The organism is Methylobacterium sp. ap11, assembly GCF_900110515.1.
Taxonomy (GTDB): Bacteria; Pseudomonadota; Alphaproteobacteria; order Rhizobiales; family Beijerinckiaceae; genus Methylobacterium; species Methylobacterium ajmalii.
Genome location: NZ_FOEB01000001.1, coordinates 509624 through 563726 on the forward strand (window position 1 = coordinate 509624; position 54103 = coordinate 563726).

At 71.3% G+C, this 54103-nt stretch carries 59 protein-coding genes and 2 pseudogenes (2 of these 61 cut by a window edge); 34 read left to right on the forward strand and 27 right to left on the reverse strand.

Going from position 1 to position 54103, the window contains the following annotated elements:
• Window positions 1–183, forward strand: partial view of a hypothetical protein gene (locus BMX97_RS02245; RefSeq protein WP_091744951.1) — the 3' portion only. Its footprint begins 24 nt before the window's first position; the window shows 183 of its 207 coding nt (coding positions 25–207); the start codon falls outside the window, past its left edge; its stop codon occupies window positions 181–183.
• Window positions 184–187: 4 nt separating this feature from the next.
• On the opposite strand, the gene BMX97_RS02250 is transcribed toward BMX97_RS02245, so the two are convergent.
• On the reverse strand, window positions 188–559 hold the full coding sequence (locus BMX97_RS02250; RefSeq protein WP_091744953.1) for a winged helix-turn-helix transcriptional regulator: 372 nt from the start codon (window positions 557–559) through the stop codon (window positions 188–190).
• A gap of 98 nt (window positions 560–657) precedes the next feature.
• Here BMX97_RS02250 and BMX97_RS02255 point away from each other — a divergent pair, with 98 nt between their 5' ends.
• Window positions 658–1674, forward strand: coding sequence for a zinc-binding alcohol dehydrogenase family protein (locus BMX97_RS02255; RefSeq protein ID WP_091744955.1), 1017 nt, complete (start codon window positions 658–660; stop codon window positions 1672–1674).
• Window positions 1675–1777: 103 nt separating this feature from the next.
• Here BMX97_RS02255 and BMX97_RS33480 read toward each other — a convergent pair whose 3' ends face one another.
• The 5 genes from BMX97_RS33480 to BMX97_RS02280 form a co-directional block, all read right to left on the reverse strand.
• Window positions 1778–2224, reverse strand: coding sequence for a hypothetical protein (locus BMX97_RS33480; protein WP_244538233.1), 447 nt, complete (start codon window positions 2222–2224; stop codon window positions 1778–1780).
• A gap of 29 nt (window positions 2225–2253) precedes the next feature.
• A complete protein-coding gene (locus BMX97_RS02265) occupies window positions 2254–2610 on the reverse strand; it encodes a hypothetical protein (RefSeq protein ID WP_244538234.1) in 357 nt (118 codons plus the stop codon).
• A gap of 115 nt (window positions 2611–2725) precedes the next feature.
• Window positions 2726–2941: a hypothetical protein gene (locus BMX97_RS02270; protein WP_060846100.1), complete on the reverse strand. Its 216-nt coding sequence runs from the start codon at window positions 2939–2941 to the stop codon at window positions 2726–2728.
• Between the two features lie 140 nt (window positions 2942–3081).
• Window positions 3082–4302, reverse strand: a complete 1221-nt coding sequence (locus tag BMX97_RS02275; RefSeq protein WP_091744960.1) for an LL-diaminopimelate aminotransferase — start codon at window positions 4300–4302, stop codon at window positions 3082–3084.
• A 154-nt stretch (window positions 4303–4456) separates the two neighbouring features.
• A complete protein-coding gene (locus tag BMX97_RS02280) occupies window positions 4457–4834 on the reverse strand; it encodes a hypothetical protein (protein WP_091744962.1) in 378 nt (125 codons plus the stop codon).
• Window positions 4835–5045: 211 nt separating this feature from the next.
• Between BMX97_RS02280 and phaC the strand changes: the two genes are divergently transcribed.
• Window positions 5046–6803 carry a class I poly(R)-hydroxyalkanoic acid synthase gene (gene phaC / locus BMX97_RS02285; RefSeq protein ID WP_091744964.1) on the forward strand — a complete coding sequence of 586 codons (1758 nt, stop codon included), beginning with the start codon at window positions 5046–5048 and terminating at the stop codon, window positions 6801–6803.
• Window positions 6804–6862: 59 nt separating this feature from the next.
• Here phaC and BMX97_RS02290 read toward each other — a convergent pair whose 3' ends face one another.
• Window positions 6863–8158, reverse strand: coding sequence for an OmpP1/FadL family transporter (locus BMX97_RS02290; protein WP_091744966.1), 1296 nt, complete (start codon window positions 8156–8158; stop codon window positions 6863–6865).
• A 400-nt stretch (window positions 8159–8558) separates the two neighbouring features.
• On the opposite strand from BMX97_RS02290, the gene BMX97_RS02295 reads away from it, so the two are divergent.
• From BMX97_RS02295 to BMX97_RS02310, 4 genes are all read left to right on the forward strand, one after another.
• Window positions 8559–9443 (forward strand): fumarylacetoacetate hydrolase family protein, encoded by an 885-nt coding sequence (locus BMX97_RS02295; protein ID WP_091744968.1) that lies wholly within the window; start codon window positions 8559–8561, stop codon window positions 9441–9443.
• A gap of 56 nt (window positions 9444–9499) precedes the next feature.
• Window positions 9500–10123, forward strand: coding sequence for a response regulator (locus BMX97_RS02300; RefSeq protein ID WP_091744970.1), 624 nt, complete (start codon window positions 9500–9502; stop codon window positions 10121–10123).
• Between the two features lie 258 nt (window positions 10124–10381).
• On the forward strand, window positions 10382–10747 hold the full coding sequence (locus BMX97_RS02305; protein ID WP_060846107.1) for a septal ring lytic transglycosylase RlpA family protein: 366 nt from the start codon (window positions 10382–10384) through the stop codon (window positions 10745–10747).
• A 263-nt stretch (window positions 10748–11010) separates the two neighbouring features.
• On the forward strand, window positions 11011–11250 hold the full coding sequence (locus BMX97_RS02310; protein WP_060846109.1) for a hypothetical protein: 240 nt from the start codon (window positions 11011–11013) through the stop codon (window positions 11248–11250).
• Between the two features lie 230 nt (window positions 11251–11480).
• Here BMX97_RS02310 and BMX97_RS02315 read toward each other — a convergent pair whose 3' ends face one another.
• Window positions 11481–11714 carry a PilZ domain-containing protein gene (locus tag BMX97_RS02315; RefSeq protein ID WP_244538235.1) on the reverse strand — a complete coding sequence of 78 codons (234 nt, stop codon included), beginning with the start codon at window positions 11712–11714 and terminating at the stop codon, window positions 11481–11483.
• Between the two features lie 376 nt (window positions 11715–12090).
• On the opposite strand from BMX97_RS02315, the gene BMX97_RS02320 reads away from it, so the two are divergent.
• From BMX97_RS02320 to BMX97_RS02400, 19 genes and pseudogenes are all read left to right on the forward strand, one after another.
• Window positions 12091–12591 carry a hypothetical protein gene (locus BMX97_RS02320; protein WP_244538236.1) on the forward strand — a complete coding sequence of 167 codons (501 nt, stop codon included), beginning with the start codon at window positions 12091–12093 and terminating at the stop codon, window positions 12589–12591.
• Window positions 12592–12749: 158 nt separating this feature from the next.
• Window positions 12750–13244: pseudogene (locus BMX97_RS34315) on the forward strand (DUF1217 domain-containing protein); the annotation flags it as partial.
• Between the two features lie 102 nt (window positions 13245–13346).
• The gene (locus BMX97_RS34320; RefSeq protein WP_348273108.1) at window positions 13347–13955 is read left to right on the forward strand and encodes a DUF1217 domain-containing protein; all 609 of its coding nucleotides are present in this window, start codon (window positions 13347–13349) and stop codon (window positions 13953–13955) included.
• Between the two features lie 7 nt (window positions 13956–13962).
• Window positions 13963–14691: a flagellar basal-body rod protein FlgF gene (flgF, locus tag BMX97_RS02330; RefSeq protein WP_091744976.1), complete on the forward strand. Its 729-nt coding sequence runs from the start codon at window positions 13963–13965 to the stop codon at window positions 14689–14691.
• Between the two features lies 1 nt (window position 14692).
• On the forward strand, window positions 14693–16021 hold the full coding sequence (fliI, locus tag BMX97_RS02335; RefSeq protein ID WP_091744979.1) for a flagellar protein export ATPase FliI: 1329 nt from the start codon (window positions 14693–14695) through the stop codon (window positions 16019–16021).
• Window positions 16022–16027: 6 nt separating this feature from the next.
• The gene (locus BMX97_RS32665) at window positions 16028–16204 is read left to right on the forward strand and encodes a hypothetical protein (RefSeq protein ID WP_177202091.1); all 177 of its coding nucleotides are present in this window, start codon (window positions 16028–16030) and stop codon (window positions 16202–16204) included.
• Entirely contained in the window at window positions 16201–17457 is a 1257-nt protein-coding gene (locus BMX97_RS02340) for a flagellar hook protein FlgE (protein ID WP_091744981.1), read from the forward strand. The genes BMX97_RS32665 and BMX97_RS02340 overlap by 4 nt, the downstream gene beginning before the upstream one ends.
• A gap of 26 nt (window positions 17458–17483) precedes the next feature.
• A complete protein-coding gene (flgK, locus tag BMX97_RS02345) occupies window positions 17484–18941 on the forward strand; it encodes a flagellar hook-associated protein FlgK (RefSeq protein ID WP_091744983.1) in 1458 nt (485 codons plus the stop codon).
• Between the two features lie 40 nt (window positions 18942–18981).
• Complete coding sequence (locus BMX97_RS02350) at window positions 18982–20022, forward strand: flagellar hook-associated family protein (RefSeq protein WP_177202092.1); 1041 nt, start codon at window positions 18982–18984, stop codon at window positions 20020–20022.
• A gap of 58 nt (window positions 20023–20080) precedes the next feature.
• On the forward strand, window positions 20081–20428 hold the full coding sequence (gene flaF / locus BMX97_RS02355) for a flagellar biosynthesis regulator FlaF (RefSeq protein ID WP_091744985.1): 348 nt from the start codon (window positions 20081–20083) through the stop codon (window positions 20426–20428).
• Between the two features lie 8 nt (window positions 20429–20436).
• Window positions 20437–20814 (forward strand): annotated as a pseudogene (gene flbT / locus BMX97_RS33485) (flagellar biosynthesis repressor FlbT); the annotation flags it as partial.
• A gap of 220 nt (window positions 20815–21034) precedes the next feature.
• The gene (gene flgD, locus BMX97_RS02365) at window positions 21035–21451 is read left to right on the forward strand and encodes a flagellar hook assembly protein FlgD (RefSeq protein WP_060846117.1); all 417 of its coding nucleotides are present in this window, start codon (window positions 21035–21037) and stop codon (window positions 21449–21451) included.
• Between the two features lie 61 nt (window positions 21452–21512).
• The gene (locus BMX97_RS02370; protein WP_091744987.1) at window positions 21513–21779 is read left to right on the forward strand and encodes a flagellar biosynthetic protein FliQ; all 267 of its coding nucleotides are present in this window, start codon (window positions 21513–21515) and stop codon (window positions 21777–21779) included.
• A 99-nt stretch (window positions 21780–21878) separates the two neighbouring features.
• Complete coding sequence (gene flhA, locus BMX97_RS02375) at window positions 21879–23966, forward strand: flagellar biosynthesis protein FlhA (protein ID WP_091744989.1); 2088 nt, start codon at window positions 21879–21881, stop codon at window positions 23964–23966.
• On the forward strand, window positions 23963–24718 hold the full coding sequence (gene fliR, locus BMX97_RS02380; RefSeq protein ID WP_244538237.1) for a flagellar biosynthesis protein FliR: 756 nt from the start codon (window positions 23963–23965) through the stop codon (window positions 24716–24718). The genes flhA and fliR overlap by 4 nt, the downstream gene beginning before the upstream one ends.
• Window positions 24718–25137 carry a hypothetical protein gene (locus BMX97_RS02385; protein ID WP_091744991.1) on the forward strand — a complete coding sequence of 140 codons (420 nt, stop codon included), beginning with the start codon at window positions 24718–24720 and terminating at the stop codon, window positions 25135–25137. Before fliR ends, BMX97_RS02385 begins: the two co-directional genes overlap by 1 nt.
• Before the next feature lie 51 nt (window positions 25138–25188).
• Window positions 25189–25662 carry a rod-binding protein gene (locus BMX97_RS02390; protein ID WP_060846122.1) on the forward strand — a complete coding sequence of 158 codons (474 nt, stop codon included), beginning with the start codon at window positions 25189–25191 and terminating at the stop codon, window positions 25660–25662.
• 5 nt (window positions 25663–25667) lie between these two features.
• Window positions 25668–26003, forward strand: coding sequence for a hypothetical protein (locus BMX97_RS02395; protein WP_060846123.1), 336 nt, complete (start codon window positions 25668–25670; stop codon window positions 26001–26003).
• A complete protein-coding gene (locus BMX97_RS02400) occupies window positions 26000–26449 on the forward strand; it encodes a hypothetical protein (protein ID WP_091744993.1) in 450 nt (149 codons plus the stop codon). The genes BMX97_RS02395 and BMX97_RS02400 overlap by 4 nt, the downstream gene beginning before the upstream one ends.
• Before the next feature lie 219 nt (window positions 26450–26668).
• Here BMX97_RS02400 and BMX97_RS02405 read toward each other — a convergent pair whose 3' ends face one another.
• Window positions 26669–28138 (reverse strand): DegQ family serine endoprotease, encoded by a 1470-nt coding sequence (locus BMX97_RS02405; protein ID WP_091745140.1) that lies wholly within the window; start codon window positions 28136–28138, stop codon window positions 26669–26671.
• A gap of 35 nt (window positions 28139–28173) precedes the next feature.
• On the reverse strand, window positions 28174–29430 hold the full coding sequence (locus tag BMX97_RS02410) for a glycosyltransferase family 4 protein (RefSeq protein WP_091744995.1): 1257 nt from the start codon (window positions 29428–29430) through the stop codon (window positions 28174–28176).
• A 142-nt stretch (window positions 29431–29572) separates the two neighbouring features.
• Here BMX97_RS02410 and BMX97_RS02415 point away from each other — a divergent pair, with 142 nt between their 5' ends.
• On the forward strand, window positions 29573–29752 hold the full coding sequence (locus BMX97_RS02415) for a hypothetical protein (protein ID WP_048427723.1): 180 nt from the start codon (window positions 29573–29575) through the stop codon (window positions 29750–29752).
• Between the two features lie 86 nt (window positions 29753–29838).
• Here the strand turns inward: BMX97_RS02415 and BMX97_RS02420 are convergent, their stop codons facing one another.
• The 10 genes from BMX97_RS02420 to pal all read right to left on the reverse strand — a co-directional run bounded on the left by BMX97_RS02420 (window position 29839) and on the right by pal (window position 42179).
• Window positions 29839–31515 (reverse strand): acyl-CoA dehydrogenase family protein, encoded by a 1677-nt coding sequence (locus BMX97_RS02420; protein ID WP_091744997.1) that lies wholly within the window; start codon window positions 31513–31515, stop codon window positions 29839–29841.
• 107 nt (window positions 31516–31622) lie between these two features.
• Window positions 31623–32393 carry a glucose 1-dehydrogenase gene (locus BMX97_RS02425; RefSeq protein ID WP_091744999.1) on the reverse strand — a complete coding sequence of 257 codons (771 nt, stop codon included), beginning with the start codon at window positions 32391–32393 and terminating at the stop codon, window positions 31623–31625.
• A gap of 98 nt (window positions 32394–32491) precedes the next feature.
• Complete coding sequence (locus BMX97_RS02430; RefSeq protein WP_091745001.1) at window positions 32492–33433, reverse strand: outer membrane protein; 942 nt, start codon at window positions 33431–33433, stop codon at window positions 32492–32494.
• A 220-nt stretch (window positions 33434–33653) separates the two neighbouring features.
• A complete protein-coding gene (locus BMX97_RS02435) occupies window positions 33654–34493 on the reverse strand; it encodes an outer membrane protein (RefSeq protein ID WP_091745003.1) in 840 nt (279 codons plus the stop codon).
• Window positions 34494–34671: 178 nt separating this feature from the next.
• On the reverse strand, window positions 34672–35544 hold the full coding sequence (locus BMX97_RS02440; RefSeq protein ID WP_091745005.1) for an outer membrane protein: 873 nt from the start codon (window positions 35542–35544) through the stop codon (window positions 34672–34674).
• Between the two features lie 267 nt (window positions 35545–35811).
• Window positions 35812–37155, reverse strand: a complete 1344-nt coding sequence (gene glmM / locus BMX97_RS02445) for a phosphoglucosamine mutase (protein ID WP_091745006.1) — start codon at window positions 37153–37155, stop codon at window positions 35812–35814.
• Window positions 37156–37385: 230 nt separating this feature from the next.
• Window positions 37386–39308 (reverse strand): ATP-dependent zinc metalloprotease FtsH, encoded by a 1923-nt coding sequence (ftsH, locus tag BMX97_RS02450; protein ID WP_091745008.1) that lies wholly within the window; start codon window positions 39306–39308, stop codon window positions 37386–37388.
• A 146-nt stretch (window positions 39309–39454) separates the two neighbouring features.
• Entirely contained in the window at window positions 39455–40471 is a 1017-nt protein-coding gene (tilS, locus tag BMX97_RS02455; RefSeq protein ID WP_348273109.1) for a tRNA lysidine(34) synthetase TilS, read from the reverse strand.
• Window positions 40472–40543: 72 nt separating this feature from the next.
• Complete coding sequence (gene ybgF / locus BMX97_RS02460; RefSeq protein ID WP_091745144.1) at window positions 40544–41506, reverse strand: tol-pal system protein YbgF; 963 nt, start codon at window positions 41504–41506, stop codon at window positions 40544–40546.
• A gap of 133 nt (window positions 41507–41639) precedes the next feature.
• Window positions 41640–42179 (reverse strand): peptidoglycan-associated lipoprotein Pal, encoded by a 540-nt coding sequence (pal, locus tag BMX97_RS02465; RefSeq protein WP_091745010.1) that lies wholly within the window; start codon window positions 42177–42179, stop codon window positions 41640–41642.
• A 456-nt stretch (window positions 42180–42635) separates the two neighbouring features.
• On the opposite strand from pal, the gene BMX97_RS02470 reads away from it, so the two are divergent.
• Window positions 42636–43091 (forward strand): response regulator, encoded by a 456-nt coding sequence (locus BMX97_RS02470; protein WP_091745012.1) that lies wholly within the window; start codon window positions 42636–42638, stop codon window positions 43089–43091.
• Here the strand turns inward: BMX97_RS02470 and BMX97_RS02475 are convergent.
• Entirely contained in the window at window positions 43081–43545 is a 465-nt protein-coding gene (locus BMX97_RS02475; protein WP_091745014.1) for a low affinity iron permease family protein, read from the reverse strand. The genes BMX97_RS02470 and BMX97_RS02475 overlap by 11 nt on opposite strands.
• Before the next feature lie 317 nt (window positions 43546–43862).
• Here BMX97_RS02475 and mgtE point away from each other — a divergent pair, with 317 nt between their 5' ends.
• Window positions 43863–45230 (forward strand): magnesium transporter, encoded by a 1368-nt coding sequence (mgtE, locus tag BMX97_RS02480; protein WP_091745016.1) that lies wholly within the window; start codon window positions 43863–43865, stop codon window positions 45228–45230.
• 136 nt (window positions 45231–45366) lie between these two features.
• Here mgtE and BMX97_RS02485 read toward each other — a convergent pair whose 3' ends face one another.
• Together BMX97_RS02485 and BMX97_RS02490 are read right to left on the reverse strand one after the other, a co-directional pair.
• Window positions 45367–45891, reverse strand: a complete 525-nt coding sequence (locus BMX97_RS02485) for a CoA-binding protein (protein ID WP_060847473.1) — start codon at window positions 45889–45891, stop codon at window positions 45367–45369.
• Entirely contained in the window at window positions 45888–46670 is a 783-nt protein-coding gene (locus BMX97_RS02490; RefSeq protein WP_091745018.1) for an enoyl-CoA hydratase, read from the reverse strand. The genes BMX97_RS02485 and BMX97_RS02490 overlap by 4 nt, the downstream gene beginning before the upstream one ends.
• Window positions 46671–46827: 157 nt before the next feature.
• On the opposite strand from BMX97_RS02490, the gene BMX97_RS02495 reads away from it, so the two are divergent.
• The 3 genes from BMX97_RS02495 to rpsI all read left to right on the forward strand — a co-directional run bounded on the left by BMX97_RS02495 (window position 46828) and on the right by rpsI (window position 48381).
• Window positions 46828–47244, forward strand: a complete 417-nt coding sequence (locus BMX97_RS02495; protein WP_091745020.1) for a PaaI family thioesterase — start codon at window positions 46828–46830, stop codon at window positions 47242–47244.
• A gap of 185 nt (window positions 47245–47429) precedes the next feature.
• Window positions 47430–47891, forward strand: coding sequence for a 50S ribosomal protein L13 (gene rplM / locus BMX97_RS02500; RefSeq protein ID WP_091745022.1), 462 nt, complete (start codon window positions 47430–47432; stop codon window positions 47889–47891).
• A gap of 1 nt (window position 47892) precedes the next feature.
• Window positions 47893–48381, forward strand: a complete 489-nt coding sequence (gene rpsI, locus BMX97_RS02505; protein WP_060847470.1) for a 30S ribosomal protein S9 — start codon at window positions 47893–47895, stop codon at window positions 48379–48381.
• Window positions 48382–48462: 81 nt separating this feature from the next.
• Here rpsI and BMX97_RS02510 read toward each other — a convergent pair whose 3' ends face one another.
• Window positions 48463–48987, reverse strand: a complete 525-nt coding sequence (locus BMX97_RS02510) for a DUF5872 domain-containing protein (protein ID WP_091745024.1) — start codon at window positions 48985–48987, stop codon at window positions 48463–48465.
• Window positions 48988–49251: 264 nt separating this feature from the next.
• On the opposite strand from BMX97_RS02510, the gene argC reads away from it, so the two are divergent.
• The gene (gene argC / locus BMX97_RS02515) at window positions 49252–50193 is read left to right on the forward strand and encodes an N-acetyl-gamma-glutamyl-phosphate reductase (protein ID WP_091745026.1); all 942 of its coding nucleotides are present in this window, start codon (window positions 49252–49254) and stop codon (window positions 50191–50193) included.
• Between the two features lie 230 nt (window positions 50194–50423).
• Here the strand turns inward: argC and BMX97_RS02520 are convergent, their stop codons facing one another.
• The 3 genes from BMX97_RS02520 to BMX97_RS02530 are packed head-to-tail and all read right to left on the reverse strand — an operon-like array spanning window position 50424 to window position 53180.
• A complete protein-coding gene (locus BMX97_RS02520) occupies window positions 50424–51128 on the reverse strand; it encodes a glutathione S-transferase N-terminal domain-containing protein (protein ID WP_091745027.1) in 705 nt (234 codons plus the stop codon).
• Window positions 51129–51182: 54 nt separating this feature from the next.
• Complete coding sequence (locus BMX97_RS02525) at window positions 51183–52067, reverse strand: NAD(P)-dependent oxidoreductase (protein WP_091745029.1); 885 nt, start codon at window positions 52065–52067, stop codon at window positions 51183–51185.
• Window positions 52068–52094: 27 nt separating this feature from the next.
• On the reverse strand, window positions 52095–53180 hold the full coding sequence (locus tag BMX97_RS02530) for an isocitrate/isopropylmalate dehydrogenase family protein (protein ID WP_091745030.1): 1086 nt from the start codon (window positions 53178–53180) through the stop codon (window positions 52095–52097).
• Between the two features lie 153 nt (window positions 53181–53333).
• Between BMX97_RS02530 and BMX97_RS02535 the strand changes: the two genes are divergently transcribed.
• Window positions 53334–54103, forward strand: partial view of an epoxide hydrolase family protein gene (locus BMX97_RS02535; protein ID WP_091745032.1) — the 5' portion only. 379 nt of this gene lie beyond the right edge of the window; the window shows 770 of its 1149 coding nt (coding positions 1–770); it begins with the start codon at window positions 53334–53336; its stop codon lies off the right edge, out of view.

Consider the following 54103-nt stretch of genomic DNA (forward strand, 5'->3'; position numbering starts at 1 on the left):
ATTCTCCTCGCGGCTGCCGTGACGATCCTAGTCGCCGCCCTGCGCCCGCCGGCCCTCCGGGCGCAGGAAGAATCGTATTGCCGCCCTCCCCTCAAGTTCGCCGCCGGCGCCTGCGTCGCCCAATGCCCGGCGGGCTACGAGGATCGTGGCCGCACCTGCGTCTTCCGCAGCCTTTCGCGCTGACGGCTCAGGCCGCCGCCGTCCCGGGGGCGACCGCGGCGTGGACGTCGCCCCAGGCCTTGAGCGCCCGGATCACCGGTTCGAGGCTGCGGCCGCGCTCGGTCAGGCGGTACTCCACCCGGGGCGGCACCTCGGCGTAGACCGTGCGATGGACGAACCCGTCCGCCTCCAGCTCCCTGAGCTGGTTCGTCAGCATGCGCTGGGTCACGTTCGGCATCCGGCGGCGCAGGCCGTTGAAGCGCAGGGACCCGTCGTCCGGCGCCTCCGCCAGCAGGTGGTAGAGGATCACGCCCTTCCACTTGCCGTCGATCAGCTGCAGCGTCGCTTCCACGGCGCAGCCCGGGCTGCAATCCAGGCTGCGGTGCCGGGTGCGGGCCATGACGGTATCCTTTTCGACACTATGGGCGCTTCATGTGCGTTCTTGCGCGGCCGGAGGGTAGCGGTCATCTCGGCTCCAGTCATCCAAGGAGCCCGCTGATGCGCGCCGTCGGTTACCAGACCTCCCTGCCGATCGAGGACGAGGCCGCCCTCCAGGACATCGCCCTGCCCCGCCCCGAGCCGACCGGCCGCGACCTCCTGGTCGAGGTCCGAGCGGTGTCGGTGAACCCCGTCGACACCAAGGTGCGCCGCCGCGCCGCCCCGGAGGCGGGGGCCTGGAAGGTCCTGGGCTGGGACGCCGCCGGCGTCGTCGTGGCGGCCGGCCCCGAGGCGACGCGGTTCCGCCCCGGCGACGCGGTGTTCTATGCCGGGGCCCTGGAGCGCCCCGGCACCAACGCGGAGTTCCACCTCGTCGACGAGCGCATCGTCGGCGGGAAGCCCGCCTCGCTCTCCTTCGCCGAGGCCGCCGCCCTGCCGCTCACGGCGATCACCGCCTGGGAGACGCTGTTCGACCGGCTCGACGTGCGAAAGCCCGTGCCGGGCGCCGCGAACGCGATCCTGATCGTCGGCGGGGCCGGCGGCGTCGGCTCGATCGCGACGCAGCTGGCGCGCCGCCTCACCGACCTCACGGTGATCGCCACCGCGTCGCGACCGGAGACGAAGGACTGGAGCCGGGCGCTCGGCGCCCACCACGTCGTCGACCATGGCGCCGCGCTGGCGCGACAGGTCGCCGATCTCGGGCTCGGCGCCCCGGGCCTGGTCTTCTCGACCACCCACACCGACACGCATCTTCCGGCCATCGCCGAGCTGATGGCGCCGCAGGGTCGCCTCGCGCTGATCGACGACCCCGCGACGCTCGACGTGTCGCTTCTCAAGCGCAAGAGCCTGTCGCTGCACTGGGAGTTCATGTTCACCCGGCCGATGTTCGGCACGGTCGACGTCGCGGCGCAGGGAGCGCTGCTCGACGAGGTCGCCCGGCTCGTCGATCGGGGCGACCTGCGCACCACGCTCGCCGAGCATTTCGGGCCGATCACCGCCGCGAACCTGCGCCGGGCGCACGCGCTCCTGGAAAGCGGCCGGGCGAAGGGGAAGATCGTGCTGGAAGGGTTCGCCTGAGGGGCGCTTCCATCACCCGGAATTCCCTCCCCTCCGCGCTCACCCCGGGGCCGCGAGAGCGGATCCCGGGAAGACCCTGTGGAGCGGGCGACGGGCCCGCGCCTCAGCGCATCACCTGCCGATACGCCCGGTGCGCCTTCGCCCGGGTGTAGTACCGGTGCTTGGCACCGTACCGCGCCCGCACGGCCCGCACCCGGGGCGCGTAGGCCGGCTCGCCGTAATAGCCCGCCGGCGCGTAGCCGTAGCCCGGGTTCTGGTACTGGTAGGCGCGCACCGGCCGCATCGGCGCCTGGATCCCGTCATAGGGACCGTGCCCGGTCCGGGCCCGGTAGGCGGCGCCGGCAAAGTCGCCCGGCGTCGGCGGCGTCCCGGGCTGCGAGAAGGTGGTCTCGGGCCGGTAGGCCGGGCCCCAGCCGATCTCGTCGTCGCCGGCCGGGTCCTTGCCCGGGAAGCCGGTGACGTAGCCAACGCTCTGGGCCGCCGCCGGCAGGGCGGTCGCCAGGGTGGCGAGGCCGGCGAGCAGGCCCGCCGCGAGGATGCGTGCACGCATGGACGTGTCCTTCCTTTCAGGGATCGGGATCAGTAGGGGCGATTGCCGAGGACGTAGTCGGCCGTGCGGTGCGGGCGGTTCAGCGGGCCTTCGCTCACGCCGTCGCCGTAATAGCCGAACCCGGTCGGCCCGAAGCCGCCGCCATTGGTGACGGCGGCGACCGGCACGGCGCGGATCCCCACGAGCCCGCTCGCGCCCACGGGCAGCGGCCCGATGACCGCATCGGGAGACATCTGCAGCACGACGGGGCCGGCCGCTGCGGCGCGGTTGTAGATATCGGGTTCGGCGACAGGCGGGCGCACCCGCACCCCGAGCGGAGTTTGCGCGAAGGCGGGGCCCGACAGGCAGGCCAGGGCGGCGAGCGGCAGGATGAAGCGATGGACCACGCGGAGCATCCTCGTTGGCGGATGCAGGTTAACGCGCGGAAAGCCGCGCCCGGTTCCAGGGCGCGGCGAGCTGTCCAGGCCGTTCTGCCGCGTGAGGGCGGCGCGCCCCCTCGTGTCAGCCCTTGGTGCGGATCACGACCTCGCGCTCGCGCCGGATCCGCTCGCACTCGGCCCAGTAGCCGTTGAGGAGCGCCGGGGTCGAGGAGCAGCGATAGGCGATGTCGGGGCTCGGGGCCGGAACGGGGTCGCGAGCGATGATCGGGTTCGGCGCGCAGGCGGCCGGGAGGGCGGCCGCGGCGGCGAGAACGACGAGCTTCAGCGAGCGACGCATCGGATACCCTGGGGTGGAGCAGAACCTTGGCCGCACCCTGACGCCCCGCCCCGCCCGGATCAACCCGGGGCGCGGCCGAGGCGACGACACGGGGATGCGATTGCGCCTCCCCTGTCGCCCCCCGGCCACAAGCCGCCGGATCAGCCGACCTTCTGCATCGGCACGACGTTGTGCAGGGTGCGGTCGGCGTTGTCGAAGAAGCGGCGGATGTTGCGGGCCGCCTGGCGGATGCGCTGCTCGTTCTCGACCAGCGCGATGCGGACGTACTCGTCGCCGTGCTCGCCGAAACCGATGCCCGGCGCCACCGCCACGTCGGCCTTCTCGACCAGCAGCTTGGAGAATTCGAGGCTGCCGAGACTCCGGAAACGCTCCGGGATCGGCACCCAGGCGAACATCGAAGCGGACGGGACCGGAATGTCCCAGCCGGTCTTCTGGAACGCGTCGACCATCGCGTCGCGGCGGCGGCGATAGGTGGCGCGCATCTCGTGGATGCAGTCCTCCGGGCCGTTCAGCGCCGCGGTGGCGGCGACCTGGATCGGCGTGAAGGCGCCGTAATCGAGGTAGGACTTCACCCGCGTCAGCGCCGCGAGCAGCCGCTCGTTGCCGACCGCGAAGCCCATCCGCCAGCCGGCCATCGAGAAGGTCTTCGACAGCGAGGTGAACTCCACCGCCACGTCGATCGCGCCCGGCACCTGCAGCACGGAGGGCGGCGGGTTGTCGTCGTCGAAATAGACCTCGGCGTAGGCGAGGTCGGAGAGCAGGATCAGCTCGTGCTTCTTCGCGAAGGCGACGAGGTCGCGGTAGAAGTCGAGGGAGGCGACGTAGGCCGTCGGGTTCGACGGATAGCAGACCACCATCGCCACGGGCTTGGGGATCGAGTGCTGCATCGCCCGCTCGGCCGCCGGGAAGAAGGCCGGGGTCGGCTCGGCCGGGACCGAGCGGACCACGCCGCCGGCCATCAGGAAGCCGAAGGCGTGGATCGGGTAGCTCGGGTTGGGCACCAGCACCACGTCGCCCGGCGCCGTGATGGCCTGCGCCATGTTGGCGAAGCCTTCCTTGGAGCCGAGGGTGGCCACAACTTGCGTGTCGGGGTTGAGCGAGACGCCGAAGCGGCGCTGGTAATAATTCGCCTGGGCGCGGCGCAGGCCGGCGATGCCCTTGGAGGCCGAGTAGCGGTCGGTGCGCGGCTTGCCGGCGGTCTCGACCAGCTTCTCGATCACGTGGCGGGGCGCCTCGAGGTCGGGGTTGCCCATGCCGAGGTCGATGATGTCGGCGCCGTTGGCGCGGGCGGCGGCCTTGATCCGGTTGACCTGCTCGAAGACGTAGGGTGGCAGTCGCTTGATGCGGTGAAAATCGGTCATGGCCGGGTCCTGGATCGGCGCCGCCGCTGCGACGCGCGTGTCACATACGCTGTCTAGAGGGGTTTTGGGGCAAGAGGAAGATTCGCCGGGGGGCCGCCGCCCTGGGACTTAAGCCTCACCCGGCGGTGTCGCTCCCCCTTCGTCACCCGGAGCGTCACTCGGCGGGCGGCACCTTGGGCGGGGCCGGCGGCTTGACCGCGCCGCCGACCTTGGCGGCGTCGCGGCCCCGCGCCTCGTTGCGCTGGCGGCTGGCGTCGAGCTCGGCCTCGAGCGCCTTCACGCCGGCGGCCGACTTGGCGCGAGTTTCGCGAGGCGGGGCCGAGACGCCGACGGGCAGGAACTCGCCGCCGCCGCCGCGGCGGGACTTCTCGACGAAGTCGGGCGCGGCGACCTCCTTGGGGCCGAGGCCCGCCGACTTGGCGGCATCGCGGATGCCGGCTCCGTCGAGGACGCAGCCCCCGGCGGACAAGCAGGTGACGACAAGCGCGGCGGCAGCCGCGAGACGGGGCGAAACAGCGGGGAAGACGGGCATGGACGTGCGAGAACCTTGCGCGAGGGCAGCGTGGCGGTGAGGAAACCGGGTCCGGTCATCTGGCGCAACCCGCGGTTTGGGACGATATCTTGTCGGAAAGGCGGCTCGCCGAAGCCGGCCACAATACGGGAGGAGAGTGCGCGTGACGTCTTCTGAACGAGGTGCGGCGCCGACTGCGAAGGTCCCGGTCGCTGAGGTCCCCGTTGCGGACATGGAGGCCCTGTCGCGCAACGCGGGCCTGATGACCGAGCAGTTCAGCCGGGCGCTCGCCGCCTACGCCAAGCCCCTCGAGGAGGGCAAGCCGAACGCGGCGCTCGCCGAGTCGGTGACCGAGGTCGTGCGCACGCTCGGCACCGTGGCGGAGAAGTGGTTCACCGACCCCCAGAAGGCGATGGAGGCCCAGAGCCTGATCGGCGGCCAGTTCCTGGCCCTGTGGGGCTCGACCCTGCAGCGGATGCAGGGCGAGACGGTCACCCCCGTGGCCCTGCCCGATCCCAAGGACAAGCGCTTCGCCGCCCCCGAATGGACGACGAACCCGGTCTTCGACTTCCTGAAGCAGGGCTACCTCATCACCACGCGGTGGGCCGAGATCATGGTCGACGAGGCCGAGGGGCTCGACGACCACACCCGCGCCAAGGCGCAGTTCTACGTCCGCCAGATCTCCGGCGCGATGTCGCCGTCGAACTTCCTCGCGACGAATCCCGAGCTCCTGCGCGAGACCTTCCGGGAGAACGGCGCCAACCTGGTGCGCGGCATGAAGATGCTGGCCGAGGACGTCGAGGCCGGCGGCGGCGAACTGCGCGTGCGCCAGACCGATCCGGGCCAGTTCAAGGTCGGCGTCAACATGGCGAGCACCCCCGGCGAGGTGGTGTTTCGCAACGACCTGATCGAACTGATCCAGTACGCGCCGCAGACCGAGACGGTGCTCAAGCGCCCGCTCCTGATCGTGCCGCCCTGGATCAACAAGTTCTACATTCTCGACCTGAACAAGGACAAGAGCTACATCGGCTGGGCGGTGAGCCAGGGCCTGACGGTGTTCGTCATCTCCTGGGTCAACCCGGATGCGCGCCACGCCTCGAAGGACTTCGAGAGCTACATGCGCGAGGGCGTCTTCGCGGCGCTCGAAGCGATCGAGCAGGCGACGGGCGAACGCCAGGTCTCGGCGGTGGGCTACTGCGTCGGCGGCACGCTGCTCGCCGTGAGCCTGGCCTACATGGCGGCGGTCGGCGACGACCGCATCGCCAGCGCCACCTTCCTGACCACCCAGGTCGACTTCACCCATGCCGGCGACCTCAAGGTCTTCGTCGACGAGGCCCAGATCCGCTCGATCGAGGCCGGCATGAAGGACCGCGGCTACCTCGAAGGCGCCAAGATGGCCAACGCCTTCAACATGCTGCGACCCAACGACCTGATCTGGCCCTACGTCGTCAACAACTACCTGAAGGGCAAGGCGCCGCTGCCCTTCGATCTCCTGTACTGGAACTCCGACGCGACCCGGATGCCGGCCGCCAACCACTCGTTCTACCTGCGCAACTGCTACCTCGACAACAAGCTGTCGCGCGGCGAGATGGTGCTCGGCAACGTGCGCCTCGACCTCGGCAAGGTGACCGCGCCCGTCTTCAACCTCGCGACCCGCGAGGACCACATCGCCCCGGCCCTCTCGGTGTTCGAGGGCTGCCGCGCCTTCGGCGGGACCGTCGACTACGTGCTGGCGGGCTCGGGCCACATCGCCGGCGTGGTCAACCCGCCGGCCAAGCCCAAGTACCAGTACTGGACCGGCGGCCCGGCCTACGGCTCGCTCCAGGACTGGATCGCGGCGGCGACCGAGCATCCGGGCTCGTGGTGGCCCTACTGGCTCTCCTGGCTCGAGCACCAGAACAACGAGCGGGTGCCGGCGCGCCAGCCCGGCGGCGGGGTGCTGCCCTCGCTCGGGGCGGCGCCGGGGACCTACGTGCTCGAAAAGGCGTGAAACGAGAAAGGCCCCCGGGAGATCCTCCCGGGGGCCTTTCTCGTGCCGGTGGTTGGGCTTCAGTACTTGCGCACCAGCGGCACCGGGATCGGCGCCGGGGCCGGCGGGTTGTCCCAGCGGTACTTCAGGCCGACCGAGACGATGTCGGCGCTGGCGTCGGTGGTGGCCAGGAAGGCCAGCGGTGCGGTGTAGAGCGGCTCGCCCGGCACCAGCGCGATCCGGTTGCGGCCGGCGGCGAACAGGTGCTGGTAGGAGACGTCGAACTGGATCTTCTCGCTGTAGCGGTAGCTGGCGCCGACCGAGGCGAAGTAGCGGTCGCCGTCGGGCAGGCGGGTCGAGCGGTTCGAGTTGTCGATCGGCGACTGCTCGTAGGCGACGCCGACGCGGCCGGTCCATTGCGGGGTGAAGTCGTACTCGGCGCCGAGCGAGTAGTAGAAGCCGTTCTTGTAGTTGAGCGGCAGGGCCGTCACCGGCCGGCCGAGCGCCACCGAGACGATCGCCGGCGAGCCGATGCGGGTCCAGTTGTCCCACTCGAAGCCGAAGTTCAGGCGGAAGTCCCGGGTGATCGCCTGGGTCAGGCCGACCGAGACCTTCTCGGGGGTGTTGAGGCTGGCGCGGACCTGGCCGATGCCGAAGGCCGAGCCCTCGATCCGGTGGTTGATCGACGAGCGGTAGCCGACGCCGACCGTGGTCCCCTCCGAGAGCCGCGCCACCACGCCGGCGGTGAAGCCCCAGGCCCAGTCGTCGCCCTTGAGGAAGGCGGAGTTCGCCAGCGGCGTGATGCCGGTGGCCTGGCGCAGGGTGAGCTTGAAGTATTCCAGCACCGGGCCGGCCGCGACCGACAGCCAGTCGTTGACCTTGTAGCCGATCACCGGGTTGAAGTTCAGGGTGAAGATCTTGGACGAGCGGCTGTAGGTCTGTCCGGCCCAGACCTGGTTCGGCTTGGTGATGAGGCCGAACGGCGCGGCGCCGGACAGGCCGAGATAGAGCCGGTCGTTGATCTGGTAGTTCGAGTACGTCGCCGGCAGTACCGCCGCCTGGCCGATATCGCCCGACTCGCCGAGCCCGATCAGCGGCGGGAAGGTGCCGGTGGTCGGCGTGATCCGGGCCGAGGGGGCGACCAGGGTGGCGTTGAAGTCCGAGTTCCAGCCCGGCTTCATCGTGACGACGGCCGGGTTCCAGAACATCGACGACAGGCCGCCGGAGCCGGCGGCGGCACCCGCGAAGGCGAGGCCCATCGCCTGGGCGCTCTGCTCGCGCAGGCCGAACGCCCCCGCCTGCGCGGCCCCGCTGGCCCCCGCCAGCAGCGCCACCGAGGCACCGGCCAGCAGCGCCGTCCTCCCCAAACCCGTCATGACGTTACCTCGACCCCGAATTCCGACGTGCCGCGCGGCTTCATGACGCCCGCGGCTTGGGCGAAATGATGCGGCAGCAGGCAGGGGCCGCGCAATCCCGATGAGGCCGGGGTCGGCGCGAGTTCCTGCAAGGAAAGGTCTCGGGATCGGCGAAACAAATCGCGACGACGAATGATATTTCTGGGAATTTATTCGAAAATCGATACGTCTTCGTGTATAGATCGCGTCGATCGGACCGGCCCGTTCCGAGGCCTCTGACACGATTTCGACGCAGATGTGACGAAACTGCAACGGGGCCGTGCCGCGGACGCGGGCGTATCGGCTTGCGGCGGCGGCGCACCGGCGCCAATGTCCCGGCCCGACGGGCCTTCAGGCTTGGATGGACAGGGGGAGACGGCCGATGAAGCTTGTGCGCTGGGGCGAGAGCGGGGCGGAGAAGCCGGGCCTGATCGACGCCGCGGGGGCGATCCGCGACCTGTCGGGCGTGGTCCGCGACATCGCCGGCCCCTTCCTCGCCGCCGACACCCTGGCGAACCTGGGCCGGATCGATCCGGCGACCCTGCCGGAGGTGCCGGCCGGCACGCGCCTCGGCGCCTGCGTCGGCCAGGTGCGCAACTTCATCGCCATCGGCCTCAACTATGCCGACCACGCCGCCGAGACCGGCGCGGCGATTCCCGCCGAGCCGATCCTGTTCAACAAGGCGCCGTCCTGCATCGTCGGCCCGAACGACACCGTGATCCTGCCCAAGGGCTCGGCCAAGACCGACTGGGAGGTCGAGCTCGCCATCGTCATCGGCAAGCGGGCCTCCTACGTCCACGCCAACGAGGCGCTCGACTACGTCGCGGGCTACTGCGTCTGCCACGACGTCTCCGAGCGCGAGTTCCAGCTCGAGCGCGGCGGCACCTGGACCAAGGGCAAGGGCTGCCCGACCTTCGGGCCCCTCGGGCCCTGGCTCGTCACCCCCGACGAGGTCGGGGACGTGCAGAACCTCGACATGTGGCTCGACGTGAACGGCGAGCGGATGCAGACCGGCTCGACCCGCACGATGATCTTCGACGTGCGCCAGATCGTCTCCTACCTGTCGCACTTCATGCTGCTCGAGCCCGGCGACGTCATCACCACCGGCACGCCGCCCGGCGTCGGCATGGGCATGAAGCCGCCGCGCTACCTCAAGTCCGGCGACGTCGTGACCCTCGGCATCGCCGGCCTCGGCGAGCAGCGCCAGGCCGTCGTCGCCTTCGACGACTGGACCGCCAAGGTCGCGGCCGGCGAGCCGACCAACTGACCGTGACCGGGCCCGCGGCGCCGCCGCGGGTCCCTGCCCCCCGAAGGACCGCACCCGTGAACGTCCTCGTCGTCGACGACCATCCGATCGTGCTGCAGGGCTGCCGCCGCGTGCTGGAGGATGCCGGCGTCGAGACCGTGCACGAGGCCACCGGCATCGCCGCCGGCTATCGCCGCTTCCGCCGCCACCGCCCGGACCTCGTGGTCGCCGACCTGACCTTCCAGGGCGCCGCGCTCAGCGGCCTCGCGCTGATCCGGCGGATCCGCTCGGTGGCGCCCGAGACCCGCATCCTGGTCTTCAGCATGCACGACGATCCGGAGATCGCCGTCCGGGCGATCGAGAGCGGGGCGACCGGCTACGTCCTCAAGGATACGGCGTCGATGGAGCTGCACATCGCCTTCGAGCGGGTGCGCGACGGCGGCACCTACGTGGCGCCCTCCCTCGCCGCCGAGGTCGACCGGCTGCGCCGCGAGGCGCCGGCCGCCCCGCCCCTCACCCCGCGCGAACGGCAAATCCTCGAGCGGCTCGGCGCCGGGCGCTCGCACGGGGCGATCGCCGAGGAACTGGGCCTGAGCTACAAGACCGTCGCCAATGCCTGCACGCAGCTGCGCCGCAAGCTCGGCGCTCGCACCCTCGCCGATCTGATCCGCATCGGCCTGCGTGCCGCGCGCGCACCCTGAGACGGAGGTTCCCGCCCGCGGGAGATGCGGCAAGCGGGGGCCCGGGGGCGAGAACCTTGGCCGCAAGGTGGCGTCGGCCATGGCCACGCTCGATCCTCGGTCGATGAGTGAAAACTGTTAACGTTCGTAAACCCGCCCGGTTCCCGTAATCGCTCGGTACGAATATACGCAAAGTATTCTCGATTTTGACTGTTCCATAATGTCGCCTCGTTCGGTTCTATGTTGCGCCGCGTCAAGCAACAAGAACGGGAATGCGAAATGGTTTCGAAGGCAAAGCTGGCGATCGTCGGTCTCGCTCTCGCGGGTGCCGCCGGGGTGACGTTACAAGCCAGCACGCCCGCCGAAGCCCAGTCCGGTCGTGCCTCCTGGTACGGTCCCGGATTTCAGGGCCGGCGCACTGCCAACGGCGAGCGCTTCAACACGCACGCCCTCACGGCGGCTCACCGCCGCCTCCCCTTCGGCACCCGGGTCCGGGTGACCAACACGTCGAACGGCCGCTCCGTCGTGGTCCGCATCAACGACCGCGGCCCGTATGTCGGCGGCCGGGTGATCGACCTGTCCCAGGCCTCGGCCCGCGCGATCGGGATCTCGGGCGTCGCCCGGGTGCAGCTCAGCCGCCTGTGAGCGGTCCTCCCGTCCGTCACCGGGCGGTTCCGGCGGGTTCCGCCGTGCCGTCGTCTTGACGCGGGGCGATTCAGCGACAGACGAGGGCCGCGCCGGTCTCGGCCGCGCGGTCCTCGTCTGTCGCGACATCTCGCGAGCGACCTAGCGTCAGGTTGCCTGCGCCCGCAGGAATGCTATGGGACGCCACCGGTAGGGGCACGCGCCCATGGCCGGGACCGTCCGCCCGTGACCGCCCTCCCCCTCGCTCCCCCCGGAGATCATCCGTGCTCCTGCGCTCCACCCTCCTCCTCGTCCTCACGACGGGCGCGGCCCTCGCCGAACCCGTCGTGGTCGACCGCGCGGTGCTCAAGCAGTACTGCACCGGCGACTACCTGACCTATTGCGGGAACTTCGCGCCGGACGGTCCCGAGGTGCAGGCCTGCTTCCGCCAGAACAAGGCGAAGCTGTCGCAGAACTGCCAGGCCGCGATCACCAGCTACATGAAGGCGCAGCGCAAGGGCTGAGCCGCACGAGCCGGCCCGCACTCGTCCGGCCGGCACCGCCCACGGCCGGGGCGAAGACCGTCGACGCGCTTTGGCGTGATGCCCCCGCCATCCCGGACCCCGTGAAGGACGCCTCCCCTCCGGTCTCCTCCCGGAGAGCGGACCCTCCCGCGGACGGCCGAATCCTCCGAGCCGTCCCGGCGCCGCGCCAGCGGGCCCGGAAGGACGTCCGGAGAGCGCTCCATCGGCGTTCAGCCGATATAGGCCCCCGCCCCCTCGAACGTCACCCCGGCGAAATCCCCCCGGCGCCAGCGCAGGCGGACCTCGACCGTGCGCAGTTCGTGGGCGGCGATCACGAGCGGAAACGTCTCCGGCAGGGCGAAACGGGCGGGCACGCGCAGCCGCGCGCCGGCGGCCGAGAGGTCGGCGATCTCGCACGTCACGAGCCGGTCGGGGCCGAGGACGATCCGTCCCTGCTGGATCACGCGGTGGCGCCGGCCCGCGCGGGGGATCGGCTCGGATCCGCGACCGTCATCGAGTTTCGGCAGGTGAGGTCCGGGGCGATCGGTCTCCGGTCGGTCGGCCATGGTCTCCCCGCTTCCGGGCCGCGACGCCCCTCCGCCACGCTTACGGCGTTCCGGCCGCGGCGCAAAGCCGGGACGCGCCCGGCCGCGCGCGTTAACCGGTCATAAAGCCTGTTCCTTCATGTCTCGTTAGCCATCCACCATCCGATCGATCCCGGCCATGCCCGCAGCCCCGGCCACATCCCAGCGTCCCGCCCCCGACGGGGGTGCTCCCAAGGGGGGCGCCCCCAGGCGTCCGGCGCTCGAGCGTCCCGCGCCGCCGAGCCCGATCGCGGGCTTGATCGCCCGCCGCCGGGCCCGGGAAGCCGCGGCCGAGCGGGGCGTGTTCGGCGCCGCCATCCTGCTGGCGCTCACCGCGACGGGCTTTGCCGGCTACACCCTGTCCCAGCCGGCGCGGCCCTACGACGTGCGCGAGGTGCTGCCGGCGAGCGCCGGGCCGTTCACCTGGCGGCGGATCGCGACGCCCGCCGCCCAGCCCGAGATCGACCTCGACCCGGTGATCACCGGCTCGCTGCCGGACGCCCCACCGATCCCGTCCTCCCCCGCCGCCCCGGCCCAGGGCCCGGGCCTCGTCGTGCCGGCGGCTCCGCCGCCATCCGGCTTCGTCCTGCGCCGGGCCGGCGCCGGCCAGGCCGTGGTGGAGGGGCGCGACGGCCTGCACCAGATCGCCGTCGGCTCGGTGCTGCCGGGGGGCGGCCGGGTGCTGTCGATCCGCAGCACCGGCGCCGGCTGGATCGTCATCACCACCGAGACCATCATCGGGCCGACCCCGCTGTGAGCGCGGCGCGGCGAGCCTTCGGCCGGGTGGCAAGCCCCGAGCAAGCGTGTCCGCCTAGAGCGGAGGCCTCATCGGGGCTTCGTGCCGCTGCGGCCGGCCACCCCGCCCACCGGGCCGACGGGCCGGAGAGCTGATCCGTGACGACTCTCACGAGCTACATGCTGCTGTCGCGAAATCTCGCGACCTCGCTGCAGCGCAAGGGCGCGGAGCCGATCGTGGCCCGCGACACCGCCTATTACCAGGCCAACATCGGCAAGGTGAAGTCGATCGACGACTTCATGGCCGATACCCGCCTCTACAACTACGCCGTCAAGGCCTTCGGCCTCGAGGAGATGGGCTACGCCAAGGCGTTCATGCGCAAGGTCCTGACCGAGGGCACGGATTCCTCCGCCGCCTTCGCCAACCGTCTGGCCGACGACCGCTACGTCGCCTTCGCCAAGGCCTTCGACTTCGCGCCCGGCCCCTCGGCGGCCGGCATCGACGGGGTGTTGAAGGAAGGCCAGGCGCCGGTCCCGGCGGTCGCCGCCCGGCTCTCCCTGCCGGGCGCGCTCGCCACGACCTACGACTTCTCCGGCACCAACGAGGCGCGCTTCACGCTCTCGTCCCAGGTCGACGCGGGAACGACGAAGTCCGCCACCATCGTGCTCAACCGGGCCGCCCTCGCCGGCAAGGTCGCCGACCTCGCCAACGTCACCCCGACCGAGCTCGGCCAGGCGATCAGCGCCCAGATCGGCGCCTCGGGCGCCGACGGGCTGATGGGCAAGGTGCAGGTCGGCATCGGCGTCAACGGCAATCTGTTCTTCGAGACCACCGACTACACCGATTACGGCTTCGACGGGGCGCCGGGCGGCGACGGCGTCAACGCCGACACGATCTACGCCGCGGGCGGCACCGTCCGCACCCTGAGCGTCACCAACGCGCCTCTGTCCGGCACCGGCCAGGATGCGGTCGACATCGGCAACGGCACCGACCTGCCGCCGGGCGCCAACGTCCAGGCGGTGGTCGATGCCTACCTGCAGCAGAGCCTCGAAGGGGATGCCGGCGCCCAGGATACCGGCGTGCGCCTCGCCCTCTACTTCGCCCGCAAGGCGCCGGGCCTCAACAGCGGCTACGACATCCTGAGCGACCCCGCCCTGACCCAGGTCGTCAACACGGTGATCGGCCTGCCGGCGACGAGCAGCGCCACCACCACCGACGCCCTGACGGTGCGGGCGAACCTCATCTCCTCGAAGGTCGACTTCGCGAGCTTCCAGGATCCGGCCAAGGTCGAGGCCTTCGCCCGCCGCTTCGCGGCGATCTGGGACGCGCAGAACAACACCGCCACGGACCCGATCCTGACCCTGTTCAGCAACGGCCAGGGGTAGGGCGGCGATGCAGAACAGCCTCTACGTCAACCTGTCGGCCCAGGTCGCCCTCGACAAGCGCCTGACCACCACCGCCAACAACGTCGCCAACATGTCGACGGCGGGCTACCGGGCCGAGGAGACCAAGTTCTCGGCGCTCCTCGCCCAGGCGACCAAGGGCGCGGTGGCCTTCGTCAATTCCGGCGACACCTACCTGTCGCGAGCCTCCGGCCCGATCACGAAGACCGATTCGCCCCTCGACGTCGCGCTCCAGGGCGATGCCTGGCTCGCCATCGGCGGCCAGTCCGGCCCCGCCTATACCCGCGACGGGCGCCTGACGATGGACGCCACCGGCCAGCTGCGCAGCCTCACCGGTCAGCCGGTGCTCGATCCGGGCGGCTCGCCGCTGCTCCTCGATCCGCAGCAGGGCCCCCCGACGATCGGTCGCGACGGCAGCATCTTCCAGGGCACCAACCAGGTCGGGGCGCTCGGCGTCTTCATCCTCGACAAGAAGGCGACGCTCACCCGGGCGCCCGGCAACGCCGTGACCTCCAGCCTGCCGGCGCGCCCGGTCCAGGACTTCACCGGCATCGGGGTGGTCCAGGGCTACGTCGAGGGCTCGAACGTCAACCCGATCATGGAGATGACGAAGCTCATCACCATCCAGCGCGCCTTCGAGAGCGCCGCCACCGCGACCGCGGAGGCCGAATCCTCCCTCCAGAGCGCCGTGAAGTCGCTCTCGCCGCAGGGCAGCTAGGATGACGGCCGATCCGCTCGCGCGCCTCGCCGAGACGATGGCGGCCGCCCGCCGGGACGGCGCGCTGGTGCGGATCGGCGGCCCGATCCGCGAGGTCACCGCCAGCGCCTGCCGGATCGGCGGCGTCTCGCCCTTCGTGCGCCTGGGCGACCGCATGGCCTTCGAGGCCGGCGGCCGCGAGCAGGTCGGCGAGATCGTCCGGGTCGATGCCGAGGGCGCGACGCTGAAGGCCTACGAGAGCCGGATCGAGGCCGGGATCGGCACGCTCGCCCGCCGCCTCGGCCCGGCGGAGCTGCGGCCCGACCCGAGCTGGAAGGGCCGGGTCATCGACGCGCTCGGGCGCCCGGTCGACGGGGCCGGCCCCCTCGTCCACGGCGAGCGCGCCAGCCCCCTCGACGCCGACCCGCCGGCGGCCCTCGGCCGCGCCCGGGTGCGCGCGCCCTTGCGCACCGGCGTCCGGGCGCTCGACCTCTTCACCCCGCTCTGCGCCGGCCAGCGCATCGGCATCTTCGCGGGCTCCGGCGTCGGCAAGTCGACCCTGCTCGCCATGCTGGCCGGCGCCACCGGCTTCGACAGCGTCGTGGTCGCCCTGGTGGGCGAGCGCGGGCGCGAGGTGCGCGAGTTCCTGGAGGGCGCGCTGGCGCCGAGCCGTGCCCGCGCCGTCGTCGTGGTCTCGACCGGCGACGAGAGTCCGATGATGCGCCGCCAGGCGCCGAAGGTGGCGCTGGCGGTGGCCGAATCCTTCCGCGACCGCGGCGAGTCGGTGCTGCTCATCGTCGATTCGGTGACCCGCTACGCCCACGCCGCCCGGGACGTGGCGCTGGCGGCCGGCGAGCCGGCGGTGGCCCGCGGCTATCCGCCGAGCGTCTTCTCCGACCTGCCGCGCCTGCTCGAGCGGGCGGGCCCGGGGCTGGAGGGCCGCGGCACCATCACGGGGGTGTTCTCGGTGCTGGTCGACGGCGACGACCACAACGATCCGGTCGCCGACAGCATCCGCGGCACGCTCGACGGCCACGTCGTCCTCGACCGGGCCATCGCCGAGCAGGGCCGCTACCCGGCGGTCGACCTCCTCGGCTCGATCTCGCGGCTCGCCACCGAGGTCTGGACGCCCGAGCAGCGCGACCTGATCCGCAAGCTCCGGGCGATGATGGCCCGGTTCGAGGAGACCCGCGACCTGCGCCTGATGGGCGGCTATCGCGCCGGGACCGACGCGGAGCTCGACCAGGCGATCGGCCTCGTGCCGCGGATCTACGACGCCCTGCGCCAGGATCCGTCCCAGCCCGCGAGCCAGGACGCGTTCCTCGAACTCGCCCAGTCGCTGCGGGGCTGACGCACGATGGCGATCCGGCTCCCGCGCCTCGTGGCGCTCCCCTCCAAGCCCCGCGCAAGCCTGCGCGGGTCTATTCCGGCCGAAACCCTGCCGCAGGCGGCCCGTCCGCCCGCGCCCGACCAGCAGAACCCCGCCGCCCGGCAAGTCCGGCCCCGCATCCTGACGAACGAGGTCCCGCAATGAGTCTCATCGGCGTGCTCCGCTCCGGCGTCTCCGGCATGAACGCCCAGTCGAACCGCATCTCGACGGTGGCGGAGAACATCCAGAACTCCGGCACGACGGGCTACAAGCGCAGCTCGGCGGAGTTCTCGTCGCTGCTGATCGCCGACAGCGCCGGCGGCAACTACAACTCGGGCTCGGTCGAGACCAAGGTGCGCCGGTCGGTGACCGAGGGCGGCACCCTCAACGCCACGACCTCGAAGTCCGACCTCGCGATCGACGGCAACGGCTTCTTCGTCGTCAAGGACCCGTCCGGCGCGCCCTACCTGACCCGGGCCGGCAACTTCAAGGTCGACGGCGTCACCGGCAACTTCTCCAACGCCGCCGGCATGACCCTGATGGGCTACAGCCTGCTCGACGGCGAGCCCAACCCGACGCTCAACAGCGTCACCGACATGGTGCCGATCAACCTCGCGTCGGTCAGCACCCGGGCGACCCCGACCACCGAGGCCAGCCTGTCGGGCAAGCTGCCGCTCGACGGCGCCGTGACGCCCGGCGGCCAGTACGCCAAGAAGTACTCGCTCGTGACCTACGACAAGCTCGGCAAGAGCCAGACCCTCGACGTCTACCTGTCGAAGAACACCGGCGGCACCTGGACCGCCTCGATCTACAACGCCGCCGCCAACCCGACCCCGGCCGGCTCCACCCCGGCCCTGCCGGCCGCCGGCCAGCTCGGCACCGCGACGCTCAGCTTCGACGCGCAGGGCCGGCTCGCGAATGCCGGCACCGGCACCGCCAAGTCGATCACCCTCAACACCGCCCCGGGCGGCGCGGGCGAAAACATCACCCTCGACTTCTCGGGCCTGAACCAGCTCGCCGGCGACTACAGCGTCGACGGCAAGGCCGACGGCAAGGCGCCGGCGGCGGTGACCGGCACCGAGTTCGGCGCCGACGGCACCGTCTACGCCTCCTTCGAGGACGGCACGCGGCTCGCTGCCTTCAAGGTGCCGCTCGCCACCGTGAAGAGCCCGGACAACCTCCAGCCGCGCTCCGGCAACGTCTACCAGGTCAGCGTCGATTCCGGCGACATCCAGGTCGGCTTCGCCAACCAGAACGGCCGCGGCGGCATCAAGTCCGGCGCCCTCGAGCAATCGAACGTCGACGTCAGCACCGAGCTGACCGCGATGATCGAGTCGCAGTCGGTCTACACCGCCAATTCCAAGGTGTTCACGACCGGCAACGAGATGCTCGACACCCTGATGAACCTGAAGCGGTAGCCGGTACGGCCACCGGGAGCTGACAGATGGGCCTCTCGCTCGCACTCGACTCGGCACGATCGGCGCTCCTCGCGACGTCGAGCCAGATCGCCGCCTCCGCGCGCAACACCGCGGGGGCGAACGATCCCGGCTACTCGCGCAAGGTCGTCAGCCTGGTGAGCGGGGTCGGGGGGACGACCGTCGTCGTCACCCGGGCGAGCGACGCGGCCCTGTTCATGCGCAAGCTCGCGGCGTCCTCGGGCGCCGCCGAGCGCCAGGCCCTCCTCGACGGCATCACCGCCCTGTCGAAGACGGTGGGCGACACCAGCGATGCCGGCTCGCCGGCCGCCCGGCTCGGCGCCCTCAACGCGGCGCTGCAGGCCGCCGCCAACCGCCCGGACGACGCCAACCTCGCCCGGGCCGCGGTCGAGAGCGCCCGCGACCTCGCGGCGAGCCTCAACGCCGCGGCCTCGGCCGTGGAGCAGGTCCGGTCCCAGGCCGACCAGGGCATGGCGGACTCGGTCTCGCGGATCAACGACCTGCTCGGCCAGTTCGAGACCGCCAACCGGGCGGTGATGCGCGGCACCGCCGCGGGCCAGGACATCAGCGACAGCCTCGACGCGCGCGACCGGGTCCTGTCGCAGCTCTCCGAGGAGGTCGGCATCACCGTCTCCGACCGGTCGGGCGGCGACATGGCGATCTACACCGACAGCGGCGTGCCGCTCTACGAGCGCGGCGCCCGCACGGTGAGCTTTTCGCCGCGCGCCGGCTTCCCGGCGGGCACGCAGGGGGCGGCCGTCATGGTCGACGGGGTGCCGGTCACCGGCGCCACCTCGCCGATGCGGATCGCTAGCGGCAAGCTCGCCGGCTTCGCGGCCCTGCGCGACGAGACGGCCGTCGCCTACCAGGGACAGCTCGACGCCATCGCGGGAGCGCTCGTCGACACGTTCCAGGAGGCCGATACCCGCAGCCCGCCGGCCTATGTCGGGCCGCTGGCCGGCCTGTTCACCGCAGGGTCCGGCGCCGCGTTGCCGGCCTCGCAGACGGGGCTGGCGAGCCGAATCGCCCTCAACGCCGCAATCGACCCGCAGGCCGGCGGCGACGTCACGCTCCTGCGCGACGGCGGCATGAACGGCGGCGGCTACCGGGCCAACCCCTCGACCGATGCGAGCTATGCCGGGCGCCTGCGCGCGCTCACCGGCGGGCTGTCCGCGGCGCGCAGCTTCGATCCCGGCCCGTCCCTGCGCGAGACCGCGACGCTCGCGGGCTTCGCGGCCGATTCCGCCGGCTGGCTCGAGGCGAGCCGCAAGGCGGCGTCGAACGACGCCGACTACCAGAAGACCCTGCTCGGCCGGGCCACCGAGGCCCTGTCGAACGTCGCCGGCGTCAACGGCGACGACGAGACCGCGCAGATCCTGCAGCTCCAACGCTCCTACACCGCCTCGGCCAAGATCCTGACCATGGTGGACGACCTGCTGAAGACCCTCTTCGCCGCGGTGCGGTGAGGCTATTTCGCGGCGATCCAGAGACAGAGCCCTGCCAGCCATGATGACCACGAGCTACATCTCCAGCCTCAGCCTGTGGAACCTCCCCCGCAGCGCGTCGGGGCGGCTCCAGGCCGAGATCGCGAACGCCACCCAGGAGATCGCCGACGGACGCTTCGCCGATGTCGGCCTGTCCCTCGGCGGCCAGGTCGGCCGCAGCCTCTCCCTGCGCCAGAGCGCGGCGGAGATCGCCGCCCTCAAGGACGGCAACGGCCTCACCGCCTCCCGCCTCAACGCGAGCCAGGCCAACCTGCAGCAGATGCAGAAGGCGGCCGATGCCCGGCTCGCCACCCTGACCGGTCTGCCCGCCGACCAGCGCGTCGCCGCGATGGCCGCCTCGGCCGACGACACCCTGGCGACGCTCACCGGCCTCCTCAACGCGACCTCGAACGGCCAGTCGCTGTTCTCCGGCACCAACACGGGCGCGAGCCCGATCCGCGACGGCGCGGCGGCGGTGGCCAAGACCAACGCGGTCGCGGCGTTCCAGAACGCCTTCGGCTTCCCGCCGTCGGATGCCCGGACCGCGGGCCTGACGGCCGCGCAGATCCAGGGCTTCCTCGAGGGCACGGTCGCGGCGCAGTTCGCCGACCCGAACTGGGGCACGACCTGGTCGCAGGCCTCCTCGACCCCCATCACCAGCCGGATCTCCCTCACCGAGACCGTCACCACCTCGGTCGGCGCCAACGAGACGGCGTTCCGCCGGCTCGCCGAGGCCGCCCTGGTGTCGTCGCTCGGCATGACCGGCCTCTCGGCCGAGGCCCAGGCAGTCGTCTCCAACCGGGCGATGAGCCTCCTGAGCAAGGGCAGCGCCGGGCTGGTGTCGCTCCAGGCCGATCTCGGCCGCGCCCAGGCCCGGATCACCGACGCCAACGCCCGGCTCGACGCGCAGTCGGCCCTCGTCACGAAGGAGATCGCAGGTCTCGAGGCCGTGGACCCGGCCGAGGCCAAGACCCGGCTCAACGCCGCGACGACCCAGCTTCAGATGTCGTACTCGCTGACCGCGCAGCTCCAGGGCCTGTCCCTGCTGAAATACATCTCGTAGCGCGCCCCCGCCGCGCCACGCCGACCCCACGCGCTGACACATACGAGGCATCGGCTCGATGTACCGCTTTTCCTATTCCGAGATCCTGGAGGACGCCCCGGAGGTCGGCCGCGACCGCGAGCGCGCCGCCTTCGACCGGGCCCTCACCCTCCTGCGCGACGTGGAGGCTCGCGGCCTCGCCGGGCCGGAGCGGACCGCGGCCGTCGGTTTCGTGCAGGAGCTCTGGAACGTCCTGATCGCCGACCTGCTCGAGCCCGAGAACGCCTTGCCCGCCTCCCTGCGCGCCGACCTGGTGCAGATCGGCGCCTGGACGATGCAGGAGGCCGGCGAGGTCCTGCGCTCGCCCGAGCGCAGCCTCGCGGCGCTGATCGAGGTGAACACCTCGATCCGCGACGGGCTGCGGTGAGCCGCACCATGCGCCTGTCGCTGCGAGCCGGGGAACGGATCTACATCAACGGCGCCGTGCTGCGGGTCGACCGGAAGGTGGCGATCGAGCTCATGAACGACGCCACCTTCCTGCTGGAGAGCCACGTCCTCCAGGCCGAGGAGGCGACGACGCCGCTGCGCCAGCTCTACTTCGCGGCGCAGACCCTCCTGATCGAGCCCGCCAAGGCCCAGGCCGCGCGGGCGCTCTACGACGGCATCCGGGACGGGCTGCTGGCCGCCACCGGCGAGCCGGCCCTGCGCGAGGGGCTGGCCTCGGCCGACGCCCTGGTGGCGGCCGGGCGCCTGTTCGAGGCGCTCAAGATGATCCGCGGGCTCTATCCCCTGGAGGCCGCTCTCCTGGCCGCCGATGCGGCGGCCTTCGCGGACCCGGCAGCCCTCGCCGACCCGGCGGCGCGCTCCGAGCCGGTCCCGCCCGCCGCCCCGTCCCCGTTGCCGACCCTCTCCGCCCTCGGCCGCCGCCCCCGCGGGGTCGAGCGCCCGCGCGAGCGGCCGCTGCGCCGCCCGCCGGTCGCCGGCCGCCTCGCCGCGGCGGCGGCCCTGCCCGCCCACGATCCGGAAGCCTGACATGACCGTCGCCAGCACCACCAGCGCCACCGGGGGCGTGACCTCGACCGCCGCCGCCGCCGCCAAGGCGACCAGCTCGGTCGCCTCCTCGATGAACTCGGACACCTTCCTGACGCTGCTCGTGGCGCAGCTCAAGAACCAGGATCCGACCAAGCCGATGGACTCGACGCAGTATGTCGGCGAGCTGGCGACCTTCTCGCAGGTCGAGCAGGCGACGAAGACCAACCAGAAGCTCGATTCGCTGCTCGCCTCGAGCTTCCTCGACCAGGCCGATTCGGTGATCGGCCGCACCCTCACCTCGGCCGACGGCACCGTGACCGGCACCGTCCAGTCGGTGAAGGTGACCGCCGACGGGGTCCAGGCGCGGCTCACCAGCGGCGCCGACGTACTGCTGACCTCCGGCATCACGATCCAGTAGGATGCCGCGACAGGCCTCCGCGAGCGGTCACCCGTGATCGACATCCCATGATCGGTATTCCATGAACGAGGTCGACGCCCTCGAACTCGTCCGGGCCGCGATCTGGACCGTCATCGTCGCCGCGGGTCCCGCGGTCGGCGCCGCGATGCTGGTCGGCATCGCGGTGGGTCTGCTGCAGGCGCTGACCCAGATCCAGGAGGTCACCCTGACCTTCGTGCCGAAGATCGTGGTGATCCTGCTCGTCCTCCTCGTCACCGGCACCTTCATCGGCGGGCAGATCTACACCTTCGCCGAGGCCGCCTACGGGCGCATCGCGACCGGTTTCTAGCGCTCGATCGCCCTCCCAACCCTCGCGCAAGCTTGCGGCGGCAAAGGATGCCGTACGGCACTCCGTGCCGCGTGAGCCTTGGCGAAGGGTGGTCGGGACATGGCAGCGGGCGCAGCACTGGCGGTGGAACGCAAGTCGCGGCGGGATTTCGGCTTCGCGGCCGGCATCGTGGCGATCCTGGCGGTGCTGTTCCTGCCGGTGCCGGCGCTGCTCATCGATGTCGGGCTCGCCTTCTCGATCGCCCTGTCGGTGCTGATCCTGATGGTGGCGCTCTGGATCCAGAAGCCGCTCGAATTCTCCGCCTTCCCGACCGTGCTGCTGATCGCCACGCTGTTGCGCCTGGCGCTCGGCATCGCGACGACGCGGCTGATCCTGGCCAACGGCCAGAAGGGCGTGGACGCCGCCGGCCACGTCATCCAGGGCTTCTCGCAGTTCGTGATGAGCGGCGACTTCGTGATCGGGATCGTGGTCTTCCTGATCCTGATCACCGTCAACTTCCTGGTCATCACCAAGGGCGCGACCCGCATCGCGGAAGTGGGCGCCCGCTTCACCCTCGACGCGATCCCCGGCAAGCAGATGGCGATCGACGCCGATCTCAATGCCGGGCTGATCGACGACAAGGAGGCGCAGCGCCGCCGCCGGGAACTGGAGGAGGAGAGCGCCTTCTTCGGCTCGATGGACGGCGCGTCGAAGTTCGTGCGCGGCGAGGCGGTCGCCTCGCTCATCATCATCGCGGTCAACGTCTTCGGCGGCATCATCATCGGCACGACGCGGCACGGCCTGCCGCTCGGCACCGCCGCCGACATCTTCACCAAGCTCTCGGTCGGCGATGGCCTCGTCTCGCAGATCCCGGCGCTGATCGTCTCGCTCGCCGCCGGCCTGCTGGTCTCGAAGGGCGGCACGCGGGGCACCGCCGAGCAGGCGGTGATCGGCCAGCTCGGCGCCTATCCCCGCGCGCTCCTCGTGGCGGCCGCCATGATGGGCGTGTTCGCGCTCGTGCCGGGCCTGCCCTTCCTGCCCTTCATGGCGCTGAGCGGGCTCCTGTTCTTCATCGCCCGCACCATCCCGCGCCGCCTGCAGGCGCAGGCCGCCGCGACGGAGGCCAAGGCGAAGGCCGAGGAGGCGGTCCGCCAGGCCGAGGCGAAGGAGAAGGATTCGGTCAAGGACTCGCTCAAGACCCCGGAGATCGAGCTCAGCCTCGGCCGCCAGGCCGGCTCGCAGATCCAGGCCTCGCAGTCCGAGCTCGGCCACCGGGTCGCCAAGATGCGGCGCAAGTTCGCCCGCCAGTACGGCTTCGTCGTGCCGGACATCAAGGTCTCGGACAACCTGGCGCTGCCGCCCAAGAGCTACCAGATCCTGATCCACGGCACCGTGGCGGCGAGCCAGGAGCTGCGCCCGGGCGAGATGCTGGTGGTGGTCGGCGACGGCCCCCGCCCCGACGTGCCGAGCGACGAGGTGCGCGAGCCCGCCTTCGGCATGAAGGCGCTCTGGGTGATGGATTCCTATGCCGGCGAGGTCCGCCGCGGCGGCTTCGAGCCGATCGACGGCGCCTCGGTGCTGCTCACCCACCTCTCCGAGGTGATCCGCAACAACCTGCCGCAATTCCTGTCCTACAAGGACATGCGCGCGCTGCTCGACCGGCTCGATCCCGAGTACAAGCGCCTGCTCGACGAGATCTGCCCCTCGCAGATCTCCTATTCGGGCCTCCAGGCGGTGCTCAAGCTGCTGCTCGCCGAGCGGGTCTCGATCCGCAACCTGCACCTGATCCTGGAGGCCGTCGCGGAGATCACCCCGCATGCGCGCCGGGCCGAGCAGATCGCCGAGCACGTCCGGATGCGCATGGCCCAGCAGATCTGCGGCGACCTCGCCGAGAACGGCGTGCTCAGCGTGCTTCGCCTGGGCGCCAGCTGGGACCTGTCGTTCCACCAGAGCCTGAAGCGCGACGCCAAGGGCGAGGTGGTGGAGTTCGACATCGACCCGCGCCTCGTCGAGCAGTTCGGCACCGAGGCCTCCGAGGCGATCCGTGCCCGGATGCGCGAGGCGCACGGCTTCGCCCTCGTCACCGCCCCCGACGCCCGGCCCTACGTGCGGATGATCATCGAGCGGATCTTCCCGACCCTCCCGGTGCTCTCGCACCTCGAGATCGCGCGGGGCGTCGAGATCAAGTCGCTGGGCACGGTCTCGTGACGGGGATCGGGCCGGACAGCTTCCTCGCCGTCTTCCTGATCTTCTGCCGGGTCGGCGGCTGCCTCCTGGTGGTGCCGGGCTTCTCCAGCCCCCGGGTGCCCCAGCAGGTGCGCCTTCTCATCGCCGGGGCCGTCTCGCTCGCCATCGCGCCCCTGATCGTGCCGCAATTCGAGCCGCGGCTGGCCGGGCAGGCCCCGGCCCAGACCCTCGCCTGGATCGCCACCGAGACCCTGACCGGGCTGATGATCGGCTTCCTCGGCCGGGTCTTCATCCTGGTGCTAGAGACGGTGATGAACGCGACCTCGACCATGGTGGGCTTCGGCAGCATGCCGGGCACGCCGATCGAGGGCACCGATCCGGTTCCGGCGGTCGAGGCGCTGATCCTGCTGACCGCGACCGCGCTCCTGTTCGCCGCCGACCTGCACTGGGAGCTGTTTCGCGGCCTCGTCGAATCCTACGCCCGCATCCCGCCCGGCGAGGGCGTCGGCAGCCAGATCATTCTGACCCGGATCGTCGACCAGGTCGCCGGCGCGTTCATGCTCGGGCTGCGGATCACCGCGCCGTTCATCATCTACTCGATCCTGGTCAACCTCGCGGCCGGCTTCGTCAACAAGCTCACGCCGACGATCCCGGTCTACTTCATTGCCACGCCGTTCGTGATGTTCGGCGGGCTCCTGATGCTCTACTTCCTGGCGGGCGAGTTCATGACCCAGTTCCTCCTCGGCTACGCGGCCTGGCTGGTGCGCGGCTGATGGCGGCCGGCGCCGGCGACCGGCTCAAGCGCGCCAAGCGCCTCGTCGCGGTGCAGGAGCAGATGCGCCGGGTGGCGGAGATCGAGCTCGCGGCGACCCGCGAGCGCGCCGCGGCGCTCGAGGCCGACCGGGCGCGGCTGCTCGCCGCCCTGTCCGAGAGCGCCCACGGCCCGATGCTGCTGGAGGCGACCGCCCGGCGCCTGCGCGGGCTCGCCGCGCAGGCCACCGCGGTGGAGGTACAGGCCGCCGCCCAGGCCGAGGCGGTGCGCGAGCGCGGGCTCGCCCAGAAGCGCGCCGAGGCGCTGGCCGAGCGCCGGGCCGACGACCACCGCCGCGAGCTCGACAAGCGCGCCGACCTGGAGCGCCTCGACGGCCTGGCCGCCCGGCCCGGCGCGGCTCCCGACGCAAGCCTCCCGTAAGCCAGGCGCGGTAACACTCCGTTCACCGAACGAGTCCGGACCCGACTGCCGATGAGCATCTCCCCGCCCTCAGACATCGTGCTCGACGTCGCCCGGGCCGCCGATCCGGCGCGCTTCCAGGAGGCCGCCGCCAAGCTGTCGCAGCCCGGCAGCGCCGGCGCGACCGCCTTCGCGGACGCGGCCCGCGACGTCGGGCTCTCGACCCACATGCCGCTCGACGCCCGCGGCGCCCTCACCGGCCTGCAGAACCAGACCGCGATGTCGGGTGCCGGCAGCGACCCCTACAAGAAGTTCGAGGGGCTGGTGCTGCAGCAATTCGTCGAGGCGATGATGCCGGAGAAGTCCGAGACCGTGTACGGCAAGGGCAATGCCGGCGGGATCTGGAAGTCGATGCTGGCCGAGCAGATCGGCACGCAGATCGCCAAGGCCGGCGGCATCGGCATCGCCAAGATGCTGAACGCCGCCCACCCGGGCACCCCCGCGGCCGCGCCGACGGATGCCGCCAACCCGGCGGCCAAGGTCTGACCGCCATGCTGCTCGCCTGCATCAAGCGGCTCGAGGCCGTCGTCGAGGAGGAGACCGAGGCGCTGGAGACCCGCGCGCCGTTGGACCTCGACGGTCTCAACCGCCGCAAGAGCCAGGGCCTCCTGGAGCTCACCCGCCTCACCCGCGACCTCGATCCCGCCGCCCTCGACACCACCGAGGCAATCCACCTGGCGCGGCTGCGCGACAAGCTCGCCCGCAACCAGCAGGTCGTCGCCCTGCACCTGCGGGCGCTGGAAGAGATCGACGACACCCTGACCCAGGCCGCGCTCGCCCGCGACTCCGACGGCACCTACAGCGCGCGCACGAGCCTGCGGTCATGAAGATCCTGATCACCGGCCTGTGGATCTGCGCCGTCACCATCGCGTCGTGCTACGGCGCGGTGACCTTCGGCGGCGGCATCTTCTCGGGCAAGAAGACCGAGCCCTATCTCGAGGGCCTGCAGTACCAGAAGCTCGCCCCGATCAACATCCCGATGATCGCGGACGGCCGCGTCCAGGGCTACGTCATCGCGGTGCTGGTCTTCACCGCCGACGCCAAGCTGATGCACACCCTGCCGGTCCCGCCCAACGCCTTCGTGGTCGACGAGGCCTTCCGCCAGATCTACGGCGACCCGGCGCTCGATTTCCGCAAATTGGCGAAGTACGACATCACCAAGCGCCTCTCCGAGGTGCGGGCGAAGGTCAACGAGCGTCTCGGCGGCGATGTCGTCAAGGACGTGCTAGTGGACGAGATCAATTTTGTCGCGAAGCGGGAAGTGCGGTCGTAGATCCCGCCGCTTTTGACAGCCACGACGACCCTTTCCCGGACGACTGAAGCGTCAGCGGAAGGAGATCCGGGAACCAGCACAAGAACGGGCGAAGCGTCCGCCCGTCTGCAACGGTGCCACGATACGGAGCCGATGCGCGGCACATCTCCCCTGGTTCCCGCATCTCTTACCGCTGACGCTTTAGTCATCCGGGACAAGGGGAGAACTGGATTTAGGGAACTACCCCCCGAACACCGACGTCATCTGCTGCCCGCCGCGGTTGATCGTGACCTCCCACATCGGGGCGGTGGCGCGGGTGACCCGCTCCAGGTCCTTGGTGGTGGCGACCGGGGTGCCGTTCACGGCGATCAGGATGTCGCCCTTCTGCAGGCCGACCCGGTTGGCGACGGTGCCGGCCTCGACCTCGGAGATGATCACGCCCTCGCCCTGTGTCGCGGCCGGCAGGTCGAGCTGCAGGTCCTCGATCACCGCCGGCGACAGGTTGACCACCGTGGAGCCCAGGAAGGGCGAGCGGGTCTTCACCTTGAGCGCGTCGCGCGGGCGGGTCTCCGGCGCCGGGCCGAGGCGCACCGGCACCGTCGTGCGGCTGGAGCCGCGCAGGACCGTCAGCTTGGTCTCGCCCTTGATGCCCTTGAGGGCGAAGCGGTAGCCGAAGGCCTCCGGGTCGTCGACCGTCTGGCCGTCCACCGCCAGGATCACGTCGCCGCGCTTGAGCCCCGCCTCCTCGGCCGGGCTCTTGGGCTGCATCGAGGCGACCATCACGCCGGTCGGGTGGTCGAGGCCGACGCTCTCGGCGATGTCCGGGGTGACGTGCTGGAGGCGCGCGCCAAGCCAGGGCCGGCGCACCGTCTTGGCGCCGCCCTTGGCGGTCTCCACCACCGCCCTGACCATGCTGGCGGGGATGGCGAAGCCGATGCCGTGGCTGCCGCCGGACTGCGAGTAGATCGCCGTGTTGATGCCGACGAGGCCGCCGTTGAGGTCGACCAGCGCGCCGCCCGAGTTGCCCGGGTTGATCGCCGCGTCGGTCTGGATGAAGAACTGGTAATCGGCCGAGCCGACCTGGGTGCGGGCGAGCGCCGAGACGATGCCCTGCGTCACCGTCTGGCCGACGCCGAACGGGTTGCCGATCGCGATCACGAAGTCGCCGACCTGCAGGTGCTCGGAATCGCCGATCTCCATCGGCGTCAGGCCGCCGCTCGGGCTCTTGATCTTGAGGATCGCGAGGTCGGTGCGGGGGTCGCGCAGCAGGATCTGCGCCTCGAACTCGCGCCGGTCGTTCAGCGCCACCTTCACCTCGTTCATGTTCTCGATGACGTGGTTGTTGGTGACGATCAGCCCCGAGGCATCGACGATGACGCCCGAGCCGAGCGAGCGCTGCGCCCGCTCCTGCGGCAGGTTCGGGCCGGCATCGCCGAAGAAGCGGCGCAGGAACTCGTCCATGGCGCCGCGGTTGGCGGCGCGCTTCTCGACATGGGTGCCGTAGACGTTGACCACGCTGGGCGCCGCGCGCTTGACCAGCGGCGCGAAGGAGAGCTGCACCTGCGCCTTCGACTCGGGGACGGTGCGGTTGTCCTGCCGATTGTCCTGCAGGGCGCGGAACGGCGGCACCGACTCGGCCTGCGCGCCTGCCGGGTGGGCGGCGCCGAGGAGGAGCGCGGCGAGCAGCAGGGAGGTCGTCGGGCGGCGCATCGGCATTCGTGTCCTGTCGGTGTCTGGGTGCTCTCTCACATGACAGCACTGCGCTGAAAAGATGGCGCCTCGGCGGCTCCCGTCATCCCCGCATAGAGGTCGCACAGGGCCGCCGCGTGGGCGGCGAGCGTCATCGGGGCCGCCCAGTAGCGCTCGTGCGCGGCCGCGCCGAGGCGGCGCACCAGGGCGTCGTCCGTCAAGCGACCGAACGCCTCCGCGAGCGCCGCGACGTCGGGCGCGACGACGAAGCCGGTCTCGCCGTTCCGGATCTTCTCTCCGGCGCCGGCCCGGTCGGAGGCGACCGCCGGGATGCCGGCGGCGAGCGCCTCGTAGATCGTCAGCGGCCCGGTCTCGAGCCAGCGCGACGGGGCCGCCACGGCCCGGGCCCGGGCCCGCAGCAGCGCCTCGACCTCCGCGGGTGCGCGCCAGCCGACCACCTCGGCGCCGGGCACGGCGCGCAACTCCTCCGCGAGCGGCCCGTCGCCGACGAACAGCGACGCCAGCCCGGCCCGGTGGGCGGCCTGCGCCACGAGGTCGGCCCCCTTCTCGCGGGTGAAGCGGCCGACGAAGGCGACGGCGTCGCCGCCGGCCGGATCGGCCGGGGCGGCGCGCTCGACCCGGACCGGGTTGTCGATGCGGTGGTGGAAGAACGGCCCGCCGGCCAGCATCGGTTCGAGCCGGGCCCGGCTGCCGTCGGACACGTGGACCAGGGCGAGCGGCCGGCGCGCGAAGCCGCGAAAGATGGCGGCCATCTGGACGAAGCCGCGCACCAGCCGCACCGCCTTGTGGGCACGCGATTGCGGATCGCAGGACGCCGCGAGGCAGCCGGGCGAGAACGGCCGCAGGGAGCAGGGCTGGGCGGTGTCGAAGCGGTAATAGACCCCGTTGGGGCAGGCGAGGAAGTAATCGTGGAGGGTCACGGCCACCGGGGCGTGCTGGCGCGCCAGCACGGAAAACACCGCCGGCGAGAGCGAGCGGGTCCACTGGTGCAGGTGCAGCACGTCGGGCCGGTCCGGCAGGGCCGCCAGGGCCGCGTCCAGGCGGCGCACCGCCTCGCGGCTCCAGATCCCCTCGAGTGCGCCGCGCCAGGCCGGCCGCTCCCACACGTCGGTGAGGCCCAGGGACACCCGGCGGATGCCCGGGTGATCGAGCAGCGGGTCGGCCGGGCCGTCGACCCCGTGGACCAGCGTCACGGCGACGCCCCGCTCGGCAAGGCCGCGGGCGGATTCGATCGCGACCTTCTCGGCGCCGCCCTTCGGCGTGGCGAAATTCGTCAGGATGACGGCGTGCATCGGCGGGCCCTTTCACCCGCGCATCCTAGCCGGCGAGGCGCCACCGCGCGGTTAAGCGCGAGGCGGACGAAACAGGCGCTCACCCCGCGCGTTAGCCGGGCAACCCGTCCCGTGCCGGGACGCCGTACCCATGGAGGCCCCGATGGCCGACGACACCAAGACCCCGAACCAGGACCAGCCCGGCTTCCGCCGCGACAGCGCCTCCCCGGACGACAAGGCGCGGCCGGAGAACCAGCAGAGCAAGCTCAGCGAGCGCCTCGACGAGGGGCTGGAGGAAACCTTCCCGTCGAGCGATCCGGTCTCGGTGAAGATCACCAAGTAACCCCGGGTCGGTTGCCCGGAACGACGGCGCGCGGGGCGACCCCCGCGTGCCGTCGTCGCGTCGGGGGCTCGGCCGGCCCCCTCGCCTCACTGCACCTCGAGCAGGCGCCGGGCGATGACCTGGGCTTGGATCTCGGCCGCCCCCTCGAAGATCGACAGGATGCGGGCGTCGCAGAGCAGGCGGCTCACTTGGTACTCGAGGGCGAAGCCGTTGCCGCCGTGGATCTGGAGCGCGTTGTCGGCCGCCGCCCAGGCGACGCGGGCGGCGAGCAGCTTCGCCATGCCGGCCTCGAGGTCGCAGCGCTTGCCCTCGTCCTTCTGGTGGGCGGCGTAGTAGGTGAGCTGGCGGGCCATCGCGATCTCGACCGCCATCATGGCGAGCTTGTCGGCGACCCGCGGGAACGACACCAGGGGCTTGCCGAACTGCACCCGCTCCTCGCCGTAGCGCAGGCCGACGTCGAGGGCCGCCTGGGCGACGCCGACGGCCCGGGCCGCGGTCTGGATGCGGGCCGATTCGAAGGTCTGCATCAGCTGGGCGAAGCCCTTGCCCTCGACGCCGCCCAGGAGGTTGCCCTCCGGCACCGCGAACCCGTCGAAGGCGAGCTCGTACTCCTTCATGCCGCGATAGCCGAGCACCTCGATCTCGCCGCCCGACAGCCCCTCGACCGGGAAGGGATCCTCGTCGGTGCCGCGGGGCTTCTCGCCAAGCAGGAGCGACAGGCCCTTGTGGCCCGGCTCCTCGGGCTTGGTGCGCACCAGCACGGTCATCAGGTCGGCGCGGACCGGATGGGTGATCCAGGTCTTGTTGCCGTGGATCCGCCAGGTGTCGCCGTCCTTCACCGCCTTGGTGCGGAGCGAGGCGAGGTCGGAGCCGGTATTGGGCTCGGTGAAGACCGCGGTCGGCAGGATCTCGCCCGAGGCGATCTTGGGCAGGAAGCGCTGCTTCTGCTCCTCGGTGCCGCCGCAGAGGATGAGTTCGGCCGCGATCTCCGAGCGGGTGCCGAGCGAGCCGACGCCGATATAGGCGCGCGACAACTCCTCGGAGACCACGCACATCGAGATCTTCGGCAGGCCCATGCCGCCGTATTCCTCGGGGATCGTCAGGCCGAACACGCCGAGCTCGGCCATCTGTCCGATGATCTCGAGCGGGATGTAGGCGTTCTCGAGGTGCCACTCGTGGGCGTGGGGCGCGACCTCGGCCTGGCCGAAGCGGCGCATCTCGGTGCGGATCGCCTCCATGTCCTCGTCGAGGCCGCTGTCGCCGACGGTCGCGGCGGCGACGCCCTCGCGGATCAGCCGCACCAGGGCGGCGCGGTTCCTGGCGGTATTGCCCTCGGCGATCAGGGTCTCGACCGCGTCCGAGCGGTGGCGCGCCACCTCCTGGGCCTTGAGGCCGAGCGACGTCGTCGGGCGCACCATCTCGCCCTGGCTCATCGGGATGCCGCCGAAGAGCTGCTCCAGGTACTCGCCGAGCCCGATGCGCACGAGGAGCGTCTCGGTCTCGCCGAAGCGCCCCTCACCAGCGAGGCGGGCCGCGTAGGCGCCGAGCTGGACTATCGCCTCGGCGTAGGTCGAGAGCCAGGCGAGGCCGTGGGCGGCGTGCTGCTCGGCCTCGAGGCGCTCCCCCGACAGGCGGCCGTCGGCCCCGACGAGGCCGGCGCGCACGCGCCGGGCGGCATCCGCGGCGAGCGCCTTCGCGGAAAGGCCCGCCTCCTGCGCGAGGGTGACGAGGTCGGTCGGGGCGGGGGCGGCCTGGGCGGACATCGGTCAGGTCTCCGGTCAATCTTGCTGCGGCGCATACAAATAGCCGCGAATCGGCGACCTGTAGAGGGGGCAGCCTGCCGCCGGGTTCCGACTTTCGGGGCACCCGTCTATTGGGCGGTCACGCCGCCGTCGATCACCATCTCGGCCCCGGTGACGAAGCCGGCCTCGTCGGAGGCGAGGTAGGTGGCGAGACCGGCGATCTCGTCGGCCGCGGCGTTGCGCCCCAGGGGCACCGAGGCCTGCAGGCGCTGGCGCAGCTCCTCGGGGCTGTAGCGGCTGCCGGCGGCGAGGTCGCGCAGCATGTCGGTCTCGGTGAAGCCCGGATGGATCGAGTTGCAGCGCACGCCGTAATGCTGGCGCGCGCAATGCAGCGCGACCGACTTGGTGAGGAGCCGCACCGCGCCCTTCGAGGCGTTGTAGGCGGCGAGGTTGTGTCCGCCGACGATGCCGGAGACCGACGAGAGGTTGACGATCGCCCCGCCCCGCCCGGCCGGGGGCTTCATCGCCCGCACGGCGTGGCGGCAGCCCAGGAAGGTCCCGTCGACGTTGACGTCCTGGACCCGGCGCCACTCCTCCAGGGTCACGGATTCGATCGTGCCGACGACGGCGATGCCGGCATTGTTGACGAGCACGTCGAGGCCGCCGTGGCGGGAGACCGTGCGGTCGACCGCCCGGGTCCAGTCCTCGTCCTTCGTCACGTCGAGGGCGCAGGGATGGAAGGCGGGATTCTCCGGCGCCACGCGCTCGGCCTCGCCCTCGTCGATGTCGGCGAGGATCACCGCCGCGGCTCCCTCGCGGGCGAAGCGCCGCGCGATCGCGAGCCCGATCCCCCGCGCGCCGCCCGTCACCAGGGCGACCTTGCCGGCCAGACGCTGCATCGGGAATCTCCTGCCCTTCGGTCCGCCTCTTCTCGCGGGGCGGCCCGGCAGGGTGGCGCGGCGGAGCCGCGCCCGCAAGCGCTCGCCGTGGGCGAACTCTAGAACTTCACCGCGGCACCGCCGCGCACGGTGTTGATGTTCGACTTGTGGCCGTCGAAATCGCTGAACAGGACGTACTGGTACTCGGCGCGCAGGATGAGGCCCGGGGTGATTGCGTATTCGAGGCCCGCGCCCGCCGCGAAGCCGCCGACGATTTTCTCCTTGGTGCGCCCCACCACGACGGGGGCGAGGAGCTGGCCCGCGGTCGGCGCGTAGGGGTTGAAGGTCGCATCGGACTGATCGAACGTGCGGTAGCCGGCATTCCAGAGCGGGGTGCGCTTCGACGGGTCGGCGATCGACTGGTTGGCGCGGTAGGTCGTCTGGTCGAACTCGTAGGCCTGGACCGAGACGCGCTCCGTGACCTGAGCCCGGCCGATGGCGAGACCGCCGGTGACGTAGGGCATGAGGTTGCCCATCGCGTAGCCGGCCCGCGCCCGGATCGTGGCGTAGTCCCCGATCTCCGTCGAGGCGTCGCCGCGCAGGTTGATGGCGCGGTAGTCACCGTTGCTGCTGGTGATGCTGCGACCGATCGTGTTGGTCAGCGCCCGCCCGGTGATTCCGGAATGGGTGTAGTCGAGCTCGATGCCGAAGACCGCGTCGTCGAACTGATAGTTCACGCCGGCATAGGCGCCGAAGCTCACCCCGTCCCGGCGCACCGAGCCGGCGTGCAGCAGCGTCGAGGCTTGCAGGTCGCTCTCGATCGCGCGGGCCCGCAGCACGTCGGCGACGATCGGCTGGTAGACCGAACCGAAACCGAAGCTCGCGCTCGACCAGCCGCCATGACCGCCGACATAGATGCCGTCCCAGACGGTCGGCGACGGAGCCGCGACCGGGTCGTAGTCGCCGCCGCGCAGGACCCCGAAATCGAGGTCGGCGGCCTGCGCCGCCAGCGGTGCGCCGAGGCCCAGACCGGCCAGAATTCCGAGAATCGCGAAACGCATGGTGGACCCGCCCCCGGCCATTCGATCGGCAGTCGTCGCCGCGCCGTTATGGGCAGAATGACTCGGTAACCTTAATATTGCGTTTCCTGGAAATGGTTCTCACGAGGCGCTGCCCCAAAGTCAAACGCCCGGTGCGACGGGCGCACCGGGCGGTTCGGTCGATGGCAACGGCGGATGCGCGGTGCCGGCGGCGCTCCCCGGCAACCGTCGGCATGAAGGCTCAGTAGGTCAGCCCACCGAGCCCCGGCAGCGCCAGCCCGTTGCCGAAGGCCCAGCGCAGGCCGACCCGGAACTCGTTGGCGGTGATGTCCTTGATGCGGGTGTTCTGGGCGTAGGCGTCGAAGCCCGAGCGCGCCTTGCCGGCACTGAGGTAGCGGTAGCTGGCATCGACGCTCACGCCGGCACCGATCTCGTAGGAGATGCCCGCCATCGCCGCCCAGGCGAGGCCGATCGCGGTGTGGTTGGCGCGCACGTCGAAGCCCTGGCCGCCGAGCTTGTACACGCCGTCGACGCCGCCGCCGCAGGCGGTGGTGTAGCAGGTCGTGCCGGTCCAGGCATCGCGGAAGCGGTTGCTCGCCATGCCGACGCCGGCGCCGACATACGGGGTCAAGCCCCACCAGGTGCCGAGGTCGACGTAGACGTTGAACAGTCCTGTCAGGACGTCGATCTTGCCGGCCTCGGTGTTGAAGCCCTCGGTGAACAGGGTGCGCGAGGAATAGTCGCGGAAGCGGCTGTGGGTACGTCCGTCGATGGTGACGTCGGCGCGCAGGAAGCTGTTGAAGCGGTAGCCGATGCCGCCGCCGTATCCGTCGGTGTTCCCCATGCGGAAGCCGACGAGGGGCGCGCCGTCGGTGCCCGGCAGCGTGCCGTCCTTCGGGTGGCGGAAGTCGCTCGCCGTGTAGTCGCCCCGCAGGTACCAGCCGGAGCCGACCTCCACCGGGGCGACCGGCGGCGGGGGCGGCGGCGGAAGCGCCGGGAGCAGATCGGCGGCGAGGGCCGGGGCGCCGAGCAGGCCGAGCCCGAAGGCCGCGACCGGGATGCAGTGACCGAACCGTGCCATGGGGCGCCCTCTTCTGCCCGGTCGGCTCCTCAGCCGGGGCGTACGTCGTGATCGTGTCGGATGGACCCGCGGGCCCGATGACGAGGATTAGGGCCCCAAGGTTAGCGGGCCCTTAACCTTAAGCGCCTTTCGCCGCGCCGCCCGCCCCCGATGCGGGGGCGGACGTGTGCGAGGCTCTTCAGTACTTGCGCACCAGCGGCGCCATCGGCATCGGCGGCGGGGGCGGCTCGTAGGCGGCGGTCACGATCGGCGCGCCGAACATCCAGCGCATGCCGAGCTTGATATCGTGCGACTCGAGCTCCTTGGCGCGGTACACCGTCTTGAGGGCGCAGCTCGGCAGGCAGCCGACGACGCCGGTCTCGGCCTCGCCCATGTTCAGGTAGCGGTAGGCGAGCTCGAGCTTGAGGTTGGGCGTGACCGCGTAGCTCAGACCGGCATGGGCCGCCCAGGCGAAGTTGGTCTTGTCCTTGGCGCGCCCGTAGCCGAGGCCGCCGGCATAGGTGCCCTGGCCCTGGTCCGTCACGCCGCCGAACATGTGGTGGGCAAAGCCCACGCCGGCGCCGACGAACGGGGTGATGCCGTACCAGTTGCCGAGATCGACGTAGCCGTTCGCCAAGCCGACAACGGACGAGAACTTGCCCGTGGTGAGGTTGTAGCCGCCGCGGGTGTCGTAGGACCGGTCCTCGGCCAGGAAGCGCCATTCCGCCTTCGTGCGGTACTCGCCGGTGACGTCGAAGCGCAGCCAGGGATTGTACTGGTAGCCGACGCCGACGCCGACGAAGGCCTGGTCGCCGACGTGATCCTCGATCGCGGTGTACTTGTAGGGGACGCGCGGGGTCGAGACGTCCTCGACGACCGTCTTGCGCAGATCGAGGATGCCGACGCCGACATCGCCGCGCAGGTACCAGCTGCCGCCGATCTCGACCGGCGGGGGCGGCAGCGGCATCGGCGGCGGGGGCAGGAGGTCGGCGGCGTGAACGAGCCCCGGCGCGGCCACGCTCGCAGCGAGCGTGAAGATGCGCGCCAGCGCGAGTGGCTTGCTGCGGCCCATGACGGTTCCCTGTTGCGAAGGGCCGCTGGAGATCGGGCGGCCGTTCCGGAAGACGTCACGACTCTTGCCGCGTTCGGTAAACCCGACCTTAACGTTAAGCCTTATGCCTGAGAAATCGTTGCCTTCTCGCGAGATTGCGGCGCGCGGGATGCAGGGCCGGCGCGGGATCCCCCTCCCCCGAACGGAGGCGGGGGCCCGCGCATCACCATGGACCGGAGCAGTCGACCCGGATGGATCGACCGGGGGCGAGGCGCGCCGCGCAGCCTGTCAGGCCGCGACCTTGCGCAGGGCCTCGATCACGTCGTCGACGACCTGGACCACGAGGTCGCGGTCGTCACCCTCGGCCATCACGCGGATCACCGGCTCGGTGCCGGAGGGACGGATGACGAGGCGGCCGCCCTCGCCCAGGCGCTGCCGGGCCCCCTCGATGGCGGTGACGACGCTGTCCTGGCGCAGCGGCTCGCGGCCGGCGCCGTAGCGCACGTTCTTGAGCACCTGCGGCAGCGGCTCGAAGCAGTGGCAGACCTCGCTCACCGGGCGCTGCTGGCGCTGCACGACCGAGAGCAGCTGGAGCGCCGCCACCAGCCCGTCGCCGGTGGTGGCGTAGTCCGACATGATGATGTGGCCGGATTGCTCGCCGCCGAGATTGTAGCCGTGCTCGCGCATGTGCTCGAGCACGTAGCGGTCGCCGACGGCGGTGCGGACCATGCCGAGGCCCAAGCCTCCGAGATAGCGCTCGAGGCCGAGATTCGACATGATGGTGGCGACGATGCCGTTCTTCGTCAGGCGCTGGTCCTCCTGCCAGGAGCGGGCGACCACCGCCATCAGCTGGTCGCCGTCGACCCGCTGGCCCTTCTCGTCGACGATCAGCACCCGGTCGGCGTCGCCGTCCAGCGCGATGCCGATATCGGCGCGCAGCTCGCGTACCTTGCTCACGAGCGCCTCGGGGGCGGTCGAGCCGACGTCGCGGTTGATGTTGAAGCCGTCCGGCTCGGTGCCGATGGCGATCACCTCGGCGCCGAGCTCCCACAGGGTCTCGGGCGCCACCCGGTAGGCGGCGCCGTTGGCGCAGTCGACCACCACCCGCAGGCCGTCGAGGGTCAGCGCCCGCGGCAGGGTGCGCTTGGCGAACTCGATGTAGCGGGCATGCACGCTCTCGATCCGCTTGGCCCGGCCGAGGTCGTTCGAGCCGGCGAGCTTGGTCTGGAGATTCGAGTCGATCAGGCGCTCGATCTCGCGCTCGACCTCGTCGGAGAGCTTGAACCCGTCGGGCCCGAAGATCTTGATGCCGTTATCCTCGAACGGGTTGTGCGAGGCCGAGATCATCACCCCGATATCGGCGCGCATCGAGCGGGTCAGCATCGCCACCGCCGGCGTCGGCATCGGGCCGAGCAGCATCACGTCCATGCCGACCGAGGTGAAGCCGGCGACGAGCGCCGTCTCGATCATGTAGCCCGACAGCCGGGTATCCTTGCCGATCACCACCCGGTGGCGGTGGTCGCCGCGCAGGAACACGAGCCCGGCGGCCTGGCCGACCTTGAGCGCGAGTTCCGGCGTGATCACGCCGTTGGCCCGGCCCCGGATGCCGTCGGTCCCGAAATACTTGCGCACGCTCGTCGTCTCCCTGTCCCGTCCGGGCCGTCGGCGCCGGGCCGCGCCGCTCGGGGCGCGGCGACCGCCGCCGCCTCTTGAGGCCGGACGCGGTCACACGCTGGTTGGGTTATTTTGGGGCTCTGCCACAACGACAAGGGGCGACGGGATTTCTCCCGCCGCCCCTCGCCGCGAAAACCGGCCGGTGTGGACTTTTGGCCCGCCCCGGCTTGTTCGGTCGCCCCGCGCCGTCAGGCCTGGGGCTGGGGCTCGTAGCCGCCGTCGTTCTCCCGCGACCGGCCGCGGCCGGCGGAGGGGACCGGCGAGCCGCGGCTCGGGTTGGTCGGGTAGTCGCCGGCGTCGCGCACCGGCGGCTTGCCGTTGATGAGATCGCGGATCTCGTCGCCCGACAGGGTCTCGTACTCGAGGAGGCCGCGGGCCAGGGCCTCGAGGTCGGCGTGCCGCTCGCTGAGGATGCGGCGGGCATCCTGCAGGCCGGCCTCGATCAGGCGGCGGACCTCGGCGTCGATCTTCTGGGCGGTGGCCTCCGACACGTTCTGCTGCCGGTTGACCTGCATGCCGAGGAAGACCTCGTCGTTGTTCTCGCCGTACGCGACGGTGCCGAGTTCGGGCGAGAAGCCCCAGCGGGTCACCATCATCCGGGCGAGACGGGTCGCCTGCTCGATGTCCGACTGGGCGCCGGAGGTCACCTTGTCGTGGCCGAAGATCATCTCCTCGGCGACGCGGCCGCCCATCATGATGGCGAGGCGCGAGGTCATCTGCTCGAAGGACATCGACAGCTTGTCGCGCTCCGGCAGCTGCATGACCATACCGAGCGCCCGGCCGCGGGGGATGATCGTCGCCTTGTGGACGGGATCGGTCGCCGGGACGTTGAAGGCCACGATGGCGTGGCCGCCCTCGTGGTAGGCGGTCAGCCGCTTCTCGTCCTCGGTCATGACGAGGGTGCGCCGCTCGGCGCCCATCATCACCTTGTCCTTGGCGTCCTCGAACTCGTGCATCGTGACGATGCGCTTGCCGCGGCGCGCCGCCAGCAGGGCCGCCTCGTTGACGAGGTTCATCAGGTCGGCACCCGAGAAGCCGGGGGTACCGCGGGCGATCACCTTCAGGTCGACGTCGGGGGAGAGCGGGACCTTGCGGACGTGGACGCGCAGGATGCGCTCGCGGCCGATCACGTCCGGGTTCGGCACGATGATCTGGCGGTCGAAGCGGCCCGGGCGCAGCAGGGCGGGGTCGAGCACGTCGGGGCGGTTGGTCGCCGCGATGATGATGATGCCCTCGTTGGCCTCGAAGCCGTCCATCTCCACGAGGAGCTGGTTGAGGGTCTGCTCGCGCTCGTCGTTGCCGCCCCCCAGGCCCGCGCCGCGGTGACGGCCGACGGCGTCGATCTCGTCAATGAAGATGATGCAGGGGGCGTTCTTCTTCGCCTGGTCGAACATGTCGCGGACGCGGCTGGCGCCGACGCCGACGAACATCTCGACGAAGTCCGAGCCCGAGATGGTGAAGAACGGCACGTTGGCCTCGCCCGCGACCGCCCGGGCGATCAGGGTCTTACCGGTGCCGGGGGGGCCGACCAGCAGCACGCCGCGCGGGATGCGGCCGCCGAGGCGCTGGAACTTCTGCGGATCGCGCAGGAACTCGACGATCTCCTGAAGGTCCTCCTTGGCCTCGTCGACGCCCGCCACGTCCTCGAAGGTCACGCGGCCATGGGCCTCGGTCAGGAGCTTCGCCTTGGACTTGCCGAAGCCCATGGCCCGGCCGGCGCCCGACTGCATCTGGCGCGACAGGAAGATCCAGGCCCCGATGAACACCAGGATCGGCAGCCAGTTGACGAGCAGCGCGATGAACCACGGCGTGTTGTCGGAAGGCGGACGGGCCGTGATGGTCACGCCCTTGCCCTGCAGCTTCGACACCAGCGAGGGGTCGTTCGGCGCGTAGGTCGTGAAGGTGCCGCCGCTCGTGTAGCTGCCGCTCACCTCCTGGCCGGAGATGACCACGTTCTGGATGCGGCCCGCCTCGGCGTCGTTCAGGAGCTGGCTGTAGGCGATCTCCCCGCCGCCCGAGCGGTGACCCGGATTCTGAAACAGGGTCACGAGGGCCAGCACCAGCAGGAAGATGACGACCCACAGAGCGAAATTTCGGAAATTGGGGTTCATCGAAGAGTCAATCCCTGAGGAGCGCGGCGCCGCGCGGGCGTGCTGGGTGGGCACCGGCACTCGGAGTGCAATGTAGGCACCCGCCCCTGCCTTGCCAAGTAATGGTCCGGCGCCTGCGGCGCCGCGCGCCTGGCCACCCCCGCGCGTCACCCCGCGGGCGGGCGCCGCCGCGGGGGCTCGGGTTCCAGGACTAGACGGCCGCCCCGGGCGGTGAGGAGCAGGCCGGCCAGCGTGCGGCGGCAGGTGCCCCCCGCCCGCAGGGCCGGCAGGACCTCGCCGAGGAGCACCCGCTCCAGCCGCTCGAGCCGCAAGGCCGTCTCGTGCCCGGCGATCGCCTCGAGCCCGAGCCCCGCGACCCGCAGGGCCACCGCCTCCGGCAGGGCCGCGAGGCCGGGACCGTCGAGGACGAGGCGCCCCTCCCCCGCCGGGTCGCTCTCTCCCGCCGGGTCGGTCCGCCGCAGGTCGTGGAACGCCGCGGCGGCGGCCTGCGCCAAGGCCGCCTCGTCGCGGCGCAGCCGACCGGCGAGGCGGGCGAGGCGTTCGGCGCTCAAGCCCTCCTCGGCCAGCAGCGGCAGCAGGCGTCGCAGCCGGGCGCGGCCGAAGCGCGGGTCGGTGTTCGAGGGGTCGCGGACGAACGGCCAGCCATGGGCCTCGCAGGTCGCGACGAGCCGGGCCTTCGGCACGCCGAGGAACGGCCGCCCGAGGGTGAGGCGGGCACCGGCCGGGTCGTCGAGGAGGCGGGCGGGCGCCATGCCGGCGAGCCCCGTCGGGCCGGACCCGGCGCAGAGCCGCATCAGCACCGTCTCGGCCTGGTCGTCGAGGGTATGGGCGGTGAGGACGAGGTCGGCCCCGACCTCGCCGGCGAGGCCGGAGAGCAGTCGGTAGCGCTCCCGTCGCGCCGCCTCCTGCAGCCGCGCCGCCGGCTTGCGTCCGGTCCAGGCGAGGATGCGGTGCGGCAGGCCGAAGCCCGCGGCGAGGTCCGCCACCTCCTCGGCTTCCTCTCGCGAGCCGGATCGCAGGCCGTGATCGACCGTGGCGACGACGAGCGGGATGGCGGTGGCCACGAGGGCGACGCAGCCCATCAGCGCCGTCGAATCGGGACCGCCGGAGACCGCCAGCACCACCCCCCGGTAGGGGGTGCCGGGGCCGATCCAGGCTCGCAGGAGAGCGTCGCGCTCGGACGGGTCGAGGGGGCCGTCCCGGCCGCTCACGTCGGCGGGCTCAGGCAGGCCGGATCACGCGGCGCAGCGCGCCCGCCGCTGCTCGCGGTCGACGCCCTGCTTCACGGTCGAGGAGGCCTGCGGGAACTTGCGCTCCAGCTCGGCCAGGGTGGCGCAGGCCTGCTCGCGGGCGCCGAGCGCGTTGAGCGAGGCGCCGAGCTTCAGCATCGCGTCCGGTGCCTTGCGCGAGCGGGCGTAGTCGGTCGAGACCTTCAGGAACTGCTCGGCTGCCTCGCGGGTGCGGTTGCGCTGCAGGTAGCTCTCACCGAGCCAGTAGGTCGCGTCCGGCACCAGGGTGTCGCGGGGATGCGACTGGATGAACTGGCGCAGGCTCATCTCGGCCTGCTCGTACTGGCGCTGCAGCACGTAGGCGTAGGCCGCCTCGTAATCGGCCTTCGCGTCGCCGGTGCCGGTGGCGGCGACGCTGGCGGAGGGGCGCGGCGCCGGCGTCGCGGCCGGGGTGGCGGCGCGGGCCGGCGGGCGCAGGTCCACGGGCGCGCCGTAATCGGGGGTCTCGTCCTCGATCGCGCCGCGGGGCGCGCTCAGCGCGGCGGTGGCGTTCGGGGTGGCGGGGCGCGGCGGCTGGGCGGGGGTCGCCTGGGACGGGGTTGCGCCGGAGGCCTGGGCGCTGCCGAGCGCCTGCGGGGCGCCCGGAGCGTCGGGGTTCTGGGACGGATCGAAGGCGTCGCTGCGCTTGTGGGGCTTCGCCGGCGGGGTCGCGGAAGCCGGGCGCTGGCCGCCCTTCGACTCCTGGAACCGGAACTCGACGTCCTCCTGGAACTTGCGCAGCTGCTCCTTGAGCTGGCGGTTCTCGTACTGGAGCGACTCGATCTGCCCGGACATCTGGCGCGACTGGTTCTCGAGCCGGTTGAGGCGCACCACGAACTCTGACGCGTCCTGGGCCGCGGCCGGGCAGGCGGCGGCGAGGGCGAGCCCCGAGACGGCGAGGACGGGGGCGAGGAGCAGGCGGCGAAGCATGGCGGGGCGCATCACGGCTCGGGTCAGGCGGCGGGTCCGCACTTCGGGAGGTCCGCACTTCGGGAGGGCGGGTTAGCAGAAGCCGCGCCTCCCGGCAAAAGGGGCGGCGCGAGCCGCCCTCCCCTGTCGAGGCTCAGGAGCCGGCGCCGCCGTCCAGCACCGTGACGGCGCGGCGGTTCTGCGACCAGCACGAGATGTCGTTGCAGACCGCGACCGGGCGCTCCTTGCCGTAGGACACCGTGCGCATGCGGTTCGCGCCGATGCCCCGGGAGGCGAGGTAGTCCCGCACCGCCTGCGAGCGGCGGGCGCCGAGGGAGAAGTTGTACTCGCGGGTGCCGCGCTCGTCGGCATGGCCCTCGATCAGGAAGGTGTAGCGCGGGTAGCGCTGCAGCCACTGGGCCTGCTTGTCGAGGGTGGCGACGGCGGTCGGGTTCAGGTCGGTCGAGTCGGAATCGAAGAAGACCCGATCGCCGATATTGACCACGAAGTCCTGGGCGCTGCCCGGCGTCGCGGGGCCGCCGCGGCCCCCGTATCCACCGGCGCCGCCCCCGGCCCCGTAGGCCGCCGAGGCGTCGGCGAGGTCGTTGTTGCTCGCGCAGGCGGCCATCGACAGGGCGAGCCCGAAGGCGGCGGCGATCTTGAGCGCGCGCAGGGGCGCGAGCGGCAGCGACATCGACCAAAACTCCTCTGGCGGCTCTGGGCGGGGCCGCGCCCGGCGACGGCCCGGAGCGGATCCTCCCGTCCGGCGGCGCCACGAACTGGAACACCGGATCGTCTGTAGTCCCGGCCGGTTAAGCGAAGGTTCCGTCAACCTTGAGGGACCTCGACGCGCCGGACGGTGCCTGGCGGCTCCGGCCGATGCCCGAGCCGACGGCAGAACACGCGCGAAATACGGCCACGCTGCGGCGAGGCGCGCCGCCGCGACGCGTACCGGAGCGTCTGTTGCAGGCCGGTCACAGACGGGCGCGGCCCAAAGTCCGCGCCTTGTGGCGGCCCAAAGTCCGCGCCTTGTGGCGGCCCAAGAGCCCGCGCCTTGTCGCGGCTCGGACGCACGCGCCGGGGCGGCCGTTGATGTCCGGTTAATCAATCGGGACGAATTTCTCCCGATTACGATCGGGATTGTCCGGCGATGCCTTCGCCCCTGCCTTCGCCCTTATCTTCGCCTCTGCCCCGCACGGCCCTGCCGGGCGACGCGCCCCGCCGGCCCTGCGTGCTGATCGTCGAGGACAGCTACATGCTGCTCGAGCTCTTGGTGACCCTGTGCGAGCAGCACGGCGTCGCGACCCTGACCGCCTCGAGCGGCGAGGCCGCCTTGATGCTGCTGCGCGAGCACGGCGGCCGGATCGACTGGCTGCTCACCGACATCCGGCTTCCCGGGCTCGTCGACGGCTGGAGCGTCGCCGAGGCCTACCGGCAGATCCAGCCGCACCGCCCGGTGATCTATTCCTCGACCACCGCCAACCTGCACCACCCGGCGGTGTCCGGCAGCATCTTCGTCACCAAGCCCTACGTGATCGGCGACATCCTGCGGCTTGCCCGGATGATGGGCAGCGAGTTGGAGGAATCCCGCCGGCTCAGCGCCTGAGGCCGCCGCGCGATCCGGTCGCGGCCCGGGCCGCCGCCTCGGCCTTGGCGTTGGCCGCCTCCTCGGCGGCGTCCGCGGCCTCGCTGAGGCGAACGTCCTTCGCCCGCGCCTCGCAGCGCGCGCGCAGACCGTCGAGCTCCTCCTCGGTCAGATGCTCGATGCCGATATAGGCGTTCTGGGCCGCGCTCGCCCGGATCAGCTCGTCGAGCTTGGCCTGGATCGCCGCGCCGTCGCGGTTCTGGGTGTTCTGGATCAGGAACACCATCAGGAACGTCACGATGGTCGTGCCGGTGTTGATGATCAGCTGCCAGGTGTCCGAATAGTGGAATAGCGGGCCCGTCAGTGCCCAGACCACGATCAGGACCAGGCTGGCCGCGAAGGTGCCGGGGCGGCCCGCCGCCCGGGCGACCGCGGCGGCGAAATCCGAGAAGGTGCGGATGCGTGTCGTGACCATCGTGGCTCCCGCGGCTTCCCCAAGGTTTTCTCGAATGTTTCCAGGGATTCCAAGCTGACGGAACCCCGCTTACGAATTCCGATTCCGCTCCCGCGGTTCCCCTCTTGACGCGGCTTGCGACCCGGCGCAGTGACGGGCCGCCGACGGCGCGCTCTCGCGCCGCAGCAATCCCGGACACCCCCGACTCCATGCCGAGCGACAGTCACAGTCGACCGCTCTTGCCGTCCTCGGACTGAGGTCCCGCGCGCTCAGCCTTTCGGCGGCTCGCAGCGACCGGCCGGGGACGGCCGGCCGACGCCAGCGCCCACAGGTGAGCCATGACCGACACCGTGATCGACGCCCCCGTCGAGCCCGCCGCCCTCGCTGCGCGCCTCTCCGAGGAGAGCGCCCCCGACATCGTCGAAGCCCTGAACCGGGAGGCGCCGGAGGTGGCGGCCGCCATCCTGCTCAGCCTGCCGCACGACCGCGCCGTCGAGGTGCTGGACCAGCCCGAGCTCGACTGCGCGCCCGACATCATCGAGATGCTGCCGCGCGATCGCGTCGCCTCGTTCCTGTCGGGCATGTCGGCCGACCGGGTCACCGACGTCTTCCGCGAGATCGAGGAGCCGGGCCGCTCCGACCTGCGCACCCGTCTCGACGTCGAGACCCGCGGGGCGGTCGACAAGCTCATCGCCTATCCGGAAGAGAGCGTCGGCTCGATCATGACGACCGAGTTCGTCGCCGTGCCGACGACGTGGACCGTCGGGCTCACCCTCGACTACATCCGCAAGGTCGAGCGCACCCGCGAGACGATCTACTCGATCTTCGTCCTCGATCCGCGCACCGGGGCGCTCGCCAAGGCGGTCCCCCTGCGCCGCCTCATCACCGGCAACCCGGAGGACAACATCCTGTCGGTGGCGCCGAGCCGCCGCCCGGTGGTGGTCTCGGCCGATGCCAGCCGCGACCAGGCGGCCCGGCTGATCTCGAAATACGACCTCCTGGCGATTCCCGTGGTGGACGCCACCAACCAGGTGGTCGGCATCGTCACCGTCGACGACGTGATCGACGCGATGATCCAGAAGCAGACCGAGGACGTGCAGCGCTTCGGCGGCATGGAGGCGCTCGACGAGCCCTACATGTCGATCAACTTCCTGACCATGATCCGCAAGCGGGCCGGCTGGCTCTGCGTGCTCTTCCTGTCCGAGATGCTGACTGCCAGCGCGATGCAGGGGTTCGAGGGTGAGCTGGAAAAGGCCCTGGTGCTGACCCTGTTCATCCCGCTCATCATGAGCTCGGGCGGCAATTCCGGCTCGCAGGCGACCTCGCTGCTGATCCGGGCGCTCGCCCTGCATCAGGTGCGCCTCGGCGACTGGTGGCGGGTGGCGCTGCGCGAGATACCGGCCGGCCTGACGCTCGGGGCGATCCTCGGCACGATCGGCGTGGTGCGGATCGTGATCTGGCAGAAGCTCGGCTTCTACGATTACGGCGAGCACTGGTTCCTGGTGGCCGCGACCGTCGGCACCGCGCTCGTCGGCATCGTGCTGTTCGGCTCGCTCACCGGCTCGATGCTGCCCTTCATCCTCCAGCGCGTCGGCTTCGACCCCGCCACCGCCTCGGCCCCGTTCGTCGCCACCCTGGTCGACGTGTCGGGGCTGGTGATCTACTTCACGGTCGCGCTGGTGATCCTGAAGGGCACGCTGCTGTAGGCGGGGGTTCAGGTCGCTTCCTCAAGCGTTCGTCGTCAAGCTCGATGTCATCCCGGGGCTCGCCGAAGGCGAGAACCCGGGATGACATCGAGGGTTTCAAGGTCGTCGAGCGAACCGGTGGGCCTTGGACGCCCTCTCAGCGCTCCTCGATCGTCAGCTTCTGGAAGCCCTTCGCCGCGAGCTTCGGCCGCTTGGCGCTGAGGATGCGGGAATTCACCCCGGTCCAGCCGATCTCTCCGGAGAGGCGCCCGTACTCGATCTTCGGGCAGCGGTTCATCACCACGGTCACGCCCCGCGCCTCGGCCCGGGCCGCGCCCGCGTCGTTGCGCACGCCGAGCTGCATCCAGATCACCTGAGGCAGCGGGTCGAGGGCCAGAGCCTCGTCGACGAGGGGGCCGGCGGCCTCGGAATTGCGGAAGATCTCGACCATGTCGACCGGCTGGGCGAGGTCGGCGAGCCGCGCCACCACCGGCCGGCCCAGGATCTCGCCGCCGGCGAGACCGGGATTGACCGGGATCACCTGATAGCCGCGCTCCAGGAGATACTTGGTGACGATCCAGCTCGGCCGGGCCGGGTTGGCCGACGCACCGACGAGCGCGATGCTGCGCACCCGCTGGAGGATCTTCCTCAGCGCTTCGTCGTCGTAGCGGTCGTGGCTCATCGGGCGGCCTTCCGGTCGAGGAAGGCCGCGATGCCGTCCTCCGCCGCGCGCGCCAGCATGTTCTCGGTCATCACCCGGCCGGCATGGGCGTAGGCCTGCGCCAGCGGCATCTCCAGCTGCTCGTAGAAGGCGCGCTTGCCGACCCGCACCGTGTAGGCGCTGCGCGCCGCGATCCCGGCGGCCAGGTCCTGCGCGGCGGACAGCGCCGTGCCGGCCGGCACCACCCGGTTGACGAGGCCGAGATCCTTGGCCTCCTCGGCTTCCGCCATCTCGGCGGTGAGCAGCATCGCCATCGCGGCCTTGCGCGAGAGGTTGCGCGAGAGCGCCACCATCGGGGTCGAGCAGAACAGGCCGATCTGCACGCCGGGCGTGGCGAACCGCGCCTCGGTGCCCGCCACTGCGAGGTCGCAGGAGGCCACCAACTGGCAGCCGGCGGCGGTCGCGATGCCCTCGACCGCGGCGATCACCGGCTGCGGCAGGGCCGGAATCGCCATCATCACCGACGAGCAGAGGTCGAACAGCGCCGCGAACCGGGCCGCACCGCGATCGGCCTCGCCGCGATAGGCGGTCATCTCCTTGAGGTCGTGGCCGGCGCAGAAGGCGGGGCCCTCGGCCGCCAGCACCACGGCGCGCACGGATCCGTCCGCGGCGAGCCGGGCGAACTCCTCCGACAGGGCGGTCAGCATCGCGTGCGACAGGGCGTTGCGGGCCCGTGGGCGGTTCAGCGTCAGGGTCGCGACGCCGTCGTGGTCGTCGCGGAGGATGAGAAGGTCTGACATGCGGGCTCGGATTCGCGGGCTCGGATCGGGGACGACACGGATGGCCTATTGTCCGGTGCCGGGCGCCATGCTGCAAGATCGTGCAGAACGATCACCGGACACGTCCCCGCGCATGCCTTCCGTTCCCGAGTCCCTTGCCCCGATCTCCCCCGCCCCGATGATGGACCGCGACGCGGTCTCGGCCTTCCTCGACGAGGCCTTTCCCCAGATCCATCACGGCGGACCCGGCCCGGTGGTCGAGAGCGTCGGGCCGATGACCGCGACGATGCGCCTGCCCTACCACGAGCGCCACCTGCGCCCCGGCGGCACGATCTCCGGGCCGGCGATGATGGGGCTCGCCGACGTGGCGCTCTACGTGGCGATCCTGGCCCAGATCGGTCCGGTGGCGCTCGCGGTCACCACCAACCTGTCGTTCAACTTCATGAGGAAGCCCGCGCAACGCGACCTCCTCGCCGAGGCGCGCCTGTTCAAGCTCGGGCGCTCGCTCGCCGTGGGCGAGGTGCTGATCCGCAGCCTCGATCGGGAGGAGCTCGTCTGCCACGCCACCGGCACCTACGCGATCCCGCCAAAATAGCGGTATCATGATACCTCTATCACGAAGCCTCTCGAAACGCTCGCATTTTTGCCGTTTCGGGTTTTTCGGTTCGCTTGACGCCGGCGCGATCCTCGGTTACTGAGCCGGCCATCGCCGCTGCGCGCTCGTCACTGACCGCGGCGGCGTCCTGTTTTTTTCGTCAAGACTTCCGGGACTTATCCGCGATGAAGACCTTTTCGCTGAAGCCCGCCGACGTCGACAAGAAGTGGGTGATCATCGACGCGGAGGGCCTCGTGGTCGGCCGCCTGGCGTCGATCATCGCGATGCGTCTGCGGGGCAAGCACAAGCCCCAGTACACGCCCCACGTCGACTGCGGCGATAACGTCATCGTCATCAACGCGGAGAAGGTGAAGTTCACCGGCCGCAAGTATAACCAGAAGGTGTACTACCACCACACTGGTTACGCCGGCGGCATCAAGGAGCGCTCGGCCAAGTTCATTCTCGAGGGCCGCTTCCCCGAGCGCATCGTCGAGAAGGCCGTGGAGCGCATGCTGCCGCGCGGCCCGCTGTTCCGGCAGATCCTGGGTAACCTCCGGGTCTACAAGGGCAACGAGCATCCCCACACCGCCCAGCAGCCGGAGACGCTCGACGTCGCCGCTCTCAACCGCAAGAACGTGAGCGCGTAAGATGGCGACCCTTCAGTCCCTCGCCGACCTCGGCCAGGCCAACAAGGCCTCCCTCTCGCAGGGCGAGAACGAGGCCCCGGTCCACGTCCAGAAGCTGGACTCGCTCGGCCGCGCCTACGCCACCGGCAAGCGCAAGGACGCGATCGCCCGCGTCTGGATCAAGCCCGGCGCCGGCAAGATCACGGTGAACGACCGCCCGGTCGACACCTACTTCGCCCGCCCGGTGCTGCGCATGATCCTGCAGCAGCCGCTCCAGGTGGTGGACCGCGTCGACCAGTACGACATCGTCGTGACGGTGGCCGGCGGCGGCCTCTCCGGCCAGGCCGGCGCGGTGCGCCACGGCCTGTCCAAGGCCCTGACCTACTTCGAGCCCGAGCTGCGCTCGCCGCTCAAGCGCGAAGGCTTCCTGACCCGCGATCCGCGCGTCGTCGAGCGCAAGAAGTACGGCCGCAAGAAGGCTCGCCGCAGCTTCCAGTTCTCGAAGCGCTAAGGCGACCTTTCCGGTCACTGCAAAAAGGAGGGCGGGCCCGCGAGGGCCCGCCCTTTTTCTTTTCGGCCACCCGGGATGGCGTCAGGCGTTCAACGCCTTCTCCAGCTCGCCCTTCGACATGGTGGAGCGGCCCGGGATGTTCTTCGCCCGGGCCTTCTGCATCAGCTCGGCCTTGGTCGGGCCGCCGTCTCGGCTGCCAGTCTTATGCGAGGCCTTGCGCGCGGCGGCCGCCTTCTTCGCCACGTCCTTCGGCTGCTTCGAGTGCTGCTGGCCCTTGGCGCTGTCGGCGCGCTTCTTGGCGGTGGAGCGCTTGTACTCCTCGTCCGAGAGTTCCTCGCGGGCCTTCTTCGGCAGGTAGCGCTCGCCGGTCTTGCCGCTCTCCTTGCCCGACTTGGTGCCCCACTCCTCGTCGGTCCACTGCTTGAGGTGGTTGTCGGACGACTTCTTGCCCTCGTAGCCGCCGCCCTCCTCCTTGTATTCCTGCACGGCCATCTGGGCCTTGCGGGCCGACCACTGGCCGGGCTTGCCGCCCTTCGAGGAGCGCGTGACGTCCTTCTTCACCTTCTCCCACAGCTTCGGGTCGGACTTCTTGGCGGTGCCGGCCATGTTGGACTCCTCTTGTCGTCTGCTTCGATCTGGCAGCACAACCGGGGCGGTGCGGGCCGGGTTCCTCTGGGGTGGGGGTGGGCGGGCAGGTTCTCCTGTGGACGGCCGAACGACACGAGACCGTCGCGAATCGTGCGGCATCGTCCTGCGTCTCGATCGTCCTGCATCCCGATCGCCATTGCCGATTGACTCGACGGTCCCTCGCCCGCAATCACCACCCGCGCCGTTCGGCATCGGCCGGTCCGCGCCACGGAGTTCTCGCCCATGACCCGCAAGCACAGCCCGAGCGTCTTCATCGACGGCGAGGCCGGCACGACCGGTCTCGGCATCCGCGAGCGCCTGGGGGCCTTCGACGACATCCAGCTGCGATCGATCCCGCACGAGAGCCGCAAGGACCCGCAGGCCAAGCGCGCGCTCCTGTCCGAGGTCGACCTCGTGGTCCTCTGCCTGCCCGACGACGCCTCGCGCGAGACGGCGGCGCTGGCCGATTCGCTGCCCGGCGGCGGCCCGCGGCTGCTGGACGCCAGCACCGCCTACCGGGTCGACCCAGCCTGGACCTACGGCTTCGCCGAGCTGGCGCCCGAGCAGGCGACCGCGATCCGGTCCTCGCGCCGCGTCTCCAACCCGGGCTGCTACCCGACCGGCGCCATCGCGCTGCTGCGCCCGCTGATCGATGCCGGCCTGGTCCCGGTCGATTTCCCCGTCAGCATCAACGCGGTATCGGGCTACAGCGGCGGCGGCCGCAAGATGATCGAGGCCTACGAGGCCGGCGAGGCTCCGGCCTTCCAGCTCTACGGCCTCGGCTTCGGCCACAAGCACCTGCCGGAGACCCAGAAATACAGCGGCCTGACCCGCCGGCCGATCTTCGTGCCGTCGGTGGGCAATTTCCGGCAGGGCATGCTGGTGTCGATCCCGCTCCACCTCGACCTGCTGCCCGGCACGCCGCGCGTCGCCGACCTCGAGGCGGCGCTGTCCGCCCGCTACGCCGGCGCCGGGCTCGTCAAGGTCGTGGCCGCGGCCGAGGACGGCGCCGACCGCGAGCGCATCGAGCCCGAGGCGCTGAACGACACCGACACGCTCGAGCTCCGGGTGTTCGGCTCCGATGCGCACCGCCAGGCGGTGCTGGTCGCGCGCCTCGACAACCTCGGCAAGGGCGCCTCCGGCGCCGCGGTGCAGAACCTGCGCCTGATGCTCGACCTCGACTAAGTGCACCTCACAAAACTCCCGCCGCTCTGACGCCGCCACAGCGAGCGACGACGGCGGTCGGGAGTTTTGTGAGAGACACTAGGCGGATTGCGCCGAAGCGGTGACCGGTTCGGCGCCGAAAATCTGCGACAGAATAAGACCCTGAGCGAGCGAAGCGTTGGCCTGCCGACGCAGGTCTGCCTAGGATCGAGGGCCGGGGGGCAAGAAAGCCCTCCGGCTTTCCGCCGGGATTACCCCCGCGGCGGGATCTCCAGACCCCGCTGCACCGCCGGCCGGGCGAGCCCCCGCTCCAGCCAGGCCGGGACGGCCGCGAGCGCGTCGTACTCCACCAGCTCCCGCGCCTCGTAGAAGCCGATCAGGTTGCGCACCCAGCCGAGCATCGCGATGTCGGCGATGGTGTAGTCCGCGCCCATGATCCAGTCGCGGCCGGTGAGCCAGGTCTCCAGCACCCCGAGCAGGCGCTTCGACTCGTCACGGTAGCGGTGGAGAGGCCGCTTGTCCTCGATCTCCCGACCGGCGAACTTGTGGAAGTAGCCAAGCTGGCCGAACATCGGCCCGACCGCCGCCATCTGGAAGAACAGCCACTGCGCGGTCTCGTAGCGCCCGGCCGGGTCGGCCGGAATCAGCCGCCCGGTCTTCTCGGCGAGATAGAGCAGGATTGCGCCCGATTCGAACAGCGCGAGCGGCTTACCCCCCGGCCCCTCCGGATCGATGATCGCCGGGATCTTGCCGTTGGGGTTGAGCGACAGGAATTCCGGGAGCCAGGTCTCGTTCTTACCGATCTGGATGGTATGGGCCTCGTAGGGCAGGCCGAGCTCTTCCAGGGCGATCGACACCTTCACGCCGTTCGGGGTCGGGAAGGAGTAGAGCTGGATCCGGTCCGGGTGCCGGGCCGGCCAGCGGGTGGTGATCGGAAAAGCGGAGAGGTCGGGCATCGCGGGGAAGCTCCCTGGAGGGCCTGCCACGATACCCGACCCCGCCGGCCTGCGTCAGTCCTTGGCGGCGAAGTGCGCGGCGATCCGCGGCAGGTGGTCGGCCCCGTGCCCCGCCTCGGCGACGCGATCGAGATCGGCCAGCACCCCGGCGGCGACGGCCCGCTCGGCGCCCAGCCCCTCGGCCATCGCCACGTAGTAGCTCAGATCCTTGCGCGCATTGGCGATCGAGAACTGCATCGGCGAGGAATCGCCCGAGATGAGGAACGGCGACAGGCGGTCGAGGGCCGCGCCGTGGCCGCCGCCCTTCCTCAGCACCTCGACCAGCACCTCCGGGGCGATGCCGGCGCGTCCGGCGCAGGCCGCGGATTCGGCGAGCAGGGTGACGAAGCCGAGCGAGACGTAGTTGTGCAGGAGCTTGAGGGTGTGGCCGGCCCCAGCCTCCGCGCCGGCATGGAAGATGTTCTCGGCGAAGGCCGAGAGCAGCGGGTGCATCGCCTCGAACAGGTCGGGCTCGGCACCGACCAGCAGGTTGAGGCGCCCCTCCGCCGCCTCCTTCGGCGTGCGGGTCATCGGCGCGTCGAGGAAGCGCCCGCCGGCCTCGCGCACGGCGGCCGCGACCCGCGCCGTCGAGGCCGGCACCGCGGTCGAGCAATCGACCACCACCGTGCCGGGCCGCAAGGAGGCGAGCACGCCCCCGTCCCCGAGAAGAACGTCCTCGACCTGCGGCGTGCCGGTGACGCACAGGATGACGACCTCGCTCGCCGTCGCCAGCGCCGTCCGGTCGGGATGGCGCGTCGCGCCGAGGGCGTCGAGGTCGTCCGTCGGCTGGTTGCCCGGATGGTCGAGGTAGCCCAGCGGCCAGCCCTTGCGGGCGAGGTTGAGGGCGATGCCGTGCCCCATCAGCCCGACGCCGACGATTCCGACGCGCTGCTTGCTCATGACGATGTCTCCGTGAGGGATAGGGGGTCAGGCGAGGGCCCGGCGCACGGCGTCGGTCACCTCGGTGCAGGTCGCGGCCCCGCCGAGGTCGCGCGGCACGGCCCGCCCCTCGGCGAGCACCGTGCCGACCGCCGCCTCGATCCGGTCGGCCGCGGAGGCGAGAGCCGCGTCGGCCTTCCGCCGGCCGAGCCAGCGCAGCATCATCACCCCCGACAGGATGGTGGCGATCGGGCTCGCGGCGTTCTGCCCGGCGATGTCGGGCGCCGAGCCGTGGGCGCCCTGGAACAGGGCGTGAGCGTCGCCGATCTCGCCCGAGGGCGAGATGCCCATCCCGCCGACGGTGGCGGCGCCGAGATCCGAGATGATGTCGCCGAACATGTTCTCGGCCACGATCACGTCGTAGCTGTCGGGCCGCTTGAGCATGTGGACGGTGATGGCGTCCGCGTACGCGTAATCGATGGCGATGTCGGGGTATCCGGCATGCACCTCGTCGCAGATCCGGCGGAAGAAGGCGTAGCTGCGCAGGATGTTGGCCTTGTCGCAGACTGTCACCCGCCGCTGCCCGTCCCGCGGGGCGCCGTTGCGCCCGGCGGCGAGGTCGAAGGCGAAGCGCGCCACCCGCTCGGTGCCCTTGCGCGTCACCACCAGGCTGTCGGAGGCGATCTCGTCGCGCAAAACCACGCCGGCGCCGCGGCTGGCATAGAGCCCCTCGGTGTTCTCGCGCACGATGACGTAGTCGATGCCGCCACCCTCGAAGGCGCGCAACGGCGAGAGCACGCCGGGCAAAAGCTTGATCGGCCGGACATTGGCGTAGAGGTCGAGGCGGAAGCGCAGGCGCAGGTGCAGGTCGTTGCCGACCTCCGTCCCGTCCGGATAGACCACGCCCGGCAGGCCGGCCGCCCCGTGCAGGATCGCGTCGGCGTCGCGGCAGCCCGCGAAGGTGTCGTCGGGCAGGACGTGCCCGCTCTTGGTGTAGTGCCCGGCGCCGCCCTCCAGCATCTCGAAGGCGAGGGTGCCGGCGCCGCAGGCTTCCGTCAGCACCGCCATCGCCGCCTGCGTCACCTCGGGCCCGATGCCGTCGCCCTCGATCGTGGCGATGCGATACTGCGCCATCTCTCCGCTCCTCCCCGGCGATCCGCGTTCGGCGCGGACCCTTTGCGGGAGCGCCTACCATGGCGCCGCGGATCGCGACATCCGGTCCGATGCATGCGAGGGTCCACGGCACGGGATCCCCGTCGAGGGATCCGCGCCGGGGAGGAGCCGCCGATGACGGGAGAGCCGTTCACCTACCACGTGCCCGAAGCGGCACTCGCCGACCTGCGCGAGCGCCTCGCCCGCACCCGCCTGCCCGACCAGGCGCCCGAGGCGCCCTGGACCTACGGCACGGACGTGACCTACCTCGCCGACCTGATCGCCTATTGGCGCGACGGCTTCGACTGGCGCGCCGAGGAAGCAGCCCTCAACGCCTTCCCGCAGACCATCCAGCGCATCGGCGAGATCGACATCCACTGCCTGCACGTGCCGGGGCAGGGGCCGAACCCGCGCCCGCTCCTCCTCTGCCACGGCTGGCCCGGCTCGGTGTTCGAGTTCCTCGACCTCATCCCGCGCCTGACCGACCCGGCCCGCTTCGGCGGCCGGCCGGAGGACGCCTTCACGGTGGTGGCGCCCTCGCTCCCCGGCTACGGCCTGTCGTTCCGCCCGGGCCAGCCGCGCCTCGGCGTCGAGGAGATCGCCGATCATTTTTCGGAGCTGATGACGCGGCTCGGCTACGAGCGCTTCATGGCGCAGGGGGGTGATTGGGGCGCCTTCATCACCACGCGGCTCGCCTGGCGCTACCCCGAGCGGGTGGAAGGCCTGCACCTCAACATGCTGCCCGTGCGCCGCGACCTCTCGGGCCGCGACGCGACGCCGGAGGAAGCCGCACACTACGAGCGCGTCGGCGCCTGGCTGAAGGAGGAGACCGGCTACCAGTGGATCCAGGGGACCAAGCCCCAGACGCTGGCCTTCGCGCTCACCGATTCCCCGGCCGGCCTCGC

Excerpts from the sequence above, each read along its gene's own strand:
- BMX97_RS02290 (WP_091744966.1), bottom strand. The coding sequence starts at position 8,158 with ATGACGGGTTTGGGGAGGACGGCGCTGCTGGCCGGTGCCTCGGTGGCG.
- BMX97_RS02530 (WP_091745030.1), bottom strand. The coding sequence starts at position 53,180 with ATGGCGCAGTATCGCATCGCCACGATCGAGGGCGACGGCATCGGGCCC.
- BMX97_RS02485 (WP_060847473.1), bottom strand. The coding sequence starts at position 45,891 with ATGAGCCACGACCGCTACGACGACGAAGCGCTGAGGAAGATCCTCCAG.
- fliI (WP_091744979.1), top strand. The coding sequence starts at position 14,693 with ATGACGGCCGATCCGCTCGCGCGCCTCGCCGAGACGATGGCGGCCGCC.
- BMX97_RS02395 (WP_060846123.1), top strand. The coding sequence starts at position 25,668 with ATGCTGCTCGCCTGCATCAAGCGGCTCGAGGCCGTCGTCGAGGAGGAG.
- BMX97_RS02270 (WP_060846100.1), bottom strand. The coding sequence starts at position 2,941 with ATGCGTCGCTCGCTGAAGCTCGTCGTTCTCGCCGCCGCGGCCGCCCTC.
- BMX97_RS33480 (WP_244538233.1), bottom strand. The coding sequence starts at position 2,224 with ATGCGTGCACGCATCCTCGCGGCGGGCCTGCTCGCCGGCCTCGCCACC.
- flgF (WP_091744976.1), top strand. The coding sequence starts at position 13,963 with ATGCAGAACAGCCTCTACGTCAACCTGTCGGCCCAGGTCGCCCTCGAC.
- BMX97_RS02255 (WP_091744955.1), top strand. The coding sequence starts at position 658 with ATGCGCGCCGTCGGTTACCAGACCTCCCTGCCGATCGAGGACGAGGCC.
- flgD (WP_060846117.1), top strand. The coding sequence starts at position 21,035 with ATGACCGTCGCCAGCACCACCAGCGCCACCGGGGGCGTGACCTCGACC.
- mgtE (WP_091745016.1), top strand. The coding sequence starts at position 43,863 with ATGACCGACACCGTGATCGACGCCCCCGTCGAGCCCGCCGCCCTCGCT.
- BMX97_RS02440 (WP_091745005.1), bottom strand. The coding sequence starts at position 35,544 with ATGGGCCGCAGCAAGCCACTCGCGCTGGCGCGCATCTTCACGCTCGCT.
- flgK (WP_091744983.1), top strand. The coding sequence starts at position 17,484 with ATGGGCCTCTCGCTCGCACTCGACTCGGCACGATCGGCGCTCCTCGCG.
- BMX97_RS02275 (WP_091744960.1), bottom strand. The coding sequence starts at position 4,302 with ATGACCGATTTTCACCGCATCAAGCGACTGCCACCCTACGTCTTCGAG.
- BMX97_RS02250 (WP_091744953.1), bottom strand. The coding sequence starts at position 559 with ATGGCCCGCACCCGGCACCGCAGCCTGGATTGCAGCCCGGGCTGCGCC.
- BMX97_RS02280 (WP_091744962.1), bottom strand. The coding sequence starts at position 4,834 with ATGCCCGTCTTCCCCGCTGTTTCGCCCCGTCTCGCGGCTGCCGCCGCG.
- BMX97_RS02420 (WP_091744997.1), bottom strand. The coding sequence starts at position 31,515 with ATGTCCGCCCAGGCCGCCCCCGCCCCGACCGACCTCGTCACCCTCGCG.
- flaF (WP_091744985.1), top strand. The coding sequence starts at position 20,081 with ATGTACCGCTTTTCCTATTCCGAGATCCTGGAGGACGCCCCGGAGGTC.
- BMX97_RS02470 (WP_091745012.1), top strand. The coding sequence starts at position 42,636 with ATGCCTTCGCCCCTGCCTTCGCCCTTATCTTCGCCTCTGCCCCGCACG.
- BMX97_RS34320 (WP_348273108.1), top strand. The coding sequence starts at position 13,347 with ATGGGCAAGGTGCAGGTCGGCATCGGCGTCAACGGCAATCTGTTCTTC.
- BMX97_RS02525 (WP_091745029.1), bottom strand. The coding sequence starts at position 52,067 with ATGAGCAAGCAGCGCGTCGGAATCGTCGGCGTCGGGCTGATGGGGCAC.
- BMX97_RS02435 (WP_091745003.1), bottom strand. The coding sequence starts at position 34,493 with ATGGCACGGTTCGGTCACTGCATCCCGGTCGCGGCCTTCGGGCTCGGC.
- rpsI (WP_060847470.1), top strand. The coding sequence starts at position 47,893 with ATGGCGACCCTTCAGTCCCTCGCCGACCTCGGCCAGGCCAACAAGGCC.
- argC (WP_091745026.1), top strand. The coding sequence starts at position 49,252 with ATGACCCGCAAGCACAGCCCGAGCGTCTTCATCGACGGCGAGGCCGGC.
- BMX97_RS02400 (WP_091744993.1), top strand. The coding sequence starts at position 26,000 with ATGAAGATCCTGATCACCGGCCTGTGGATCTGCGCCGTCACCATCGCG.
- BMX97_RS02425 (WP_091744999.1), bottom strand. The coding sequence starts at position 32,393 with ATGCAGCGTCTGGCCGGCAAGGTCGCCCTGGTGACGGGCGGCGCGCGG.
- BMX97_RS02520 (WP_091745027.1), bottom strand. The coding sequence starts at position 51,128 with ATGCCCGACCTCTCCGCTTTTCCGATCACCACCCGCTGGCCGGCCCGG.
- BMX97_RS02340 (WP_091744981.1), top strand. The coding sequence starts at position 16,201 with ATGAGTCTCATCGGCGTGCTCCGCTCCGGCGTCTCCGGCATGAACGCC.
- pal (WP_091745010.1), bottom strand. The coding sequence starts at position 42,179 with ATGTCGCTGCCGCTCGCGCCCCTGCGCGCGCTCAAGATCGCCGCCGCC.
- BMX97_RS02490 (WP_091745018.1), bottom strand. The coding sequence starts at position 46,670 with ATGTCAGACCTTCTCATCCTCCGCGACGACCACGACGGCGTCGCGACC.
- BMX97_RS02410 (WP_091744995.1), bottom strand. The coding sequence starts at position 29,430 with ATGCACGCCGTCATCCTGACGAATTTCGCCACGCCGAAGGGCGGCGCC.
- BMX97_RS02370 (WP_091744987.1), top strand. The coding sequence starts at position 21,513 with ATGAACGAGGTCGACGCCCTCGAACTCGTCCGGGCCGCGATCTGGACC.
- BMX97_RS02390 (WP_060846122.1), top strand. The coding sequence starts at position 25,189 with ATGAGCATCTCCCCGCCCTCAGACATCGTGCTCGACGTCGCCCGGGCC.
- ftsH (WP_091745008.1), bottom strand. The coding sequence starts at position 39,308 with ATGAACCCCAATTTCCGAAATTTCGCTCTGTGGGTCGTCATCTTCCTG.
- BMX97_RS02475 (WP_091745014.1), bottom strand. The coding sequence starts at position 43,545 with ATGGTCACGACACGCATCCGCACCTTCTCGGATTTCGCCGCCGCGGTC.
- BMX97_RS02350 (WP_177202092.1), top strand. The coding sequence starts at position 18,982 with ATGATGACCACGAGCTACATCTCCAGCCTCAGCCTGTGGAACCTCCCC.
- BMX97_RS02295 (WP_091744968.1), top strand. The coding sequence starts at position 8,559 with ATGAAGCTTGTGCGCTGGGGCGAGAGCGGGGCGGAGAAGCCGGGCCTG.
- BMX97_RS02385 (WP_091744991.1), top strand. The coding sequence starts at position 24,718 with ATGGCGGCCGGCGCCGGCGACCGGCTCAAGCGCGCCAAGCGCCTCGTC.
- phaC (WP_091744964.1), top strand. The coding sequence starts at position 5,046 with ATGGAGGCCCTGTCGCGCAACGCGGGCCTGATGACCGAGCAGTTCAGC.
- BMX97_RS02510 (WP_091745024.1), bottom strand. The coding sequence starts at position 48,987 with ATGGCCGGCACCGCCAAGAAGTCCGACCCGAAGCTGTGGGAGAAGGTG.
- BMX97_RS32665 (WP_177202091.1), top strand. The coding sequence starts at position 16,028 with ATGGCGATCCGGCTCCCGCGCCTCGTGGCGCTCCCCTCCAAGCCCCGC.
- BMX97_RS02430 (WP_091745001.1), bottom strand. The coding sequence starts at position 33,433 with ATGCGTTTCGCGATTCTCGGAATTCTGGCCGGTCTGGGCCTCGGCGCA.
- BMX97_RS02305 (WP_060846107.1), top strand. The coding sequence starts at position 10,382 with ATGGTTTCGAAGGCAAAGCTGGCGATCGTCGGTCTCGCTCTCGCGGGT.
- flhA (WP_091744989.1), top strand. The coding sequence starts at position 21,879 with ATGGCAGCGGGCGCAGCACTGGCGGTGGAACGCAAGTCGCGGCGGGAT.
- BMX97_RS02495 (WP_091745020.1), top strand. The coding sequence starts at position 46,828 with ATGATGGACCGCGACGCGGTCTCGGCCTTCCTCGACGAGGCCTTTCCC.
- BMX97_RS02415 (WP_048427723.1), top strand. The coding sequence starts at position 29,573 with ATGGCCGACGACACCAAGACCCCGAACCAGGACCAGCCCGGCTTCCGC.
- ybgF (WP_091745144.1), bottom strand. The coding sequence starts at position 41,506 with ATGCTTCGCCGCCTGCTCCTCGCCCCCGTCCTCGCCGTCTCGGGGCTC.
- BMX97_RS02405 (WP_091745140.1), bottom strand. The coding sequence starts at position 28,138 with ATGCGCCGCCCGACGACCTCCCTGCTGCTCGCCGCGCTCCTCCTCGGC.
- rplM (WP_091745022.1), top strand. The coding sequence starts at position 47,430 with ATGAAGACCTTTTCGCTGAAGCCCGCCGACGTCGACAAGAAGTGGGTG.